Source organism: Chelonobacter oris, from assembly GCF_000772535.1.
Taxonomy (GTDB): domain Bacteria; phylum Pseudomonadota; class Gammaproteobacteria; order Enterobacterales; family Pasteurellaceae; genus Chelonobacter; species Chelonobacter oris.
Map to the genome: position 1 here is coordinate 57672 of NZ_JSUM01000012.1, position 49323 is coordinate 106994.

The 49323-nt window shown below is 46.3% G+C and carries 39 protein-coding genes and 1 pseudogene (1 of these 40 cut by a window edge); 20 read left to right on the plus strand and 20 right to left on the minus strand.

The window, feature by feature from the left end:
- The 3 genes in view from OA57_RS07635 to OA57_RS07645 are tightly spaced (at most 40 nt apart) and all read right to left on the minus strand, a layout consistent with a single transcriptional unit that may run on beyond the window.
- Nucleotides 1-221: the 5' portion of a SufE family protein gene (locus OA57_RS07635; RefSeq protein WP_034615857.1), read on the minus strand. The gene continues 175 nt to the left of window position 1, outside the view; only the first 221 of its 396 coding nucleotides appear in the window; it begins with the start codon at nucleotides 219-221; the stop codon falls past the left edge of the window.
- Between the two features lie 2 nt (nucleotides 222-223).
- Entirely contained in the window at nucleotides 224-1432 is a 1209-nt protein-coding gene (locus OA57_RS07640; protein ID WP_034615860.1) for an aminotransferase class V-fold PLP-dependent enzyme, read from the minus strand.
- Between the two features lie 40 nt (nucleotides 1433-1472).
- Nucleotides 1473-1961: a thermonuclease family protein gene (locus tag OA57_RS07645; protein WP_034615862.1), complete on the minus strand. Its 489-nt coding sequence runs from the start codon at nucleotides 1959-1961 to the stop codon at nucleotides 1473-1475.
- Between the two features lie 102 nt (nucleotides 1962-2063).
- Between OA57_RS07645 and OA57_RS07650 the strand changes: the two genes are divergently transcribed.
- Nucleotides 2064-2474 (plus strand): CidA/LrgA family protein, encoded by a 411-nt coding sequence (locus OA57_RS07650; RefSeq protein ID WP_034615863.1) that lies wholly within the window; start codon nucleotides 2064-2066, stop codon nucleotides 2472-2474.
- A 12-nt stretch (nucleotides 2475-2486) separates the two neighbouring features.
- Nucleotides 2487-3173 carry a CidB/LrgB family autolysis modulator gene (locus OA57_RS07655; protein WP_034615866.1) on the plus strand — a complete coding sequence of 229 codons (687 nt, stop codon included), beginning with the start codon at nucleotides 2487-2489 and terminating at the stop codon, nucleotides 3171-3173.
- Between the two features lies 1 nt (nucleotide 3174).
- On the opposite strand, the gene OA57_RS07660 is transcribed toward OA57_RS07655, so the two are convergent.
- The gene (locus tag OA57_RS07660) at nucleotides 3175-5145 is read right to left on the minus strand and encodes a glycoside hydrolase family 3 protein (RefSeq protein WP_200883607.1); all 1971 of its coding nucleotides are present in this window, start codon (nucleotides 5143-5145) and stop codon (nucleotides 3175-3177) included.
- A gap of 223 nt (nucleotides 5146-5368) precedes the next feature.
- Between OA57_RS07660 and dinB the strand changes: the two genes are divergently transcribed.
- From dinB to OA57_RS07680, 4 genes are all read left to right on the plus strand, one after another.
- The gene (dinB, locus tag OA57_RS07665) at nucleotides 5369-6433 is read left to right on the plus strand and encodes a DNA polymerase IV (RefSeq protein ID WP_034615872.1); all 1065 of its coding nucleotides are present in this window, start codon (nucleotides 5369-5371) and stop codon (nucleotides 6431-6433) included.
- A 101-nt stretch (nucleotides 6434-6534) separates the two neighbouring features.
- Nucleotides 6535-7842, plus strand: a complete 1308-nt coding sequence (gene pepB, locus OA57_RS07670; RefSeq protein WP_200883609.1) for an aminopeptidase PepB — start codon at nucleotides 6535-6537, stop codon at nucleotides 7840-7842.
- Between the two features lie 91 nt (nucleotides 7843-7933).
- Nucleotides 7934-8365 (plus strand): nucleoside-diphosphate kinase, encoded by a 432-nt coding sequence (gene ndk, locus OA57_RS07675; RefSeq protein ID WP_034615875.1) that lies wholly within the window; start codon nucleotides 7934-7936, stop codon nucleotides 8363-8365.
- Between the two features lie 5 nt (nucleotides 8366-8370).
- A complete protein-coding gene (locus OA57_RS07680; RefSeq protein ID WP_034615878.1) occupies nucleotides 8371-8598 on the plus strand; it encodes a zinc ribbon domain-containing protein in 228 nt (75 codons plus the stop codon).
- 166 nt (nucleotides 8599-8764) lie between these two features.
- Here the strand turns inward: OA57_RS07680 and OA57_RS12405 are convergent, their stop codons facing one another.
- The 7 genes from OA57_RS12405 to lpcA all read right to left on the minus strand — a co-directional run bounded on the left by OA57_RS12405 (nucleotide 8765) and on the right by lpcA (nucleotide 13312).
- Nucleotides 8765-8908, minus strand: coding sequence for an entericidin A/B family lipoprotein (locus OA57_RS12405; RefSeq protein ID WP_084589896.1), 144 nt, complete (start codon nucleotides 8906-8908; stop codon nucleotides 8765-8767).
- Nucleotides 8909-9005: 97 nt separating this feature from the next.
- The gene (gene artM, locus OA57_RS07685) at nucleotides 9006-9692 is read right to left on the minus strand and encodes an arginine ABC transporter permease ArtM (RefSeq protein ID WP_034615881.1); all 687 of its coding nucleotides are present in this window, start codon (nucleotides 9690-9692) and stop codon (nucleotides 9006-9008) included.
- Nucleotides 9689-10360, minus strand: coding sequence for an arginine ABC transporter permease ArtQ (artQ, locus tag OA57_RS07690; protein ID WP_034615884.1), 672 nt, complete (start codon nucleotides 10358-10360; stop codon nucleotides 9689-9691). The genes artM and artQ overlap by 4 nt, the downstream gene beginning before the upstream one ends.
- Before the next feature lie 9 nt (nucleotides 10361-10369).
- A complete protein-coding gene (locus OA57_RS07695; RefSeq protein ID WP_034615887.1) occupies nucleotides 10370-11089 on the minus strand; it encodes an arginine ABC transporter substrate-binding protein in 720 nt (239 codons plus the stop codon).
- A 37-nt stretch (nucleotides 11090-11126) separates the two neighbouring features.
- A complete protein-coding gene (artP, locus tag OA57_RS07700) occupies nucleotides 11127-11855 on the minus strand; it encodes an arginine ABC transporter ATP-binding protein ArtP (protein WP_034615892.1) in 729 nt (242 codons plus the stop codon).
- Nucleotides 11856-12063: 208 nt separating this feature from the next.
- Nucleotides 12064-12699, minus strand: coding sequence for a tellurite resistance TerB family protein (locus tag OA57_RS07705; protein ID WP_034615894.1), 636 nt, complete (start codon nucleotides 12697-12699; stop codon nucleotides 12064-12066).
- 28 nt (nucleotides 12700-12727) lie between these two features.
- A complete protein-coding gene (lpcA, locus tag OA57_RS07710) occupies nucleotides 12728-13312 on the minus strand; it encodes a D-sedoheptulose 7-phosphate isomerase (RefSeq protein WP_034615896.1) in 585 nt (194 codons plus the stop codon).
- 302 nt (nucleotides 13313-13614) lie between these two features.
- Between lpcA and rhaB the strand changes: the two genes are divergently transcribed.
- The 5 genes from rhaB to rhaM all read left to right on the plus strand — a co-directional run bounded on the left by rhaB (nucleotide 13615) and on the right by rhaM (nucleotide 18648).
- Nucleotides 13615-15078 (plus strand): rhamnulokinase, encoded by a 1464-nt coding sequence (rhaB, locus tag OA57_RS07715; RefSeq protein ID WP_235424655.1) that lies wholly within the window; start codon nucleotides 13615-13617, stop codon nucleotides 15076-15078.
- A gap of 21 nt (nucleotides 15079-15099) precedes the next feature.
- Nucleotides 15100-16353 carry an L-rhamnose isomerase gene (locus tag OA57_RS07720; protein ID WP_034615898.1) on the plus strand — a complete coding sequence of 418 codons (1254 nt, stop codon included), beginning with the start codon at nucleotides 15100-15102 and terminating at the stop codon, nucleotides 16351-16353.
- Nucleotides 16354-16391: 38 nt separating this feature from the next.
- Nucleotides 16392-17213 (plus strand): rhamnulose-1-phosphate aldolase, encoded by an 822-nt coding sequence (gene rhaD, locus OA57_RS07725; protein ID WP_034615904.1) that lies wholly within the window; start codon nucleotides 16392-16394, stop codon nucleotides 17211-17213.
- 71 nt (nucleotides 17214-17284) lie between these two features.
- Nucleotides 17285-18319 carry an L-rhamnose/proton symporter RhaT gene (gene rhaT / locus OA57_RS07730; RefSeq protein WP_034615909.1) on the plus strand — a complete coding sequence of 345 codons (1035 nt, stop codon included), beginning with the start codon at nucleotides 17285-17287 and terminating at the stop codon, nucleotides 18317-18319.
- A 14-nt stretch (nucleotides 18320-18333) separates the two neighbouring features.
- Nucleotides 18334-18648, plus strand: a complete 315-nt coding sequence (gene rhaM, locus OA57_RS07735; protein WP_034615913.1) for an L-rhamnose mutarotase — start codon at nucleotides 18334-18336, stop codon at nucleotides 18646-18648.
- A 63-nt stretch (nucleotides 18649-18711) separates the two neighbouring features.
- Here rhaM and OA57_RS07740 read toward each other — a convergent pair whose 3' ends face one another.
- The 6 genes from OA57_RS07740 to OA57_RS07765 all read right to left on the minus strand — a co-directional run bounded on the left by OA57_RS07740 (nucleotide 18712) and on the right by OA57_RS07765 (nucleotide 27467).
- Nucleotides 18712-19554 carry a helix-turn-helix domain-containing protein gene (locus OA57_RS07740; protein ID WP_034615916.1) on the minus strand — a complete coding sequence of 281 codons (843 nt, stop codon included), beginning with the start codon at nucleotides 19552-19554 and terminating at the stop codon, nucleotides 18712-18714.
- Nucleotides 19551-20360, minus strand: a complete 810-nt coding sequence (gene rhaS, locus OA57_RS07745) for an HTH-type transcriptional activator RhaS (protein ID WP_034615919.1) — start codon at nucleotides 20358-20360, stop codon at nucleotides 19551-19553. The genes OA57_RS07740 and rhaS overlap by 4 nt, the downstream gene beginning before the upstream one ends.
- Before the next feature lie 207 nt (nucleotides 20361-20567).
- Nucleotides 20568-24017 carry a transcription-repair coupling factor gene (gene mfd, locus OA57_RS07750; protein ID WP_034615979.1) on the minus strand — a complete coding sequence of 1150 codons (3450 nt, stop codon included), beginning with the start codon at nucleotides 24015-24017 and terminating at the stop codon, nucleotides 20568-20570.
- A 96-nt stretch (nucleotides 24018-24113) separates the two neighbouring features.
- Entirely contained in the window at nucleotides 24114-25481 is a 1368-nt protein-coding gene (locus OA57_RS07755) for an L-serine ammonia-lyase (RefSeq protein ID WP_034615922.1), read from the minus strand.
- Nucleotides 25482-25583: 102 nt separating this feature from the next.
- Nucleotides 25584-26855: an HAAAP family serine/threonine permease gene (locus OA57_RS07760; protein ID WP_034615980.1), complete on the minus strand. Its 1272-nt coding sequence runs from the start codon at nucleotides 26853-26855 to the stop codon at nucleotides 25584-25586.
- Nucleotides 26856-27092: 237 nt separating this feature from the next.
- Nucleotides 27093-27467, minus strand: coding sequence for a YacL family protein (locus OA57_RS07765; RefSeq protein WP_034615925.1), 375 nt, complete (start codon nucleotides 27465-27467; stop codon nucleotides 27093-27095).
- A gap of 170 nt (nucleotides 27468-27637) precedes the next feature.
- Here OA57_RS07765 and OA57_RS07770 point away from each other — a divergent pair, with 170 nt between their 5' ends.
- The 3 genes from OA57_RS07770 to OA57_RS07780 are packed head-to-tail and all read left to right on the plus strand — an operon-like array spanning nucleotide 27638 to nucleotide 31031.
- Entirely contained in the window at nucleotides 27638-27895 is a 258-nt protein-coding gene (locus OA57_RS07770; protein WP_034615928.1) for an oxaloacetate decarboxylase subunit gamma, read from the plus strand.
- 26 nt (nucleotides 27896-27921) lie between these two features.
- Nucleotides 27922-29715 carry a sodium-extruding oxaloacetate decarboxylase subunit alpha gene (gene oadA, locus OA57_RS07775; protein ID WP_034615931.1) on the plus strand — a complete coding sequence of 598 codons (1794 nt, stop codon included), beginning with the start codon at nucleotides 27922-27924 and terminating at the stop codon, nucleotides 29713-29715.
- A gap of 14 nt (nucleotides 29716-29729) precedes the next feature.
- Nucleotides 29730-31031, plus strand: coding sequence for a sodium ion-translocating decarboxylase subunit beta (locus OA57_RS07780; protein WP_034615982.1), 1302 nt, complete (start codon nucleotides 29730-29732; stop codon nucleotides 31029-31031).
- 79 nt (nucleotides 31032-31110) lie between these two features.
- On the opposite strand, the gene erpA is transcribed toward OA57_RS07780, so the two are convergent.
- Nucleotides 31111-31452 carry an iron-sulfur cluster insertion protein ErpA gene (gene erpA, locus OA57_RS07785; protein ID WP_034615934.1) on the minus strand — a complete coding sequence of 114 codons (342 nt, stop codon included), beginning with the start codon at nucleotides 31450-31452 and terminating at the stop codon, nucleotides 31111-31113.
- A 189-nt stretch (nucleotides 31453-31641) separates the two neighbouring features.
- On the opposite strand from erpA, the gene map reads away from it, so the two are divergent.
- The gene (map, locus tag OA57_RS07790; protein ID WP_034615937.1) at nucleotides 31642-32445 is read left to right on the plus strand and encodes a type I methionyl aminopeptidase; all 804 of its coding nucleotides are present in this window, start codon (nucleotides 31642-31644) and stop codon (nucleotides 32443-32445) included.
- A gap of 63 nt (nucleotides 32446-32508) precedes the next feature.
- Complete coding sequence (glnD, locus tag OA57_RS07795; RefSeq protein WP_034615986.1) at nucleotides 32509-35121, plus strand: bifunctional uridylyltransferase/uridylyl-removing protein GlnD; 2613 nt, start codon at nucleotides 32509-32511, stop codon at nucleotides 35119-35121.
- A 7-nt stretch (nucleotides 35122-35128) separates the two neighbouring features.
- Here the strand turns inward: glnD and OA57_RS07800 are convergent.
- Both OA57_RS07800 and OA57_RS07805 read right to left on the minus strand, forming a co-directional pair.
- Nucleotides 35129-35773 (minus strand): annotated as a pseudogene (locus tag OA57_RS07800) (histidine phosphatase family protein).
- Nucleotides 35774-35783: 10 nt separating this feature from the next.
- Nucleotides 35784-36014, minus strand: a complete 231-nt coding sequence (locus OA57_RS07805; protein ID WP_152596730.1) for a hypothetical protein — start codon at nucleotides 36012-36014, stop codon at nucleotides 35784-35786.
- Between the two features lie 487 nt (nucleotides 36015-36501).
- Here OA57_RS07805 and OA57_RS07815 point away from each other — a divergent pair, with 487 nt between their 5' ends.
- The 4 genes from OA57_RS07815 to OA57_RS12850 all read left to right on the plus strand — a co-directional run.
- The gene (locus OA57_RS07815) at nucleotides 36502-38274 is read left to right on the plus strand and encodes a ShlB/FhaC/HecB family hemolysin secretion/activation protein (protein ID WP_034615947.1); all 1773 of its coding nucleotides are present in this window, start codon (nucleotides 36502-36504) and stop codon (nucleotides 38272-38274) included.
- Nucleotides 38275-38380: 106 nt separating this feature from the next.
- Nucleotides 38381-48514: a two-partner secretion domain-containing protein gene (locus tag OA57_RS07820; protein WP_052122432.1), complete on the plus strand. Its 10134-nt coding sequence runs from the start codon at nucleotides 38381-38383 to the stop codon at nucleotides 48512-48514.
- A 47-nt stretch (nucleotides 48515-48561) separates the two neighbouring features.
- Entirely contained in the window at nucleotides 48562-48915 is a 354-nt protein-coding gene (locus OA57_RS07825) for a hypothetical protein (protein WP_152596731.1), read from the plus strand.
- A 181-nt stretch (nucleotides 48916-49096) separates the two neighbouring features.
- On the plus strand, nucleotides 49097-49323 hold a 227-nt coding region (locus OA57_RS12850), incomplete at its 3' end, for a hypothetical protein (RefSeq protein WP_235424656.1).

Sequence of the window (49323 nt, forward strand, 5' to 3'; positions counted from 1 at the left end):
ATACGGGCTTCGCTGTAAGCGGCAAAACGATAGTTGCCGTCTGTTTGTTTCTCGGCTAAAAACCGCACTTCCACTTCACAGCCGGAAATCGCCGTCATTTTTGCCAGTTCATCATCGCTTGGAACCGGTAATTTTTTCCCCAGCTGAATTAAATAGCGATAGCGTGCTTCCCAATGGTTAAGACGGCTAAAATCAGCGATCAGTTGTTGAATGGATTCCATGGCTACTCCCGTAACAGATTCAGTGCGCTATCCAGTGCGGCAAAAAACGCCTCGACATCGGCGGCGGTGTTATACGGCGCAAAGGAGAGGCGTAACGTGCTTTTTTGCCCGATCCTCGCCAAATAGGGCTGGGCGCAATGTTCGCCGACCCGCAAGGCAATGTCTTGCTCGCTGAGGAGCGTATTCAAATCGGAACTGTTGATGCCGTCAAAAATAAAACACACGACAGTGCTCGGTTGCGGCGAATTGAATAACCGCACTTTCGGATAAGTCTGTAACCGCACTTTGACGTGTTCGGCTAAGCCGACGGCATAGCGTTCAGCCGCTCGGAAATCAAATTGTTGCAGCCAATCCAACACCGCACCGAAGCCGATCACAGCGGCGATATTCGGGGTGCCGGCTTCTAGGCGGTAGGGCAACGGATTGAAATTGATCCGCTGTTTTGAGACCCGATCAACCATTTTGCCGCCGTACAGCGAAGGCGATAATATTTCGAGGGCGGACAATTTGCCGCTTAGTACGCCCAAACCGTTCGGACCATACAGTTTATGGGCGGAAAAAGCATAAAAATCGGCGTCTAATGCCTGAATATCAAGTTTCAGATGGGCAATGGCTTGTGCGCAATCGAGCAGAATAAACGCTTGCGGCGCAGCCCGACGGATAACGCCGATTAAGTCGGCAATCGGTTGCTGCGTGCCGGTGACGTTGGAAACATAATTCAGCGCCACGATTTTAGTGCGCGGCGAAAGCGCTTGCTGTAATACCGCACTTTCAATCAACCACTGATCGTTTATCGGCAAAACGATTAATTTTGCCGAGCAGCGTTGTGCCGACATTGACCAAGTGACGAAATCGGCATGATGATCCGCTTCGCTGATTATGATTTCATCATCGGCTTCAAGCTGATCCGCCAATCCGTTTGCCACCATGTTGATCGCCTGTGTTGCCCCGGAGGTCCAAATCACACAATCGGTTGACGCGGCATTAATCCATTGTGCCGTCAATTGTCGCGAGCGCTCATAAAGTGCGGTTTGCTGCGCGTCGTGTTGACTGCGGTGCACCGATCCCGCACTTTGATAAAACGCCAATGTGCTGTCGAGCAGGGTTTGCGGCTTTAATGCCGTTGCCGCCGAATCCAGATAAACCAAGGCGCAATCCTGTTGCAGATAAGGGAAGCAAGCACGAAATTGTGCGGAATCGAAATCGGGCATAGTGTGTACCGGTAATCAAATATGAGCGGATATTATAAACTCAACGTTGTTGCTTGCGCCACAAATACGGCTCTTGGGGTTTGTTATCCCGCCACAAACCCGATTTTTTCAGTTTAGCAAGCTGCTGAGCCTGTTGATATTGTTGATCTTTTTTATAAAAACGGTACGCCCAGGCATAGCCGCTTTCAACCATTAGCAGGTTCACATTCCGCTTTTGCCCGTCATATACTGTTGCCAGACGGCGCGAATATTGATCGATGCCGTTAATATTCAGCGTAACCTGTTGTTTAAGAATGAATTTTGCCAGTTGCTGTTTGGCTTTATTGGCATAAGCCTGTCCGTTTTCCGGCGCATCAATGCCGAGCAACCGCACTTTAATCCGTTTATTATTGCTCAGACAAGTAAAAGTGTCGCCGTCGCTGATGTGAATGGCAAGGCAGCTAAATTGCGGTGCGGCGGCGTTTGCCGTTGCAATAGTGGCGGAAAGTAACAAAAATGCAAATAAAAAGAAAAAACGTGTTATCGACACTTTACAACCTTATCAGTTATGCGGAAAAAAAGGGAAATTCAGTGACTTTGATCACAAATTGAGGGAGAATTATTTCACATTTTCCGATCATATCAAATCAAGATGAGACAAAAAATCCTATCCTTGTTGCGTTCGCTGGCGATTTTGTATGCCGTATTGTATCTCGGCATTGCGCTACAGCACCTGATTCCTGTCGGCGTGCCGGGCAGTATTTGGGGATTGTTGATTTTATTTATCTGCCTGACCACACAAATCATTAAAGTCGAGTGGATTGCACCGGCGTCAAGCCTGTTGATTCGTTATATGGCATTGTTGTTTGTGCCGGTCAGTGTCGGGATTATCAAATATGCCGATCTGTTATTGGCAAATGCCAAACAGTTGCTGATTCCGAATGTGGTCAGTACGATGCTGACTCTGATAGTCATCGGGCTGTTGGGCGATTTTCTGTTTGAGCGTCACAGTGTACGTAAATTACGGCGTAAAGTACAACGCAAACGCCGTAAACGGCAGTAGCGGGGAAAAATCATGATTTATGTCTATTCGCTTTTGACGATTCTGGCTTTTATAACCGCACTTCGGATCAGTAAATACTGGAAATCGATTGTGTTTAACTCTTTTGTGTTGACTCTGTTGCTGTTGGCGGCGATATTGCTGTTGTTGAATATTCCCTATGACAGCTACATGCAGGGCAATGCGCCGTTAAACAGTTTGTTGGGGCCGGCGATTGTTGCATTGGCGCTGCCGCTGTATGAACAGCTGCGCCAAATCAGTAGTCGTTGGCGCAGTATTTTACTGATTACCGGCGTTGCTTCCGTTTTTGCGATGTTTAGCGGTGCGGTATTGGCGCTGTTATTGGGCGGAAGCGTGGAAATTGTCGCCACCGTGTTGCCGAAATCGTTGAGCACGCCGATTGCGATGGCCGTGGCGGAAACGGTCGGGGGCATACCGTCCGTGGCGGCGGTCGGTGTGGTTTTGGCGGGGTTGCAAGGCTCGATTTTCGGTTATCTGATTTTGAAAAAAATCGGCTTAAAACACCCTGAAGCCATCGGCTTGTCGATCGGCGCTGTTTCACACGCCCTCGGCACTGCCCGCACGTTGGAAGTGGATCAACAGGCGGGGGTATACAGTTCAATCGCACTGGTGTTGTGCGGGATTATCAGTTCGGTGTTGGCACCGTTGGTATTTCGGCTGGTGATTGTGCTGTTTGCCTGAATCAGTGCGGCAGTCCGAATCCGATATGATAGAGCGGTGCGTGGCTGTCGCTCGGCACATCGGGCAGCTGTTCCGCCACCGCTTTCATCGATGACGGCAATTCAAACGGTAATTTGCCGCTGAAATCGGCTTGACTGACTAACGCCGCCAAGAGCGCTTCATCGCTGATGCCGAAATTAGCAACCAATGCAGAAGCGTGAGCTTGGATATTCCCCAAAATAGCCGGGCGATCCAGATAGACCGTGACAACGGTCGGCACGATTCGGGCGGTGTTTCTGATCAATTGATAATCCGTATTGTCCGAACTGAAATCCAGTGAGCCTTCATGTTGGCGTGCGCCGAAAAAATAGGTCGGGTGCAGAATTTCATAAGGCGTAGCGATACGAATAACGGCCGCATCGGCCTTTTCCGGCGTGGTGACCACGTCAAATCCCAGTGCGGTAGCGGCTTTGGCGTCGATATTGTGTAGGAAAATCTTGCTTTTTCTGTTGAGCGGCAGGATATGTTGTTGGTTTTTAAGCAAAACCAGTGATTTTATTTGCGCTTTGCGGGCTTCTTTCCGCCATGTCGGATTACCGACCACTGCCTCGGCATGTTCGGGATCAACGAAAGGTGTTTCGAATAAACCGATGGCAAATTTTTGGATTAAAATGCGTTTTACCGACAGATCCAGACGCGCCTCGTCCAAGCGGCGCTGTTGTACCGCAGTGACAATCAAATCCGTGTTGGACACACCGCCGAATTGATCGATACCGGCATTCAACGCTTTGATAAAACGTTGCTGTTGGGTGAGCTTTTCCACGCCCCAAGGTGCGCCCGGCGGAAGCGACGGTACGTGATTAACCGCTCCTTCTCGGCATTCGGAAGAACAATCATGGGTGATTAACCAGTCACTGAGAATCACGCCCTCAAACCCGTATTGCCGCCGTAACAAATCGGTCAGCAAAGTGCGGTTGAATCCGACCGCAACGGGTTCCGGCGCTTTTCCGTTCAGCTGCACGTCTTTTAGAATCGAATAAGCGGGCATGACGGCGGCGACATTGGCTTCAAAAGCGCCGGTAAACGGGTAGATGTGTTGCGGCAGGCTGTTGCCCGGAAAAACGGCATATTTGCCGTAGGCGTTATGACTGTCCCAGCCGTCTTGTGCCGCACCGTAACCGACCCAGTGTTTCACCACTGAAACGACACTGCCGGAATGCAGTCCGCGACTGCCGTTTTGCATACCTTCGATATAGGCTTTTACCATGCGTTTCACGATGTCGGCATTTTCGCCGAAAGTACCGTCAATCCTCGGCCAGCGGGGTTCGGTGGCTAAATCGGCTTGTGGTGAAAGTGCGATATGAATCCCGGTCGCCCGATACTCTTGCCGGACGCTGTCCGCATAGCGTTTAGTGATGTTTTCATCATTAATTGCACCGAAGCCGAGAAATTCCGGCCATTTGGTGAACTTTCCGGCAGAAACACTCATGCCGTCGAGTTGGGTGAACGAATTACGGGGATCGGAGCTGATACTGATTGGAATGCCGAGACGAGTATTTTCAGCCAGTTCTTGCAGTTTGTTATTTTCAGCGGCAAAGGTGGCGATCGAATCGGCAGATAAACGGCTGAGCAGGCTGGTGATTTTTTTATCGCTGATTAATTGCCGATTGTGGCTTAAATCATAATGTTGCCCTTGACCGTTGCTGTTATCCGTGATGATTGCGGTGCCGTGCATGATGGTGCCGTGCATGATGGTGCCGGCTTTTTCTTTCAGGGTCATTTGCGCCAGTAAATTTTCGGCACGTGTTACCGGATCCAATCGCCAATCCTCGTAAGGATCGAGGCTGCCGTTACGATTTAAATCCTTAAAGTGTAATTGTTCGATTTGCAGTAACGGCGCCGTGCGGTAAGTCAGCATTTGTTGCGCCGTTGTTGCCGCGAAGACATTGACCGTAGTGAAGGAAAACAGGCAAAGTGCGGTTAGTTTAGTCAATGATTTTTCCATACTTTGATTAATCTTATTGTGTTCGATATTCTAAATAAAAAGTGCGGATAAGAATATAAAATAGTGAGTTCTTTATACAATCGGTGTGTTACTTTGCAAGGTATTGAATACTTGATTTTTTACTGAATAAACTTACCTTGATAATACTGTTTTTTTATACAGTATTTTGCGATATAATCGCTGTCATGATATCCAACTCTTTTCGGACGAGATGCAACAGCGAAAGATTATTCATATCGATATGGATTGTTTTTATGCCGCCGTGGAAATGCGGGAAAATCCGACCCTGTGCGGCAAGCCGGTGGCTGTCGGCGGTGCGGCCGCCCGACGGGGAGTATTGTCGACCTGCAATTATGAAGCGCGTAAATTCGGCTTGCACAGCGCCATGCCGACCGCACTTGCGCTAAAAAAATGCCCGAATCTGATTCTGTTGCCGGGTAATATGGTGTTATATAAACAGGTTTCAGAGCAAATACAGCGGATTTTCCGACGTTATACCGATTTAATCGAACCGTTATCGTTGGACGAGGCCTATTTAGACGTCTCGGATTGCCGTCTGTGCAACGGTTCGGCTACTTGGATTGCGGCGGAAATCCGCCAAAGCATTTTTGACGAATTACAGTTGACTGCATCGGCAGGCATTGCGCCGCTGAAATTTCTGGCCAAAATTGCCTCGGAGGTCAATAAACCGAACGGTCAATTTGTCTTAACGCCGGATCGAGTTGATGATTTTGTCTTGCAATTGCCGTTAAAAAAGATTCCGGGCATCGGGCCGGTCACTGCGCAAAAACTGCGTACCATGGGGTTACATAATTGTGCCGATGTCCGCCGACTGGAGCAGCATGTACTACTGGATTTGTTCGGTAAATTGGGGCAGCGGATTTGGCAATTCAGCCATGCCATTGATGAAAGAGCGGTACAGCCGGAGCGTGAACGCAAATCGGTAGGGGTCGAAATCACCTTGTCGCAAGATATTCGGCAGCCGCAGCAGGCGGAAGAGATTCTGGCGAGCCTTTATCAAAAATTAGTGCAGCGTCTGCAACGGGCACAGCCGGATACGCCATTACAGGCTTATCGTAAAATCGGCGTTAAATTGAAATTCAGCGATTTTCAAACCACCACACTGGAAAGCCGCGCCGAGGTGTTCAGCAAGCAGGCTTTTTACAAGTTGTTACGGCAAATTTGGCAGCGGGCGGAGGGGCGAGGAGTCCGTTTAATCGGGCTGAGCGTCAGTTTACCGCACAAAAATACAGCACAACAGCTCAGTTTATGGTGATTTAATTCAAATTATGGCAAAAAACGGCGATTTCCGATTTACTAAAAATTCGTTTGTGCTATAAAAAGTTAACGTTAAAGACAGAGGATGTCGGCATGAGTATGAAAATTCAGTTAAGTAAAAAAAACGCCCCGGAAATCTGGGGTAAAAATGCGGTTATCAGTTTTGATGACGGCGTGGCGAAAATTCATTTCGGTGAAGAAAAAAGCCGCATCAAGATCCAACAGGCGGCTCGAAAATTACGCGCGCAGGGGATTAGTGACGTTGAGTTGGAGGGCAAATACTGGGATTTAGCGCATTGTTGGGCATTTTATCAAGGCTTTTATACCGCCAAACAACAGTTTGCGGTGGAGTTTCCGACATTGGATGATGCCGAGCAGCAACAACTGTTCCGTCAAATCGAATGCGGTGATTTCGTACGTGAATTGATCAATTTGCCGGCCGAACAGATTACGCCGCAAGAATTGGCTCATCGGGCAGCCGATTTTATTTTACAGCAGTCGAAACAGGCAGAGTGTGAAAGTGCGGTTTCTTATCATATTATTGCCCGTGAGGAGCTGCGCGATCGCGGCTACAACGGCCTTTGGACGGTCGGTAAAGGATCGGCCAATCAACCGGCGATGTTGCAGTTGGATTTCAATCCGAGCGGCGATCCCGAAGCGCCGGTGATGGCGTGTCTGGTCGGGAAAGGGATTACGTTCGACACCGGCGGCTACAGTTTAAAACCGAGTAATTCAATGGATTCGATGCGTTCAGATATGGGCGGAGCGGCATTATTGACCGGCGCTTTAGGTTTGGCGATTGCCTGCGGCTTGAACCGGCGGGTCAAACTTTATTTGTGCTGTGCGGAAAATATGGTCAGCAGCCGTGCTTTCCGATTGGGCGATATTATCGAATACCGCAACGGCGTGACGGTGGAAGTATTGAATACCGATGCCGAAGGGCGTTTGGTGCTGGCGGACGGCTTGATTGATGCCGATGCGCAAAAACCGCACTTTATCATTGATTGTGCAACCTTGACCGGTGCCGCCAAAATGGCGGTCGGTAACGATTACCATTCTGTGCTGTCAATGGACGACTCGCTGGTGAAAGCGCTGTTTAACGCGGCGGAAGAGGAAAACGAACCGTTCTGGCGTTTGCCGTTCGAACCGTTCCACCGTGAACAAGTCGGTTCTGCTTTTGCCGATATTTGTAACACCGCTTCCGTTCCGGCAGGCACAGGCGCCGGTGCCAGTACGGCAACCGCTTTTTTATCTTATTTCCTAAAAAATTATGCGAAAAACTGGCTGCATATCGATTGTTCAGCCACGTTCCGCAAATCCGCAAGCCCGTTATGGGCAGCGGGAGCAACGGGAATCGGCGTCACGAGTTTGGCAAACTTATTGTTAAGTCAGGCGGACAGCCGGTAGTTTAAGCCGGTTTAACATCGTGAATTGCGGTTTGTCTGAGTCTGAACGGAAAAACCGCACTTTTACCCATTAATCCAAAAGAGGAAGTCGTATGCAACAAACCCTGTCAATTATCAAACCGGATGCAGTAAAACAAAATCGGATCGGGGCAATTTTCTCTCGCTTTGAAAGCGCACGCTTTACTATCGTCGCCACAAAAATGCTGCATTTGACCGAGGAACAGGCCGGTGGATTTTATGCCGAACATAAAGGGCAGCCGTTCTATGAGAATCTGGTGCGATTCATGACATCGGGGCCGGTGGTCGTTTCAGTCTTGCAGGGAGAAAATGTGATTAAGCGGCATCGTGAACTGATAGGGGCAACGGATCCGCAAGCCGCTGCCGCCGGCACGCTTCGTTTTGATTTTGCCGCCAGTAAAAGCATTAATGCGGTACACGGTTCTGATTCCGAACAATCGGCCAAGCGTGAAATCGAGTATTTTTTTACAGAAAGTGAAATTTTCAGCCGTCAAACGAAAGGATAAATAAAATGTTAACCCGTTGTCCGGAATGTCGTCATAAAGTGAGCGACAGCGCTAAAATGTGCCCGTCTTGCGGTTTTTCGTTCGATCCGCAAGATCTTGAACGTTATAAGCAACACCACCAGCGCTTGCGCGAACATAAACAAGAGATTAACCGCAAGAGTGTCAAACTGCACTTGATTTGGTTGGCGGTGTTTACGGTTTTTATTTTACTGGCAAGCTGGATAACCCATTAGGATTGACGGAATCAATCAGAAATGGTGCGTTTATGCGGGAAAGGTATTTTTTGTGATGATATAACGTGGGAAATACGTTTTATGCGTCTGAATCCAAAAAGAAATGCCGCGGAATTCTCCGTTCGGCATTTTATTTTCCAATCAATATCATACTAACAATATGACGTTACATTTTTTTCTGTACATCACCAGCGGTATTATCGATCGCTTCTCCGGCAGATTGAATATCTTGTCCTGCCCCTTTGACTGTATTACAAGCAGTCAGTGTGCCCATTGTTGCTGCCAAAATAAGTGCCCAAATCAATTTCATGGTTCTTCTCCTGTCAAGGTTAAATGGATTTAAGTAGCTAAATAATAACTACTTAAGTTCATACTACACCGATAGAAACAAAATAACAACATGAAGATTAATGATTTTTACCGCTTTCCAAACGCTCAAATGACAACACCCGATTTTCCAGACGACGCAACAGCAGGGTGGCGATACCGGTAATTACCAGATAAATCCCACCGGCAATGCCGTAAATCAGCAAAGCATCGTATTGTGTTCCGTAAAGTTGTCTGGCATAGCCCATAATATCCATAATGGTGATAGTGGAGGCGAGGGAAGTTCCTTTGAATACCAGAATAATTTCATTGGTGTAAGACGGCAACGCTCGTTTTAACGCAAACGGAACCAGAATCCGCAGGGTTTGCCAACGGCTTAATCCCAATGCGGCGGAGCTTTCCCATTGCCCTTTGGAAATGGCTTTCACCGCGCCATGAAACAATTGGGCGGAATAGGCGGCACTGTTTAGTGCCAAAGCCAACATTGCACAGAACCACGCATTCGACAGCAAAGACCAAAGCGGGCTGTCGATAATCCATTGGAATTGTCCGGGGCCGGCATAGATCAGAAAAATCTGTACCAACAGCGGTGTGCCGGTAAACAGCGTGATATAGCCGTTAACCAAGGCTTTCAACGTGCGGTTTTCCAGCGACAGAATAAAGGTGAATAACACCGCCAACAAAAATGAAATCACCAACGCCACGGCGGTCAGTGCCAGACTGGTCGGAATGCCTTGTGCAATCGTTGTAAAATAGTCACTGATCATACCGCCTCCCTTTCAAAACGGGTAAACCGTTTTTCCAGACGGGCAATGCCGATTTTACTTAAAATCGTGACGGCCAGATAGAGCAAGGCGGCGATGCCGTACCAAGTGAAGGGTTGATGGGTGTTGGCATTGCTGAGTTCGGCTTGGCGCATTAAATCGTTGACCCCGATGAGCGAAACAAGTGCGGTATCCTTCAATAAAATCAGCCATTGATTACTTAACCCCGGCAGCGCGTGTCGCCAGACCTGCGGCATGATAATCGCAACAAAAGCCTGTGTACGGCTCAGCCCCAATGCGGCGGCGGATTCCCACTGTCCTGACGGGATTGCCTGAATCGCCCCGCGTAAAGATTGCGAGGCATAAGCGGCAAAGATAATCGCCAAGGCGACCACACCCGACCAAAACGGACTGAATTCGATAAAATCGCCGGTTAAAAGGAACAGCACCTGAGTAGAACCGTAATAAATCAGCAGCACGACCAAAATTTCCGGCAGCCCGCGTAACAAGGTCAATACTACGGAAGTGCTATTACGGATAAAAGTCAGCTTGGCGGTTTCAAACACCACAAAAATCATGGCGAGAATCAGACCGAGAATTAAGGCGCAAACAGCCAACCCCAAGGTCATCAGGGTGGCTGAAAACATTAGCGAGAGAAAATTGCTGAACATAGATAATGATTATTTTCCTGTCATCCAGCTATCATAGATTTTTTGGTATTCACCGTTGGCTTTAATGGCGGCCAACCCTTGATTCAATTTTTCCAGCAGTTCGGTACTTGCCTGATTGACGGCGATACCCAAACCGTTCCCGAAGTATTTCGGATCCGTGACTTTTTCACCGATAAATGCTAGATTTTCGTCGGTTTTCATCCAGTCTGCCAAAACAGCCGTATCGCCGAAAATAACATCCACGCGACCGTTTTTCAAATCCAGAATGGCGCTTTGCAGGGTGGCATAAGATTTAGTGGCGTATTGTTTGCCGTTTTCAGCAATGTATTGCTGGAAAGTCGTGCCGTTTTGAACGCCGATATTTTTTGCAGTATTCAGGTCGGTTTTTCCTTTTACGGCGATGAAACTGGCTGAGCTGTCGTAATACGGATCGCTGAAGCTGACTTGTTTGGCCCGTTCTTCGGTAATGTCAATCGCCGAAATCGCCGCATCAAAACGTTTGAATTTTAAGCTTGGAATCAGGCTGTCGAAAGCATGGCTTTGAAATTTGCAGTTTGCCTGGATTTCGGCACAAATCGCATTGGCGACATCAATATCGAAACCGATAATTTTCCCGTTGGAATCCGTATTTTCGAACGGCGGATAAGTCGGTTCGGTCGCAAAGGTAATGTCCAGCGCATTAGCTGAAAATGCGGTTGCCAAAAGTGCGGCGGCTAATAATTTTTTCATGATAAGCTCCTTAAAAGAAATAGAAACGGAATGGAAATCAATGAGACAAATAATGCGCAAATGCGGTGGTTTGCGGCTGTTGGAAGCAACTCGAATCGCCGATTTCAATAATTTTGCCTTGCTCCATATAGATCACTTTGGTTGCGATTTTACGGGCAACGGCGACTTCATGAGTGACGATCACTTGTGTGATGCCGGTCTGCTGCAATTCTTGAATGATGGACACAACTTGTGCGGTGATTTCCGGATCCAGCGCTGCCGTCGGTTCATCGAACAGCAAGACTTGTGGTTTCATCATCAATGCGCGGGCAATAGCGACCCGTTGTTGTTGTCCGCCGGACAAATGCAACGGAAAGCGCTCGGCGTGATCTTCCACCCGTAAACGCTGTAACAGCCCCTGAGCCCGTTCCATCGCTTCTGCTTTAGTGAGACCAAGGACTTTCATCGGCGCTTCGATCAGATTTTCCAGTACGGTATAATGCGGCCACAGGTTATATTGCTGAAACACCATGCCGACATCTTGACGCAGTTTGCGGATTTTTTTGGCTTCGGTATTGGCGGACAGTTCAAAGCGGTTGCCGGCGATGGTCAACTGACCGCTCTTTGGCACTTCCAGCAGGTTCAGCGTGCGGATTAAGGTGCTTTTGCCGGCGCCGCTCGGCCCCAGCAAGACAATAATATCGCCGTCTTGGGATTCAAAATTGATATCAAACAGGGCTTGTTTGCTGCCATAAAAAAAATTCAGGTTTTTAATGCTGATCGTCATGTCGCCAAATTATTTTAAATAGATGAATAGATAATGCGGAATAGTAATAATAAAAAATGCAGCATGCAAATAAAATCTCAAAAAAAGCGAGTAAAGTCGCATAAAAATTCAGTTGCAACGCATTAAATTCGAAATTGCTCAAAATACCATCGGCAAGAGAACAAAATCGCAAAAGAGAAGGGGGAAGCGTTGCTTCCCCGAGAAATAGTTATTGTTTGGCGGTCAGTTCAAGCTGTTGTTTCAGCTCCGACGGCAGGTTCAGGGCCTGTGCCAGCTGTTGCATATAGGCTTGTTCGAGGAAATGATCGGGATCAATGACCGATAATGACGCCATGTAAACCTCCGCCGCCAGTTGCGGATCACGGACTTGCTCAGCCAGCGCCTGCGGATTTAATGGGGCATTCAGCCAGTCGTTAATCAATTGATCGGCGTTGTCACCGTGCCCCAATTGCTGCAAGCCTTTGTGAATCTGTTCACGTTCCTGTGCATCGATTTGACCGTCGGCACGGGCGGCAAAGACCATGGCTTGCGTCATCAACATGATTTTGCTGTCGGATAGCGTGCTGTTGGCATAGCTGATAGCGTCTTGCTGTGCCTGAGGATCGAAATTCACATCTTGAACCCCGCCGTTTTTGCTTTGCTGCCATTTGTTATAGGCAAGCCAAGCCGCACCAGCCAACGCCGCATAGCTACCGGCTTTAGCCACGCCTTTACGTGCGCCGCTGTTGCCTAAAATTAAACCGGCCAAACCGCCTACAGCCGCACTTTTGGCTATTTTGGAAAAGTTCTCGTCCTTCATCATTTCGCCGAGGCGGCTTTGTAACTGACTGAATAAATTGTTCATACGGTTTTCCTTGTGTTTGTAGGTGAAATTATGCGGATTTTGCCATTTCAAATTCAATTAACATCATCAGAATATGAATGACTTTAATATGAATTTCCTGAATCCGATCGGCATAGCGAAAGTGCGGTACACGAATTTCCACATCGGCCAGTCCGGCCATTTTCCCACCGTCTTTGCCGGTCATGGCGATCACTTTCATGCCTTTGGCTTTGGCGGCTTCGATAGCGTTCAGGATATTTTGGGAATTGCCGGAAGTGGACAAGCCGAATAACACATCGCCTTTTTGCCCGACCGCTTCGACATAGCGTGAGAACACATAATCATAGCCGAAATCATTACTGACACAGCTCAAATGACTGACGTCGGAAATTGCAATCGCCGGATAACCGGGGCGGTTTTCACGATAGCGTCCGGTCAACTCCTCTGCGAAATGCATCGCATCGCAGTGCGATCCGCCATTGCCGCAAGAAAGTACTTTGCCGCCGTTTTTGAAACTGTCTGAAAGCAACAGTGCGGCTTGTTGAATCAGTTTAATATTATTTTCATCGCGGATAAATTTCTCCAGCACATCCGCCGCTTCGTTTAATTCCGCTTTAATTTGTTCTAAATACATAAAATTTTCCTCAATTCGGGTGCGCATTAGCCTTTGCATTGTAAAACATAATTGGGGGGATTGGTATGAAATTTCAAGCATATATTCGCTTTGATAATACAGCGGATTGATGAGGATCCGCTTAGCTTCCGCCTATTTTTTATTGGACAATTTCATTATCGGATAACATTTTTCTTTTATATTTTGTGATTCAGATCACAGCGTATTTTGTCTCTTTGCCATGCTTTAAAAAGAGGTGGCAGCCGGTTTAAGGTTTTGTTTTTTGCCGATTATTACACTAGAACCAAATTCAAGGGAGGGATATGGTTATGAGTGTTCAACAGATTGCGGCAGTGGATTTGGGCGCCGGCAGCGGAAGGGTCATGCTGGTATCTTGCGATGACGACTGTCGGATCAATTTACGTGAAATTCATCGCTTTAAAAATCAATTAAAAGAAAAATCAGGCCATTTTTGTTGGGATTTAACGGCGCTAGAGCAAGAGATTATTACCGGGCTGAATAAAATTATTGATAACGGCGAGACACTGCACAGTATCGGCATTGATACCTGGGGTGTGGATTATGTGTTGTTGAATCAAGACGGTGAGGTTGTCGGGCCGACGTATGCTTATCGTGATTTACGCACGGAAGGCGTGATGTCAAAAGTTCAGCAGGATATCGGCAAAAAAGTACTTTATCAGAAAACCGGCATTCAATTTTTACCGTTTAATACGGTATATCAATTAAAAGCCATGATGGAAGACGCGCCGCCCTGGTTGGGCGATATTCAGGATTTTGTGATGATTCCTGATTATTTAAATTACCGTTTGACCGGAAAATTAAATCGGGAATATACCAATGCAACCACAACACAGTTGGTCAATGTCAATACCGACAGTTGGGATCAGGCACTGTTGGAATATCTGGGCGTACCGATCCGTTGGTTCGGGCAAATTCGCCATCCCGGTCATCAAATCGGATATTGGCAACACCACAGCGGAAAGCGCATTCCGGTTATGTCGGTGGCGAGCCATGATACCGCAAGTGCGGTTATTGCCGCGCCGTTAAGTCGTGACGGTTCGGCTTATTTGTGTTCCGGCACTTGGTCGTTGATGGGCTTGGAGAGTAAACAAGTTTGTAATGATTCGACGGCAATGGAAGCCAATATCACCAATGAAGGCGGCATTGACGGCTATTATCGTGTCCTGAAAAATATTATGGGATTATGGTTATTCCAGCGGTTATGTGAAGAGCATCAGATTAGCGATATCCCGCAATTAGTGCGACAGGCTTCGCAGGAAACGCCTTTCCGCAGTTTAATCAACCCGAATCATGAGGGTTTTCTCAATCCTGTTTCTATGGTCGAAAGTATTCGTCAATACTGCAAAACCCATAATCAGCCTATTCCATACAGCACCGCACAATTAGCCCGTTGTATTTTTGACAGCCTGGCAATGTTATATCGCAAGACGGCACAGCAGTTAGCTTTGTTACAACACAAGCCGATTTCTTGTCTGCATGTGGTCGGCGGCGGTTGTCAAAATGAATTTTTGAACCAATTGTGCGCCGATGTTTGTGGTTTTGATGTGATTTCAGGGCCGGTAGAAGCGTCTGTTTTAGGAAATGTCGGTTGCCAATTAATGGCGCTGGATCGCATTCAGAATGCCAAACAATTCCGGCAATGGATTGAAAAAAGTTTTCCGCTAAAACACTTCCGGCCTAATCCGAAGTTCTTGGAAGTCGGATTTTTAAACCGAAAATGGCATGAATTTTGTGCATTAACTTAAATTAAACAAAAAAGGAGTTTTATGATGACAAGCGTTCAACAGGCTTATCAATTGGCCAAACAGCAATTCGCCGATATGGAGATTGACACTGAAGTTGCTATGGCGGCGTTAGATAGATTACCGGTTTCCGTGCATTGTTGGCAGGGAGATGATGTTGCCGGATTCGAGCTGCAAAGCAGGGATTTGAGCGGGGGGATTCAAGCGACGGGGCGTTATCCGGGCAAGGCGCATAATGCCGACGAGTTAAGGGCGGATTTAGAGGTTGCTTTCGCCTTAATCCCGGGGGCAAAACGCTTGAATTTACATGCTTCTTATTTGGAAGCAGACAATAAAGTGGAACGTAATGAAGTGAAACCGCAGCACTTTGTCAACTGGGTTGAGTGGGCGAGACAAAATAAGATGGGGTTGGATTTTAACCCGACTTATTTTTCACATCCGCTCAGCCAAGAAGCGACCCTGACTCATCAAAATAAAGAAATTCGAGATTTTTGGATTGAACACGGCAAAGCTTGCCGAAAAATTTCCGAATATTTCGGCAGAGAATTGGGGACGGCTTCGGTGATGAATATTTGGTTACCGGACGGCAGTAAAGATCTGGTTATCGATCGTTTTGCACCACGTCAGCGCCTGATGGCGTCGTTGGATGAGATTATCAGCGAGAAAATCGATACTAAATATCATTTAGATGCCGTAGAAAGTAAGTTATTCGGTATCGGATTGGAATCTTATACTGCGGGTTCCAATGAGTTTTATATTGCATATGCAACATCACGTCAAACCGCACTTTGCTTGGATGCCGGTCATTTTCATCCGACAGAAGTCATTTCTGACAAAATTTCCGCCGTGATGCCTTTTATCCCGCATTTATTATTGCATGTCAGCCGTCCGGTACGTTGGGACAGTGATCATGTGGTGTTGCTGGATGACGAAACGCAGGCAATTGCCAATGAAATTATTCGCCATAGTTTATTCGATCGTGTCCACATTGGGTTGGATTTCTTTGATGCCTCGATTAATCGTATTGCGGCTTGGGTCATCGGCACTCGCAATATGAAAAAAGCCTTACTGAAAGCATTACTTGAACCGACGGCCGTTTTACGTCAGGCCGAGATTAATGCCGATTTTACGACGCGTTTGGCATTGCTGGAAGAACAGAAATCATTACCGTGGCAAGCCGTGTGGGATATGTATTGTGCCTGCCATGATGTGCCTGTCGGCAGTCGTTGGCTGAATGAGGTACGCCGCTATGAAAGTGCGGTTTTAAGCCAACGCTAATCAGTCAAAAAATAAAAGATAAAGATAGGGAAAAGTATATGCAATACATTATGTCTTCTTGGTTTGTACAAGGAATGGTTAAAGCGACACAGGATATGTGGCTGAAAGGATGGGATGAACGTAATGGCGGCAATGTCAGCTTACGTTTATTCGAGGAGGATATTACGTCGTTTACATCGGATTTTTACTCGAATCCGAGACATATCGCTCTCACACAAGATGTTTCTGCGCTGTCCGGTCAGTATTTTATCGTCACCGGTTCGGGCAAATTTTTCCGTAATGTCATGTTGGATCCGGCTGATACGTTAGCGGTGGTGAAAATTGATGAACAGGGAAAAGGCTATTACATCATGTGGGGATTGGTAAATGGCGGAGTGCCGACCTCCGAACTGGCGGCGCATCTACAGTCGCATATTGCGCGTATGTCCGTCAGCCATAATCAAGATCGTGTGATTATGCATTGCCATGCGACCAACCTGATTGCGTTAACTTATGTGCTGGAGCTGGATAGTGCGGTGATTACTCGTGAATTATGGGAAATGAGTACCGAGTGTTTGGTGGTATTTCCCGACGGTGTCGGTATTTTGCCTTGGATGGTTCCCGGTAAAGATGAAATTGGCTATGCCACGGCAGAACAAATGCAAAAACACGCCTTGGTGTTATGGGCATTCCACGGTGTTTTTGGCTCAGGAGCTTCACTGGATGAAGCATTCGGGTTAATTGATACGGCGGAAAAATCGGCTGAAATTTTAGTAAAAGTCCTTTCTATGGGCGGGAAAAGACAAACGATCCGTTCGGATGAATTCAAACTGCTGGCGGAACGTTTCGGGGTTACGCCGATGGATGCGGTTTTGCAATAAAAATAAGGTGTTATTGGTTTTTAGGCAATCAATAACACCGCAAAGATACGGTATATAATAGGAGAAACACGATGGGAAGTTCTATTTTTCTGAGTATTTTTTGGCATTTTGTCGGCGCAACGTCAGCCGCATGTTTTTATGCGCCATTAAAAAAAGTGACTAAATGGTCATGGGAAACCATGTGGTCGGTTGCAGGTATTTTCTCTTGGATCCTATTACCTTGGTCAATCAGTTATTTTTTATTGCCTGATTTTGCCGGGTATTACGCCTCGTTTAGCGCCGGCGTATTATTACCGGTATTTCTCTTCGGTGCAATGTGGGGAATCGGGAATATCGGATATGGCTTGACCATGCGATATTTGGGCATGTCGATGGGAATTGGTATCGCAATTGGGATAACACTGATTGTCGGAACATTGATGACACCGATTATTCAAGGACGATTTGGCGAGTTACTGGCTTCTACCGGTGGGAAAATGACGATACTCGGCGTTATCGTCGCCGTAGTCGGCGTAGCCGTCGTATCGTATGCCGGTTTATTAAAAGAAAAAGCGGTGGGAATTGCTGCTGAAGAATTTAATCTTAAAAAAGGGCTGATATTGGCTGTCATATGCGGTATTTTTTCAGCGGGTATGTCTTTTGCAATGAGTGCCGCACAACCGATGCACACCGCAGCCGCAACGTTAGGTGTGGATGCGCTTTATATGGCATTACCCAGTTATGTGGTGATCATGGGAGGCGGCGCAGTGATTAATTTGGGATATTGTATTATCCGATTAATTATTAAACCTGAATTATCGATTAAAGCTGATCTTGCCGTTCCGACAGCATTATTGATCAGCAATGTATTATTTGCCGCGCTGGGCGGTATTATGTGGTATTTCCAATTTTTCTTCTATGCTTGGGGACATGCCAATATTCCCGCTGAGTATGGTTTTATGAGCTGGATGTTACATATGAGTTTTTATGTGCTGTGTGGCGGTATTGTGGGGTTAGTCTTAAAAGAGTGGAAAGGAACGGGCGTAAAACCGGTCAGGGTATTATGTATCGGTTGTTTGATTATTGTATTGGCGGCAAATATTGTCGGTCTGGGTATGGCTAATTAAGGCGAGGGGCGGTTATGATTAGAAAAGGTTTTGTTATGCAAATCAATCCCGATAGTCATGATGAATACAAAAAACGCCATGATGAAATTTTCCCGGAATTGGTAACCGAATTAAAAGCGCATGGTGTTCATCATTATTCTATTTTTTTAGATAAACAGCGAAATTTATTATTTGCGTCTGTAGAAATAGAATCGGAATCCCGCTGGAATGACATCGAGAATACAGAAGCTTGCCAAAAATGGTGGGCATTTATGTGCGATATTATGCCGTCTAATGCGGATAATAGCCCGATTTCAGAAGCATTGGATGCGGTGTTTTATCTGGATTGATACTTAATGAAAAATCTGACAGCCGTTTTTTGTGATCAGCTGTCAGGTTTTTTGAATAATGCATTATTTTATCATGAAATTTTTACGATATTCAGAAGGAGGACAATTTTGCATTTTACGAAACACCAAAGAAAAATAATTACTGTCTTCATAACCGCACTTTAATGCAATATCGGCAATAGATAAGCTGGATGTACGCAATAGCGTCATTGCTCTGCATATCCTGAGCTTTTGCAAATATTGACCGATAGTCATATTGGTTTGTTGCTTAAATAAACGTTGTATGGCGCGTGGAGAGAACCGATTCTTCTGACAAAAAAGTTCAAAATTGAATGTTGTTTCAATACTGCCGTATAAAGCCGAGAAGATCATATCTATTTGTTGAATATCTGCCGGTGTGGAATGATCAGCCTTATGCCGGAAGCGAAACAGCAGAATGATCAATTCTAAAAAAAGCGCTTCAGATAAATGGATTGATGAAATATTATTTTTTTTACTCTCCAATGCCAATTGATCAACAATCATAAATATTCTTTTTAAATAAAATAAATCTATTCGCCAAAACCGTTGTTCTTGAAGTGTTTTTTCATAAGGTAGGTATTGAGAGATAATATCAGTCATAGAAAATTTTTCAGGTTGATAAAGGATATTATCAAGCTTGAGATCATTAACGGATTCGTAGGAGTGAATATCTTTCCGATTGATATAGAGAATATCGCCGCAAGTAATAGGGTGGATATGCTCATTCCAGATATGCAATCCGTTACCGGAAGAAACAACCACCAATTCTTCGAAATCATGATAGTGTAACGGAAAATAATCTTGATGATTCCGCCGTTCAACAGTGATTGAATTTTCCGGAGAGATACAATAATCTTGATAATGTAATAAAATAGGCTTAATCATACGTTTCTGACATCTCTAGGACTAATCATAAATTCATTTTTAAAGCAGGTTGAAAAGTAACTGCCATCATTAAATCCGCAATCATATGCAATAGTGATAATGTTTTTATCGGTATATCGTAATTGATAATAAGCTTCAGCAAGTCTTAATTTGGAAATATAGTGTTGTGGCGAATATCCCGTACTATTTCTAATATAGCGATGTAATGTTCTTATCGGTAAGGAAAATTGTTGTGCAATTTCTTCCCAATCTATTTTTTCATTAAAATGATACGCTAGCCAGCGCAATAGCTGCCTCCCTTTCTCTTCGGTCGAACCTATACCTTTATCATCATATTGATACTGTTGTAATAATGATAATAGCTGAAAAAATAAACTCTCTTGTTGAGGAATACTCTCAAGCGATTGACTTTTTAATTTATCTACTAAAGAAAAAACAAAAGGCGCATGTTTTTTATGTAAAACTTGGTAACAAGATTGTTGCGGTTTTATTGATAAAAGTAAAAAACGAATATTATTTAAGAATTGGAAGCTATCACAAGATCTAAGAAGAATATTGGTTAAGTGGAGATCTTGCACATTTTCATATAAGTGATGATCTTTAGCCTCAATGTATAGGATCATACCTTGATAAAGTTCATGAGGATAGCCGTTTAAAATATGCCGTCCTTTTCCTTTAGTGACAATAACGATTTCATCAAAATTATGCGTATGTTCAGGATAATTTTGCTGAGGAATTCTTGGCTCAACCTTAATAGATTGTTTTTTTGCGATAAAAAAATCACTATCATATAATTTTTGTACCATCGTTATTTTCTCCTGAAATAGATATCTTATTCTATAGAGCAGGAGGCAAAAGTATCTTGAAAATTTGGTCAATCCATGCAGATTTTTGGTAAAAAATTAAAGATAGATGAGAATCATTTTTCTAAATGTGGCGTGCCTCACATTTTTAAAGGCGTATAAACCGCACTTTGTCGTGAAACCTGACGGCTGCAAAGTGCGGTATGGTGATTAATCCAATAAACTTTTTATCAATTCTTCCACAAAGGCTAATCGCTCTTTTGCCGTTTCGGTGGTTTTGCTGAAACGGAATTTGGTTGGGCCGTCGAAACGGAAGATATTGGGTTGCTGTTTGATTAATGCCAAAAATTTAAGCGGGTCGAGTTCGGCGTTAGCCTTGAATTCTAAGGCGCCGCCTTGGGCGTGTGCTTCGATTTTCTGGATGGCAAGCGGTTTTGCCAGCAAGCGTAATTCGGCGATTTGCAGCAGATTTTTTCCGGCCTCCGGCAATAAGCCGAAACGGTCGATCAGTTCGACTTTCAGTTCGTCCAGTTCTTGCTGATTGGCGGCACTGGCGATGCGTTTGTAGAATGACAGCCGCATATTGACATCGCCCAGATAATCTTCAGGTAACAGTGCCGGAATGCGCAGATCGATTTCCACTTGCTGTTGGGTCAGTTCGTCCAGGGACGGTTCTCGCCCTTCTTTCAAGGCATTGACCGCACTTTCCAATAATTCCATGTAGAGTGAGAAACCGATGGATTCGATTTGTCCGCTTTGTTCGCTGCCGAGCAGTTCGCCGGCACCGCGAATTTCCAGATCGTGGGTTGCCAAGACAAAGCCGGCGCCGAGATTGTCCAGACTCTCCAGCGCTTCGAGGCGCTTCAGCGCATCTTTGCTCATGCGTTTCGGATGCGGTGTCAGCAGGTAAGCGTAGGCTTGATGGTGAGAGCGTCCGACCCGACCGCGTAATTGGTGCAGTTGAGCCAAACCGAATTTATCGGCACGATCAATAATAATGGTGTTGGCGGTCGGCACGTCAATGCCGGTTTCGATAATGGTGGAGCAGACCAACAGATTATAGCGCTGATGGTAAAAATCGCTCATCACACGTTCCAGATCCCGTTCGCGCATTTGCCCGTGTCCGATCACGATTCGGGCTTCCGGCACCAGTTGCGCCAGCTGTTCGGCACAGTTTTCAATGGTGGCGACATCGTTATGCAGATAATAAACTTGTCCGCCACGTAAAATTTCACGCAATACCGCTTCGCGGATCAGCAGATTGTCGTTTTCACGCACAAAGGTTTTGATGGTCAGGCGGCGTGCCGGCGGAGTAGAGATAATCGACAGATCACGCATACCGCTCATCGCCATATTCAGCGTACGCGGAATCGGGGTGGCGGTGAGCGTCAAAATATCAACATTGGCACGCAGTTGTTTAATTTTCTCTTTTTGCCGAACACCAAAACGGTGTTCTTCGTCCACCACCAATAAGCCCAAATTTTTAAATTTGACATCGGATTGCAGCAGTTTATGCGTTCCGATCAGAATATCGATTTTGCCTTCTGCCAAGTGTTGCAAAATGATTTTTTGCTCTTTAGCGGTTTTAAAGCGCGACAGCATTTCTACATTGACCGCCAGATTGGCAAAACGATCCTTGAAATTATCGTAATGTTGCTGTGCCAGTAGGGTTGTCGGCACTAAAATCGCCACCTGGCGATTGTTATTGACCGCTAAAAATGCCGCTCGAATCGCCACTTCGGTTTTCCCGAAACCGACATCACCGCACACTAGCCGATCCATCGCTTTTGCTTGGCACATATCACTGATAACCGCACTGATCGCCATTTGCTGATCAGTGGTTTCTTCAAATGCAAACGTATCGGAAAACTGTTTGAATTCTTCTTTGTTATAGTGAAAGGCAAAGCCCGTTTGGGTTTCGCGCTTGGCATAGACATCAAGCAGTTCGGCCGCAACATCACGAATTTTTTCCGCCGCTTTGCGGCGTGCTTTCGCCCAAGTATCGCTGCCGAGTTTGTGTAGCGGCGCGGTTTCTTCATTGCCGCCGACATAGCGGCTGAGCAGGTACAGTGATGATACCGGCACATACAATTTGGCATCGGCGGCATATTGCAAAATCAGGTATTCGGCTTGAATTCCGCCGGCTTCGAGCGTGGTCAAACCGCCGTAGCGCCCGACCCCGTGCTCCAGATGGACAATGGGTTGCCCCGGCTTCAGCTCGGCAAGGTTGCGGATTAGAGTGTCCGGATTGACGGTTTTGCGTTGATCCCGCTTGCGCTGTTGTACCCGTTCGCCGAGTAGGTTGGTTTCGGTGATGATCGCCAGTTGAGTGCGTTGACTGTAACTGTCACAATTCAGAATAAAACCGTTATCCAGTCCGCTGATTAATAGATTATATCGCTGTTCAAATAATTGTGACAGGGTTTGAGTAAAGTGCGGTTTGAGCTTGAGCGGACGCAATAATTCCAACAGTGTTTCACGCCGCCCTTCGGTTTCTACCGAGAATAACAGTTTGCCGTTAAATTGTTCGTCAAATTGGCGCAACAGTTTCAGCGGCTCTTTTTGTTGGGCATTTAATGTTAATTCCGGCAGATGGCTGACCGGTAAATTGCACTGACGGGCAGAATTACGTAATGTTTCCTGTGTTAAGGTCAGACGGGGATAGGCTTTCAAGCGGCGATTGATTTCGTCACTGCGCAGCCAGAGTTGTTCCGGCGGCAACAGCGGCCGCATCGGGTCGATCCGGCGGCTTTCAAAACGTTGCTGTGCGTCTTGATAGAAACGCTCGGCACGCTCGCCGTTGGCTTGATAATCAATAAACAGCGTGTGGTCAGGCAGATAATCAAACAGCGTCGCCATGCTTTCAAAAAAGAGCGGTTGCCAATATTCAATGCCCGATACCAGCGTGCCTTTGCTGATTTGCTGGTAAATGTGTTCCGGATCGCGCCGAATTTCAAAGCGTTCACGAAATTGACCGCGGAAAAATTCAATCGCTTTATCGTCAATCGCGAATTCGTGTGCCGGCAACAGATTGATCCGGTCGATTGTATTCAGTGTTCGTTGGCTGTCGACATCAAAAGTGCGGATCGAATCAATTTCATCATCGAAGAAATCCAGCCGATACGGCTCGTAGCTGCCCATCGGAAACAGATCCAGCAGTGAGCCGCGTACAGCGTATTCACCGTGTTCCAACACTTGTTCCACGGCACGATAACCGGCATTTTCCAGCTGTAAACGCAATTTATCCAATACCAGTTTATCGCCCCGTTTAATCAGCAGCACATTATTGCTTAAAAAGTGCGGTGGGCAGAGGCGTTGCATCAGGGTATTGATCGGCAACACAAAAATGCCTTGTTGTGGCTGTTGTAGGAAGAACAACGCACTTAAACGAGCCGAAATAATATCCTGATGCGGTGAAAAACTGTCATAAGGCAAGGTTTCCCAATCGGGGAAAAAACAGATGTTTTGCGGGCTGAGCCGGCTGAGTTTTTTTTCCAGATTTAAGGCGTGGCGTGTGTCGGCGGTGACTACCACGGTCAACCCGTTGTGCTGGTCGGCGGCTTGTGCAATCGCCAAAACATCACTGTCGGCAATGACATTGCCGAGCAGTTTATGATCAGCCGCATCTTGTGGTAGATTTAAGGTGAATAGGGTGTTCATAGCGTTATATGTTATTAAAAAATAAGCGCCCAGTTTATCGAACATTGGGTAGATAAGCCAGACGCTTTAAGGGAAAAGTGCGGTTTAGAAACCAAACTAATCACAAGGCAAAATTTTGATTGCCAAGCCGCCGGTTGAGGTTTCGCGGTATTTGGAGTTCATGTCTTTGCCGGTTTCGTACATGGTTTCGATCACTTTATCCAAGCTGACCGATGGGCTGCTGGTGCGGCGTAACGCCATTCGACTGGCGTTAATCGCTTTGACCGAGGCAATAGCGTTACGTTCGATACACGGCACTTGTACTTGGCCGTTGACCGGATCGCAGGTTAAGCCTAAATTGTGTTCCATGCCGATTTCCGCTGCAATACAAACCTGTTCGGCAGTACCGCCCAGAATTTCAGTCAGACCCGCCGCCGCCATTGAGCAGGCGACACCGACTTCACCTTGGCAACCGACTTCGGCGCCGGAAATCGAGGCGTTCATTTTATACAGCGAAGCAATGATACCGCAGGTTAATAAATAGCGGGCGATGGTTTCTTCCGTCAGCGGTGCAATAAATTGCTGATAATATGCCAATACCGCAGGCACAATGCCGCAAGCGCCATTGGTCGGGGCGGTGACGACACGTCCGCCGGCGGCGTTTTCTTCATTGATTGCCAATGCGAACATATTGACCCAGTCGATAATTTTCATCGGGTCGTTAGACAGGCTGTTGTTCGATTCCAACATACGGCGAAGTGCGGTAGCCCGTCGGGTGACTTTTAACGGCCCCGGCAATAGCCCTTCGGTATTCATGCCGCGCTGCATACAATCCCACATGGTTTGCCAAATGCGTTGCAGATAGGCATTGACCGCAGGCTGGCCGTGCAGTGCGACTTCATTTTGCAGCATCATGCCGGCTATCGACAGGCCGCTATTTTTGCAGTGATATAAAATATCCGTGGCGTTTTTATAGGGGAAAGGAACGGTCAGCGAGGTCGTTTCCTGAGCAGTGAAATTCGCCTCATCAACAATAAAGCCGCCGCCGATCGAGTAGTAGGTTTGTGAATAGACTACGTTACCCTGTAACAAGGCATGGAAGCGGATGCCGTTTTCATGTAACGGCAAAAAGGTTTTATGGAATACCAAATCCTGTTCAAAATGGAATTTGACTTGCAGCCGGCCACGTGCAATTTGTAAAAGTGCGGTTTTTTTCAGCTCGGCGATAAAGGCGGGGATACTTTCGATATCCACATCTTCCGGCAGATAGCCCGCCAATCCCATAATCACGGCAATATCGGTGCTGTGCCCACGGCCGGTCAACGACAGCGAACCGTAAACATCGACTTTGATCCGATCGATTTTGTCCAACAGCTGTTGTTGCGCCAATTCGTCCAGAAACTGTTTTCCGGCTTTCATCGGGCCGACGGTATGCGAGCTGGACGGCCCGATACCGATTTTGAAAATATCAAAAACACTAATCATAAATACCTGATATCATTTTTCTTTTTATGAACGATAAAACCTCTACGAAATCCGCAATGTGGTTCGTAGAGGTTTGAGTGTCATTATACTATAACGGCAGCGTTAACGGAAAAGGATATAAACGATTGCTGAGATAGCGACCAGCCCCATTACCGTAACAAAAATATTGCTTGCCTGACCGCGATAGCGCTGCATCGACGGGACGTTGCGGATAGCGTACATCGGCATGATGAACAGGATCATAGCGATAATCGGCCCGCCTAACGATTCGATTAAGCCTAAGATGCTCGGATTGATGGTGGCGACCAGCCACAGCGACAGCAGGAAGAAAAGTGCGGTGACGTAATTGAGTTTTTTACGGTTGATTTCCGCTTTGCCGGCATCACGGTTCATTTTGGTGATTAATCCGGCAAGGCCTTCGCGTGCGCCGAGATAATGCCCGAAGAACGAGCTGGTAATCGCAAGGAATGCCACCAGCGGCCCGAAATAAGAGATATACGGGTTATCAAATTTATTCGCCAAGAAAGACAGAATTGAAATATTTTGTGTTTTAGCCAATGCTAATTCTTGCGGCGTCAATGTCAACACGCAGCTGAAAACAAACAGCATGACGAACACCAACAGTAAGCCGGATGTGCCGAACAGAACGCGGTTGCTGTGCCGTTCTGTCGCTTCAAGGGTTTTGTATTCCCGTTGTTGTGACAATGTGAAAGCTGAAATGGCGGGCGAATGGTTAAAAGAGAAGATCAACACCGGGATAGTCAGCCACAGTGTGGACAAAAAGGCACTGCCGTCAGGCAATTGTTGTAAAGATGCGGTTGTCCATTCCGGAATCAGGTACAGCGACAGCGCAAATAAAATGGCAACCAACGGATAAACCAACCATTCGGTCACTTTTAACATGAATTTTTCACCCATCAACATGACGCTGATTAATGCCGCAATCAGAACAACCGACAGAATCGCACGCGGCGGAGCGGCGATATGCAGCTGGTTTTCCATGAAAGAAATCACGGTGTTGGTGATGCCGACACCGTAAATCAGCAAAATCGGGAAAATGGCAAAAAAGTACAACAATGTGATCAGTTTGCCGGCGGTTTTGCCGAAATGTTCTTCAACGACTTCGGTGATGTCGCTGCCCGGATTTTTGGACGAGAGTACGAAACGGCTGAGCCCGCGATGTGCCAGATAGGTCATCGGCCCCACGATACACGCCATCAGAACCAAAGGCCAAAAGCCGCCCATTCCCGCATTAATCGGTAAAAACAACACGCCGGCGCCGACGGCGGTGCCGAAAAGATTCAATACCCAAGCGCTGTCCAATTTATTCCATTTTTTCTTTTCAGCCACCGGAATGGCCTTAACATTACTCATTTCCATATTATGTTACCTAAAATTTAACCAATTGATTGTAGTCAAATTATATTAATTTGACGGTAGTCTGATGCTACGACGGCGGGATAATAGGGAAGTGGCGTAATAAATACAAATATTGAATTTCAGAACTGTGATCTGCCTGACAATATATCTGATTTTTAGACGGATATGTTTAATAAATTGTTAAAATTAGTGATTTGTTTTGTGTTTGCCATGAAATAAAGTGATTTATTTTTAATCACCCTGTATAAAAGTGCGGTATTGAGCGATAAAACGCTCAAAATCCTCCAGACCACAAAAAGCCAGACTTTCTTGATCATAGTAGCTGAAACCGTCTTCCAATTCGTCGTTGCTGTCAAAAGCCAGACTGTTTGCCTGTACCATCACTTCCTCCGCATTGAGTGAGAGTGAAAATTCATGTCCGATTAGGCGTTGTTCCTGCTGCGGATTGGCACTTCGTTTGACAGCGTCAACCAGCATGAAGACCTCAGCCAGTTTTTGTTGATCAGCATAAATCTCACTGTTTATCCAATTGGCAATCGCTTCATGTTCCATGCTGCAAGCGGCGACTGTTCTGCCCAGATGATCATAACGAAATTGAAAATCCATTGTTTTAGTCTCGATAGGTTAAAATTCATTTGCATTTTAGCAGGGCTTGCGGTAAATAAAAACAAGTGTTTATATTTGCCCGATTTGATCTATCACAAGATTCGGTCGGTAAATTTTCAGTATTCTATATCGAACCGACTTTTATTCGCTTAACCCTGAGGGCTGAAACTATGACAGCGACAGAATTAATGAGAGAAGGGATCAACCTGATGCTTTCCGGAATGGGCTTCGTCCTGCTGTTCCTTTTTATTCTGATTTTTGCAATCCGTTTGATGTCAACCGTCGTCAACCGACTGTTCCCCGAAACCCAGAAACCGGCGGCAGGCAAATCAAGGGCAGCGATTGCGGCAACAGCGGATGAAACGGAAGCGTTGCGTCCGATTATTGTCGCCGCCATTGCGCATCACCGCCGTCAATGCCATCGTTAATCGTTTTATTTTAATGGAGTTTTCAAATGACAAAACCATCACATCCAATCGCTATTACTGACGTGGTGCTGCGTGATGCTCACCAATCCCTGTTTGCCACCCGTTTACGTCTGGACGATATGCTTCCTATTGCGGCCGATTTGGATCAAATCGGTTATTGGTCATTGGAATCTTGGGGCGGGGCGACATTTGATGCCTGTATCCGTTATTTGGGGGAAGATCCGTGGGTGCGTTTGCGTGAACTGAAGAAAGCGATGCCGAAAACCCCGCTGCAAATGTTATTGCGCGGACAGAATTTGCTGGGTTATCGACATTATGCCGATGACGTGGTGGAGCGCTTTGTGGAAAGAGCGGTCAGCAACGGCATGGACGTGTTTCGTGTATTCGATGCGATGAACGATCCGCGTAACATGCAGTGTGCATTACAAGCGGTGAAGAAACACGGCGGACACGCACAAGGCACATTGAGTTACACCACCAGTCCGGTTCACACCTTGGAAACTTGGCTGAAGATAACCGAACAGCTGTTGGAAATCGGTGTCGATTCGGTGGTGATTAAAGATATGTCCGGTATTTTAACGCCGATGGCGGCTTACGAATTGGTCAGTGAAATCAAACGGCGCTACGATGTACGGCTGCATTTACATTGTCATGCCACAACCGGCATGGCGGAAATGGCGTTATTGAAAGCGATTGAAGCGGGTGTGGACGGCGTGGATACCGCCATTTCCTCAATGAGCGGTACTTACGGCCATCCGGCAACCGAAGCGCTTGTCGCCACCTTGCAGGGAACAGAATACGATACCGGTCTAAACATTCAGAAATTGGAACAGATTTCAGCCTATTTCCGTGACGTGCGCAAAAAATACCAAGCGTTCGAAGGGCAATTGAAAGGCACCGACAGCCGCATTCTAGTGGCGCAAGTGCCCGGCGGTATGCTGACCAATTTGGAAAGTCAGTTGAAACAGCAAAATGCTTCTCAAAAACTGGATGAAGTCTTGGCAGAAATTCCACGGGTACGCAAAGATTTGGGCTATATCCCGTTAGTGACCCCGACATCGCAGATTGTCGGCACACAAGCCGTGATCAATGTACTGATGGGAGAGCGCTATAAAACCATTGCCAAAGAAACCGCCGGCATTTTGAAAGGGGAGTACGGGCGCACACCGGCAGCGGTCGATACCGCACTTCAAGCCAGAGTGCTGAACGGCGGCACGGCAATCACCGATCGTCCGGCCGATCACTTGCAGCCTGAAATGCAAAAATTGGAAGCGGAAGTGAAACAGCAAGCGGCAGAAAAAGGTATTACGCTGGCAGAAAATGCCATTGATGACGTACTGATTGTGGCGCTGTTCCCGCAAATCGGACTCAAATTCTTGGAAAATCGTGGTAATCCGGCGGCATTTGAACCGGCACCAAGTGCGGTTTCCACTACGGCAAAAACCGAAGCAAAAGCACCGGCTGCGCCTAAAGCCGCCTCTTCGTCTGCAGTTTACACGGTGGAACTGGAGGGCAAAGCATTTGTGGTGAAAGTCAGTGAAGGCGGTGAAGTCGACGATATTACACCGGCGGCGCCCGCAGTAGCGCAACCGCAAGTTGCCGTAGCCGGTGTGGAAGTCAATGCACCGATGGCGGGCAATATCTGGAAAGTGGTGGTTTCCGAAGGACAACAGGTCGCCAAAGACGACGTATTATTGCTTCTGGAAGCAATGAAAATGGAAACCGAAGTGCGTGCGGCGCAAGCCGGGAAAGTGCAGGGTATTGCGGTCAAAGCCGGTGATATTGTTGCCGTCGGCGATCGTCTGATGAATCTGGCATAAGGCGGAAAATGATTATGGAAAGTCTTTACGCACTGATAGGCGGTATGGGCTTTATGCACATCGAACTCGGGCAGGCGGTTATGATCGCGGTCAGTTTGCTGTTGCTGTGGCTTGCCATCGCCCGAAAATTCGAGCCGTTATTGCTGTTGCCGATTGGTTTCGGCGGTTTACTTGCCAATATTCCGGAAGCCGGTATGGCGATGACCGCACTTGATAATCTGTTGCACAGCGGCAATACGGAGCAATTGGCAATGGTTGCCGCTAAATTGAACAGCGCCGCCGATCTTGAATCGATTAAAGCGGCGTTGAATACCGCACTTCCGTCGATTCAAGCCCAATTGGAAAGCGATGCCGCCGATATGGGATATACCAGTGGGATTCTGGCGTTATTTTATAAGGTTGCAATCGGTTATGGTGTTGCTCCGCTAATCATTTTTATGGGCGTCGGGGCAATGACGGATTTCGGTCCGTTGTTGGCTAATCCGAAAACCTTATTATTGGGTGCGGCGGCACAATTCGGGATTTTTGCCACGGTGTTGGGCGCGTTACTGTTAAACTGGTTGGGATTAATTGAATTTACATTGCCTCAAGCCGCTTCCATCGGGATAATCGGTGGTGCCGACGGTCCGACGGCGATTTATCTGTCAAGTAAACTGGCGCCGGAATTATTAGGTGCAATAGCCGTTGCCGCGTATTCTTATATGGCGTTGGTGCCGTTGATTCAACCGCCGATTATGAAAGCATTGACGACAGAGAGCGAACGTAAAATCCGCATGGTGCAGCAACGGAATATCAGCAAACAGGAAAAAGTGCTGTTTCCGATCGTGCTGTTGTTATTGGTCGCTTTGTTGTTGCCGGATGCCGCACCGCTACTGGGAATGTTCTGTTTCGGTAATTTGATGCGGGTGAGCGGTGTCGTTGATCGCTTGAGCGATACGACGCAAAATGCGTTGATCAACATGGTGACCATTTTCTTGGGCTTGTCGGTCGGGGCAAAACTGGTAGCGGATAAATTTTTGCAACCGCAAACCTTAGGGATTTTACTGCTGGGCGTAATTGCGTTCGGTATCGGTACCGCCAGCGGTGTGCTGATGGCAAAATTGTTAAACCGTTTCGGTAAAAATCCGATTAATCCGTTGATTGGTGCGGCAGGGGTTTCTGCCGTTCCGATGGCGGCGCGGGTTGCCAACAAGATAGGCTTGGAAGCGGATTCGCAAAACTTCCTGCTGATGCACGCCATGGGGCCGAATGTGGCCGGTGTTATCGGTTCGGCGATTGCCGCCGGAGTAATGTTGAAATATATTGCCGTGATGTAATCGGTTAATAGAAAAGAAAAAAGGTGTTATGGACAATTCATAACACCTTTTTCATGCGGAAGTTTAAATACTGAAACTGTTAAATACTGAACGAAGAGCCGCAGCCGCAAGTCGTGCTGGCATTCGGGTTATTGACAATAAAGCGTGAACCTTCCAGCCCTTCGGTATAATCCACGGTGCCGCCGATCAAATATTGCAAACTCATCGGATCAACCACCAACGACACACCGTTTTTTTCAATCGTCAAATCACCGTCATTGATTTTTTCATCAAAGGTAAAACCGTATTGAAATCCGCTGCAACCGCCGCCGGTGATATAAACGCGCAGTTTTAAATCCGGATTTTCTTCATCTGCCACCAAATTTTTCACCTTATTTGCCGCCGCATCGGTAAAAACTAATGGAATTGCTACATCTGTCATAAGGACTCCCACTGATGTATGAAAAATAATTGGTTATTATTATACAAGCCGAAACACGGTTCAAGGGATATTTTAGTCAAAAAATGATGAAACGCTCGGGTAACAAGTGCACACGACAGTTTTATCTGCCGATATGAAAATGTTATACTTAGGCAAAATAATAATTCAGATTAAAAATGAAGGTTGATAATGAATATTCCTATCCGAAGCGAAAGCGAATTGGAGAAGCTGCGCGAAGCCTGTAAACTGGCGCAAGATGTTTTAGTGATGATTGAACCGTATGTCAAAGCCGGAGTAACCACCGGCGAGCTGGATCGCATTTGTCATGACTATATGGTTAATGTCCAAAACGTGATTCCCGCCAGTTTGAATTATCACGGCTTTCCCAAGTCGACCTGTATTTCAATCAACGAGGTGGTTTGTCATGGGATCCCGAGTGATGATAAATTGTTGAAAAACGGCGATATCGTGAATATCGACGTCACGGTGATCAAAGACGGCTTTTTCGGCGACAACTCTAAAATGTATCTGATTGGCGAGCCGTCAATCAAGGCAAAACGTTTGTGCGAAGTGACGCAGGAATCGTTGTATATCGGTTTGCGTACCGTTAAACCGGGAATTCGCCTGAACGAGATCGGGCGTAATATTCAGCAGTATGTGGAGAGCAAAGGGTGCTCTGTGGTGCGTGAATATTGCGGACACGGCATCGGCGATCAATTCCATTGTGATCCGCAAGTGTTGCATTACTATGCCGATGACGGCGGTGTGGTGTTACAGCCGGGAATGGTGTTTACCATTGAACCGATGGTCAATGCCGGCCGCCGTGAAGTGCGGTTGATGAAAGACGAGTGGACTGTCAAAACCAAAGATCGTAGCCCGTCTGCGCAGTACGAACATCAAATTGTGGTTACGGAAACCGGCTGTGAAGTGATGACTATTCGTGATGAGGAGATTGCCGAAGGGCGGATTTCACGTCAGATGGTGAATATTTGATTCCGATTGAAAAACGTCCTCAGGGACGTTTTTTGTTTTGACTGAAATGGAAAGCGTATGCATATGAAATCTAATGAGAGTTCTTCCGAGAATTTGGATATTACGGCGGTTAAAACGCAGTTACAGCAACTGAAAGCACAAGAGGCGGCGCAGTTTGCCGAAATCGATGTGAACGAGCTGATAGCTTGTCGCAGCCGTTTTTATGATCAGTTGTTGCAGCGGCTATGGCGGCAGTTTGGGTTGGCGCAACAGCCGTTGGCGCTGGTCGCTGTGGGCGGTTACGGGCGGGAAGAGATGTTTCCGCTGTCTGATCTGGATATTTTGATTCTGAGTGAAACCGCACTTGAACCGCAGCAAGAACAAAGCATTGCCCGACTGATTCAATTTTTATGGGATTGTCGGTTTGAAGTCGGGCATAGTGTGCGTACGGTTGCGCAATGTATTGCCGAAGGGAAGAGTGATATCAGCATTGCCACTAATTTGTTGGAAGCCCGATTTCTGTTCGGGCAAACCGCACTTTTTACACAATTGCAACGTACGCTCAATACAGCGGATTTCTGGACGACAGAAGCTTTTTTTCACGGCAAGATGCAAGAAAAAGAGGCGCGTTATCAACGTTATAACAATACCGGCTACAATTTGGAGCCGGATATTAAATACAGTCCGGGCGGCTTGCGTGATTTGCATCTGCTGTATTGGATTGCTTTGCGTCATGTCGGGGCGAAGAATTTGCAGGGCATTTTGGATTCCGGTTTTATCTATCCCGAAGAGCACCGCATTTTGCATACGGCACAGCAGTTTTTATTCAAATTGCGTTTTGCCCTGCATTTGGTGATCACCCGTTATGATAACCGACTGTTATTTGATCGGCAGGTAAAAGTCAGCGAAATGTTGGGTTATCAAGCCCATGACGGACAGAAAAGTGGAAATTATGCGGTCGAGGAAATGATGAAAACGTTTTTTCGCACCGCACACAATGTCAGGGAATTGACCGAGCTGCTGTTGCAGCACTATCAGGAACATTTTATCAACCGTCGTGAAAACAGTGCGGCGCAGCCGTTGGACGACAATTTTGAACTGAAAAATAATGCCGTTCAGTTGCGCCGTCCCGATTGCTTTATACAACAATCGGATACCATTTTGGATCTGTTTTACCATTTAACCCGGCAACCGCAGGCGATAATCCACTCTTCCGCCTTGCGCCGTTTGCGCTTGGCGTTGTTGCAAAAACAACCTTATTTGGTCGAATCACCGACAGCGAGGCAAAAATTCCTCCAATTATTGGAACAACCGAATGCTATTGCGCGCGCATTTATGCCGATGCACCAGCACGGCGTACTAAACGCCTATTGCGAAGAATGGAATAATATCAGCGGATTAATGCAGTTTGACCTGTTTCATGCTTACACAGTCGATGAACACACCATTCGGGTTTTGCTGAAGCTGGAAAGTTTTTTGCAAGCGGAAAATACCGAACAACATCCGTTGTGTGTCGAGCTGTTTCCGCAATTGACCAGCCGCAGTTTGATATATATGACCGCACTTTTTCATGATATTGCAAAGGGACGCGGCGGCGATCACGCCGAATTGGGGGCGATCGATGTATATGATTTTGCACAGAAACACGGATTTTCGGAAGAAGATGCGGAAATGATGGCGTGGTTGGTGTTAAATCATTTGAAAATGTCGGTAACGGCACAGCGACGGGATATTTACGATCCGCAAGTAGTGTTGGAATTTGCCAACAGCGTGAAATATCAAATCCGTCTGGACTACCTGACCTGCCTGACGGTCGCCGATATCAGCGCCACCAACAGTAACCTTTGGAACAGTTGGAAACGTTCGTTAATCAGAACGTTATATCAATTCACGACTCAACAACTGGCGCAGGGAACCGATTATCTGTTGGACGTCAGCGATCAAATTTTGCAGCATCGCTTGCGTGCATTGGCACTGTTGCAACCGTTGCTGCAAGACGAGACCTTAAAACTGCGTACGATAAACGATTTTTGGCAGCGTTGTCCGCAGGATTATTTTTTGCGCAATAATCCGCAACAACTGGCATGGCATGTCAAACTGGTTTGCCTGTCAAACGATGAGATTATTGTAAAATCCAGCAACCGTTTTTCTCAGGGCGGTACCGAATTATTCGTTTATTGCCCTGATCAACCGCACTTATTTAATAAGGTGGTGCGTGCAATTGAAGCGAAAAACCTCTCTATTCATGATGCACAGATTTTGACCAGCAATGACGGTTATTCATTGGATTCGTTTATCATCAGTGAAGCCGGCGGGGTGTTGGCAAAATTCGATCGGCGGCGGAGCATTGAAGAAAGTGTGCTTAATGCGCTGAAAAGCGAGTATAAACCGGCTTGGAGCAACAAAGTCAATAACAAACTACAGCACTTCCATGTGCCGACCGAAGTGCGGTTTATCAATGCCGATAAACGGGAGCAAACCGAATTGGAGATTTTCGCTCTCGATAAACCGGGATTATTGGCGATGATCAGTAATGTGTTCAGTGAATTGGGAATTAATTTATCCAATGCCAAAATCACGACCATCGGCGAACGGGCGGAAGATTTCTTTATTTTACTTAACGGCAACAATCGGGCGCTGAGTGAGGTTGAGCGTGAGCGGCTGCAACAAGCGCTGAAAACCGCACTTTCAGGCTAAATATGCCTTATTTTTGTTCGAACGCCGCTAAATGCGCAGTATCATTGCGTTTGATCAATGTAAATTTGCCGTCGGGATATGGTGTATCCTGACGGTAATTCACCACATTGATTGCCGTATTCAGCACCGGGAGGCTCAAGTGCGGATCGCGATGTTGCTGCCAGACATCGCCGCCGAGTACATGCAGCAGGCGCAGGGTGTGTCCGTGTGAAACCAGCAGAATATTGCCTTGATGGTGAATGCGGATAATATCCTGCACACGTTGATACAGCAATAAATAGTTTTCGCCCTGATTGGACAGTGCCTGATAATTCACCGGATCATGCGACATGATTTGATATTCGTCCAATCGGCAGAGTTCCGTCATCATTTTGCCTTCCCAACTGCCGAAAAATTGTTCATTCAGCCCACGATGTTGAAAGTGCGGAATCGTACGGTTTCCGATAATCAGCGCAGCGGTATCGATTGCCCGTTTTAAATGGCTGCTGTAAGCTGCAACAAAATCAACGGATTACAGCGCAAGTGCGGTTGCCTTGGCGCCGGCAATGCCGTCCGGGGTTAAAGGCGAATCGCCGCTGCCTTGCAGTAAGCCGGCTTCGTTCCATTCGGTATGTCCGTGGCGAATGAGGTAAAAAGTGAGCGATTTTGTTATCATCATAAAATTACAGTAATGGGCTGAACAAAAAGAATAGCCGCTCAAAAAAACGTTGATAAATCGGGCGGTTAATCCATTTTTCGATATCCATAAAATCGGATTGTTGTAAATATCCCTGCTGCAACGCTTCAACTTCCTGTCCGAAACTCAAATCGTCTACATGGAAAAACCAAGGGCAAGATGGAACGCAATTCAATGCAGTATTTACCAAGGCATTATCGCCGATTGTATCAATCACCAAATGATACCCTTAAAATTAGTGGTTATCGCAGCTACTCGGTCGCTACTCCTCATTGCAGTGCTCTATTTTATTGCTGACCCCACTTTACTTTATGCTGCCGAAATCGGCAGCATCTGCCACGTTGAAGCAGAAGCCTATTATCCCGGTATTTGAGAGCCTTATGGTGATGATGAATTGGTTTGTAATTATTGGAAGTTCTTGGGTATTGAAAATCCGGAATTTGAAGAAGAATGGATTGAACTCGATAATATGGATTCACCAGAATAGATCGAAGAGTAAAAGGGGAAAAGGTAACAGTCTCAAAGGGATAATGGTAACCGTTTCCAAGGGAAACGGACTTGCCCGAAAAACCCGAAAAGGCTTAAAATACAAAAGGAATTTTTCTGGATTTACAAATCTGATACTTTCTAAATTTTATAAATATCGTTATACTGAAAAGAAATAGCTAATTTCTTCGATTTAGCAATGCGTTTATTGAGATTTTATGCAAAAAAATTCTAAATTCGCGTTCATTGGTTTTAATCTACTATTATCGTCAGCCGTATTTGCTGAAACATTATCTACCCTTGTAAATATCAATGCCCGACAGCAACAACGCCAACAAGAACAAATTCAAGCTATTCAATCTCAGCAGGTTAATCAACCTAATGTGCGGTTTGACACCACCGTTGATGATAAACGCCCGTTATTAACCCCCGAAGTGCAATGCCTGACGATTTCCCGCCTTTACCTGACCGATATCGATTTTTCCCAATCCGATTTGTTACCTGCTGCCGATATTCACCCCCCGCCAAGCAAATTTGATTGGGCGCTTGATGCCGTTTATCAGCCCGGGGATTTTGCGCTGCCGCATTGTGTCGGCGGCGAGGGCATCGGCATTTTAATCAAGCGGGTACAAAATGCGATTATCGAAAAAGGCTTTGTCACCACCCGAGTGTTGGTACAACCGCAGGACTTACGCAGCGGCAGGCTGATATTAAGCGTGGTGTCGGGCAAGGTGCGCCGGATTCAACTGCGGGATAACAGTGATTCCCCGAAAGCAACGTTAGCAACCGTTTGGTCGGCCTTGCCGGTTCAACAAGGTGAGCTGCTGAATATCCGTGATATTGAACAGGGCTTGGAGAATTTGAAACGCCCGCCCCACGCCGATGCGGACATCCAAATCGTTCCGGCAGGCGAGGGGGCTAATCCGGGGGAAAGTGATTTACAGATTGATTTTAAACAGCGCTTTCCGTACCGCTTAACGCTGTTGCTCGATGATTCGGGAAGTCGTTCTACCGGACGGTTACAAGGCACGGCGACAATTTCGATTGAAAACCTGCTCTCCTTAAATGACCTGTTTTACACCGCATTCACCCACAGTTTCAAACGCGGCAGCGACGATAGCGGCGAACGCGGCAGTCAAAATGTCAGCGCCTATTATGCCGTGCCGTGGAAAAACTGGCTGTTGAGCGCTTCGGTGTCACAATACGATTACCACCAAACGGTATTCGGGCCTTTCGTCAATTACGAATATGCCGGTAAAAGCACGCATCAAAACATCACCCTGTCCCGTCTGCTGTATCGTGATGCGAGCCGCAAAACCAGTGCGAACGTCGGTATTTGGCATCGTCGCAGCGCCAACTTTACCGATAATGCCGAAATTGATGTGCAGCGCCGCCGCATGGCGGGTTGGGAAATTGGCGTTAACCATCGGGAATATCTGGGCAGGGCAACGCTTGAGGTGTACGCCAATTATAAACGCGGCACCGGGGCGAATCGCGCCCTTGCCGCACCGGAAGAATTTCACGGCGAGGGAACTTCCCGCCCGAAAATCCTGACCGCCGGCATCAGTTTCAAGCAACCGTTCACGTTGGGTGAGCAGCCTTGGCAATTTACCACGAGTTGGCGCGGACAGTGGAACAAAACGCCGTTAATTCCGCAGGATCGTTTCAGTATCGGCGGACGTTACACGGTGCGTGGTTTTGACGGCGAACTGACGTTAAGCGCTGACCGCGGCTGGCTGTGGCGTAACGAACTGGCGTGGAATGTGATGAACAGCGGGCAGGAACTCTATTGGGGTGTGGATAAAGGCGTCGTGCGCGGGCGCAGCACGGCGGATTTAGCGGGGCGTCATTTGGTCGGCGGCGTCATGGGATTGCGGGGTGAACTTTGGGGTTTACATTACGACTATTTTGTCGGCGTGCCGATACATAAACCGCAAGGATTCCGCACCAGTCATGTGACTACCGGCTTTAGTCTGAGTTATCAGTTTTAAGCCGCCGAACCCGACGCTAAGCGCAGACGGCAACTATAAAGCAAAAATAAAAAGTAAAAAATAAAAAAACAAAAAAATAAAAAAACAAAAAATAAAGGAACAGCGTATGAACAAGCATCTTTACCGCCTGATTTTCAGTAAAACGCAACAGTGTCCGGTTGTCGTCTCTGAGATTGCAACCCGAGAGGGAAAAGCCAAAGGGGACGGCGGTAAAGAGCACCGTATCAACGATGAGCACAGTGATGACCGCACTTTCGTTTTGCCGTCCGCCTGCCGGCAGCTTCACCCGTTGACGCTCTGCCTGTTTAGCGCCTTGGGCTTCTTGTTTATCAGCACAAGTGCGGTTGCAGACGAGCTGAAAATTCTGGCAGACCAAGCCGCCCCGAAAAACCAACAGCCTATCGTCTTATCAACGGCGAACGGCATTCCTCAAGTCAATATTCAAACCCCGAACGACAAAGGGCTGTCGCACAATAAATATCAACAGTTTGATGTGGACACCCACGGTGCGATTTTGAATAACAGCCGCAGCAACGTACAAACCGAACAGGGCGGCCGGGTGCAGGGCAATCCGTATTTGGCGCGCAGCGAAGCCAGCGTTATTCTCAACGAAGTCAACTCGAGTAACCCCAGTCAACTGAAAGGCTACATCGAAGTGGCGGGCAAACGGGCGGATGTGATTATCGCCAACCCGTCGGGGCTTCATTGTGAAGGCTGCGGCACGATTAACGCCGGTCGCAGCGCCTTTACTACCGGACAAGTGGAAATTGAAAACGGACAAATCAAAGGCTATCGGGTTGAACAGGGCAAGATAACCGTTTCGGGGCGCGGCATGGACACCGAACGCAGCGATTACACCGACATTATCGCCCGCGAAACCCAAATCAACGCCGGGATTTGGGCGCAAGAACTGAACGTCACCACCGGCAAAAATGTGGTGTCGGCGGATAACCAATCGGTACAAGTCATTCACCAAATCCGACAGATTGACGATAACAGCGCCGAAAATGAAGAACAAGTGCGGTATGCGGTCGATGTTGCCGAGCTGGGCGGCATGTATGCCGGCAAAATTCATCTGGTCGGCACCGAAGACGGCTTGGGCGTGCGCAATGCCGGCCATCTCGGCGCCACGCAAGGCAATGTGCAGATTGATTCGCAAGGGCAAATCGTCAACAGCGGTTTTATCGGTGCACGGCAGGATGTTAAGGCAACAGCAAAAACGCAACTTGAAAACCGAGGCTCGGTTTATGCGCAGCAAGGCGATATCAAACTCACCGGCCAAACACAAGGCATCAACCAACACGGCAGCGTGGTAGCCAAAGGCGCAAGCCAAGGCAAAGGGCAGGTGAAACTGACCGCCAAACACACGATTGCCCAGCAAGGGGAAACCTTGGCGGAAAGCGATATTGAGTACCGTGCAAACAAGATTCAAGCGGAGCCATCGTCGACGTTAGCCGCCGGTGTGAGATTCACGCAAACGGAGAAAGGCGAGCAAAAATCTCTTAGCGCACAAAACGACAACGGCAAAAAGCTTAGCTTAACCGCTAACGAAAGTGCGGTTGCGCAGGGGCGGAATCTGGCGTCAAACCAACTGCAACTACAGGCGAAAACGGTCGATATTGCCCATAGCCAAACCGGCGGCTATGATGTGGATATTCAAGCAAGCCATGGCAATGTAAACGCAGATAGTGCCGTATTAAGTGCGGTCGCACATCTGACGATTAGCAGCCCGAGCGCACTTTCCACTCGGCGTGCCCATCTCCATGCCGAGCAGTTACACATCACCGCCGACCATGCCGATAACACACAAGGAACCTGGGTGCAGCGCAGCAGCGACGGTTTAAGGTTAACCTTAAATGGCGGATTCATCAACCAACGCGGGCAAATTAAGAGCGGCGGCGACATCACTCTCTCGACCACGGCATTTAACAATCAACAGGGCTTATTTGATTCCGGTAACAAATTACACCTCGATACCCGACAAGGCAAGTTGACCAATCAAGACGGCATTATCAGCACGGCTTCAACCCTTAAGCTTGACAGCGGTGTGTTAAATAACCAAGGCGGTTTGATTCAAAGCGGTGAAAGTGCGGTTATCAACACCCATGGAAAGCTGCTGGATAACCGTAACGGCTTAAATGAAAAGCGCAATCAGGGGATTATCAGCGGCGCCGGTTTAACGTTGAACGCCGGAAAATTGGACAACCAACAGGGCTATGTCGCTTCCCGAGAAACACAGCAACTTAATTTAAGCGGCGACATAAACAATCGCCAAGGGCAAATCGTCGCCCTGAGTAACGCTGAATTGAACGCCGCCAATTGGGATAACGGTCAAGGGAAGTTCAGCAGCAACGGCAAGTTAACCGTTGCATTACAGGGGGATTTGAACGGCGAACAAAGCCATATCAGCGCACGACAGGATTTACAGCTGCGTGCCGCCGGCCTCAGCCAAACCAAGCAAGCCTTACTGCACAGCGATAAGCAACTCACGATTAGCGCCAACCGGCTGAGTTCAACCGATAACAGCGAAATCAGTGGCGAACAGCTGGATATTGCGCTGCAGGGCGGTTTAGACAACAACCACAGTCGATTGCTGGCAAATCAAACGCTTACGCTGCTGTCCACGGCATTGAATAATGAGCAAGGCACGATTGCCGCGTTACAAGGGAATGTGTCATTAAATACGCATCAGCAGTCTATTGATAACCGGCACGGCAAAATCGCAGCACAGCGTGAGTTGACGATTAACAGTGGCGCGGTCACCAATCAGCAGGGATTAATTCAAGGCGGTGAAAATGCGTTAATCAATACGCATGGCTCGTTATTGGATAATCGCCATACAACCACGGCAGATAATTCAAAAGGAATTATCAGTTTAGGACGGCTGGCGCTTCGGACTGCCGATTTGAATAATCAGAACGGTTTTATCGGCGGCATAAAACAACAAACTATTCAAGCAAATACGCTGAATAATACTCAAGGCGTGATTCGTAGTGGCAGCGATCAAGCGATACAATTAACAGGCGCTTTGAATAATACGGCGGGAAGTATCACCTCCGCACAGGATTTGAGATTGCTAAGTCATGCACTGGATAACACCGCGGGTTTACTTCGCGGTCGGCAAAATGTGACGATTGATACGCAACAGCATACGTTGATTAATGATAATACACTGAATGAGAAAGGTTCCAAAGGGATTGTTGCATTCGGCTCACTGGCGATCGAAAGTGCGGTTCTGAGTAATCAACAGGGTTATATTGCAAGTCAAGATAGTCAAACCGTTACCGCAACACGTTTGAATAATCAACAAGGTGTGATTCAAACGAACGCCGATTTGTCGGTAATCGCACTGAGTGGTATGAATAATACCCATAATGGGCGCATGATGGCGGAACGGACATTGGCACTGCAAAGCGGTGAGTTGGATAATCAAAACGGCCTTATCCAAGGTAAACAACAACTTTCACTCGATACACATGGAAAACAATTGAATAACAGCGATACCCAGACGGAGGATTTCAGTAAAGGTATTGTCACATTGGGAAAATTGAGCGTTAAAACCGCTGACTTGATTAACCGAAAAGGGGGAGTGATCAGTGGCGGGCAGCAAGAGATTGCCGCAATGACATTGCAAAATAGCAACGGATTGATACAGTCCAATGCGGCACAGCGTTTAATCATTACCGATTTTCTGGATAACCGTCAAGGGCAAGTTCTGTCGGGGCAAAGTGAAATTAGCGCACAATCCCTAATGAATAATGAAGGCAGTATTTCCGCCGATAAACAATTGATAATGGATGTAGACGGCATGGTTGTCAATCAGAATGGCCGACTTGTCAGCCGTGGTGAAAATCGCCTTGTTGCCGGTGTACTGGATAATAATCGCGGTACGATTGGTTCACAACAAAATGCCGTCATGCTGACCGTTAAAGAGAATGTGGAGAATCGTCAAGGTAAAATAGCTGCCGGACAAACGGCAACACTACTCAGTGGTGAAGTCAACAATCAGGGCGGATTGATCAGTGGAGGGGAAGCGGTCAATATTGATACTCAAGGCAATTCCTTTGATAACAGCTATACTAAAAACAGCGGTATTATCAGTAACGGCGATATTATCTTAAATCTTACCGCGTTGAATAATCGGCAGGGGGATTTGACCGGCGGCAAAACGTTGCAGATCAATGCACAACATATCGATAACAGGGATAACGGTTTGTTATTCGGCAAAGAGCGGTTACAGATCGACAGTCGTGATTTGGATAATCGCGGCGGCGTGATTCAATCGCTGCAATATGCGGTTATTTTAGCGGAAACTAAGCTAAATAACAGCAAAATCGGTGAAAACGGTTCGTTGATTCAATCCGGCGACAGCGTGCAGATCATGACGGCGGGATTGGATAACAGCGGTACAAAAGCAAGCGAAAGCCGTCCTACGCAAGGTTTAGTTGCAAATCGCCTCACACTAGACGGTGACGGTTTGAATAACCAATCCGGCGGTATTTATACGACAATGGCGCTGAATGCAGACATCCGTGATTCGATTGACAATCAAAACGGTGAGCTTTTCTCTCTAGGCAGTTTGACATTACATGGTGAAAATCTGACCTTGAATAACCAAGACGGCAAGATAGAAAGTCGCCAACATTTGGCGTTGGATCTTGTCCGTTTTACAGCCGAAGGCAGTATTAAAACCCAAGGTGATGCCGACATTAAATTAAAGCAGGATCTGATCTTAAATCATGCTTTTCAGGTTGACGGCGCACTAAATCTGGCCACACAAGGTAACTTTTATAACCGCACCCAACTAGTCACGGGGAAAGGATTACGGGTTAGGGCAAATAGCATTGATAATCCGTTTAACAGTGAACTAAGCTCCGATAATACTTATATTGAGGCAAACAATATCACCAATTGCGGCTTGCTTAACGGAATAAGCAATGTGATAAAAGCAGGTGAACTTGACAATCTGGGGAGCGGACGGATCTACGGGGATCATCTGGCGATTCAAGCAAATAATCTTCGCAACAATCAGGAAACTATAAACGGCGAAACCCAATCAGCGGTTATTGCAGCTCGTGAGAGGCTGGATTTGGCTGTCGGAACACTCACTAATTACGATCATGCTTTGATTTTCAGTTTGGGGGATTTGGTCATCGGCGGTCAATTAGATGGGAATAACTACGCAACAGGCAAAGCAGTATTTGTTGATAACGGTAGTGCAACGATTGAAGCGCTGGGTAGCGGTGTTATCAATACGGCGAGATTGTGGAATCATGATTTGCATTTAGTCACAGGAGTTGAGGCAAAAAGCGAATACGTCCATGAGATGGCGCAAACAGAAAATACACAGCGTTATCGAGTCAATGTTGACGGTACATTTGATTGGGGAGGAAGAAATGCGTGGTTTGACTTCTATGATCCTGAGAAAGAAACCATTTCACAAAAAGAGTGGTACGGCTGGAAATATACTAAAACGACTGAAACGACATTTATCAAGCAACGAGATCCGGCAAAAATCCTGATTGGTGGAGATTTAAGTTTACAAGGCGATGATTTATATAACCAACACAGCCAATTATTAATCGGCGGAAAATTATGGCTGGGAGATAACGCTTTTACAGAGAATATAAATCATGATTCTTTATCAAATAACGGCTTTTCTCTTATTAATGAAGATTTGAAAAAAAATATTAATATCACAAACAGTGGATATTCTTATTTTCTAAAGCATTATAAAAAACATGGAAATAACGGACATAAAGAGGTCAATGAAACGGATTTCATCTATTCTGAGCCTACAGTAGAAGAGCCTTTCGGGTTAGTAGATAATACAATTGGAAATTTACAAATCGTTAAAGCAAACGGCAGTCACCAACAAATAATGCCAACCGTCGGAAATGAAAAAACATCGCTTACCGATGTTAATATCGGTTTATCCATCGTGTCGCCACAATCTGTCGATGTTACTAACGGAACGGTTATTACCGCCTTGAATTCATTTCATACCATTGGGATAACTACACCAACAGGAGATGATGAGAGCCGTATCATCTCTGTCCAAACGAGTACCCCGACTATTGAAAAATCATCACCAAACCAACTTGGCGAACGGGTTGATGTTACTATAAAAACCTATTCTCCCAATATGATATTACCACAAGCCGGTTTGTACAAAATTAATCCGTCTGCGGATAGTCATGTGTTAGTCGAAATCGATCCGCAATTTACTAATCGACGGCAGTGGTTGAGTTCGGATTATATGTTTAACGCACTGCATAGCGACCACAATAATATGCACAAGCGTCTGGGTGACGGGTTTTATGAGCAACGCTTGGTTAACGAACAGGTGAATCGGTTGACCGGACGGCGTTTCTTAGGCAATTATCAGTCGGATTATGAGCAATATAAAGCCTTGATGGATAGTGGCGTGAAATATGCTCAGCAGTTTAACCTGATCCCGGGTGTTGCCTTGAGCGAAGCGCAAATGAAAGAGCTGACCACAGATATGGTCTGGTTGGTCACTCGTGAAGTGCAGCTTTCAGACGGCACAACTACAATAGTATTAGCACCGCAAGTCTATATTGTCGCCAGGGACTCCGATGTTAATTCACGGGGGGCGGTAGTTTCCGCCAATGAAATTGTTGCCGTAACCGACGGTGATATTGAAAACAGCGGTACGATTTCAGGGCGTAAATTGAACGCACTTTCAGCGGATAACATTCGCAATTTAGGCGGAACATTACAGGGTGAACAATTATTATTGAATGCGCAGAATGAATTGGCTAATTTGGGTGGAAAGTTAATCGCCGATAATAAATTGGTTGCAGTAGCAAAAAATCTCCGTATTGAAAGCACTTGGTCTGAAACGGAAGATAGCGGTGAGTTTTATAAGAAAGGGCTGAATCAGCAAGCCGCTGTGAAGTTGAGAAACGGTGACGGCATGCTGGTTTTCCGTTCACAGGACGACATTACCGTTAAAGGGGCGAATTTTGATATTGCCGGGATTACGGACATTGAAGCCGGCAAGCGATTGCAGCTGGAGACGTTAGCCACGGAGAATAAAGAACAATATAATTTTAATGATGACAACTATTATCGCTTGCACCAAATAACGGAAATCGGCAATCAGTTTAATTTGAGCGGTAATGCGCGATTGGCTGGGGGCGATTCGGTAACTATTCGTGGAAATCAACTCCATGGCGACGGTGAACTGCATATTGAATCAGGGGGAAGTATTCAAATTGAAGAGGCACGTCAAACGGAGAAACTTGCAACGTCTAGAAAATTTAAAACAAAAGGCTTACTCAGCAGCACGATTTCTATCACCAAACATAACCATGATTATGATTTGGCGGTTGGATCGCAGGTTGATGCCAAAAATATTGTGATAAATGCGCAGCAAGGTGATGTGAAAATTATCGGCAGTGATATGGTCGGTGAAGACGGGCTGTCGATTCGTGCCGATAATGTCTCGATTGTGGAAGCCGAGAACCGGGTGAAAGAAGAGAATTACAGTCAAACCACGAAAAAAGGCTTAATGGGCGGAGGCGGCTTTGGCTTCACAATCGGTTCACGTCAAACGACACTGGAAACGGATAACAGCAAATATTATGCCGGCGGTAGCCAAGTCGGCAGTTTGAGCGGTGATACGATCGTGGTTGCCGATAATGCTTATTTACAACGAGGAAGTGCGGTAACCTCGGTCGACGGTGACAGTTTGGTCTATACGAAAAAAGCCGATGTGGCGGCAGTGGATGACAAATACGAAACCAATCAAAAATACAGGTTTGAACAAAAAGGGTTGACGGTTGCGGTGAAAGTGTCGGCACTGCAAGCGATACAGGCGGCGCAAAGTGCGGTTGAATCGGTGAAAAAGGTCGGTGACAGTAAAAACAGCCGCATTAATGCCATGGGAGCGGCGAATGCCGCTTGGGACAGTTTGAAAGCGGCACAGGGTTTACAAAAATTGGGCGAAGGGCTGGTAAACGGCGATATGTCATCGGTGCAGAATGTCAGCGTATCAATTACTTACGGCGAACAGAAAAACATCAACCAAACGCATACCGAAGGCAATAGCGCCAACAGCAGCCGGCTTCGTGCCGGCGGCAAAGCGATGATTGTCACCCACGGCGATAAAGAGACTTCACATATTACGATCAAAGGTTCGGATGTTGTCGGTGCAGGCGGTACGTTATTAAAAACAGCCGATAAACTTAATATTGAAGCCGCAGAACAAAATCATCAAGAGCGCAGTAAAAACAGCTCGCAAGGTTTTAATGCAGGGCTTGCGGTAAATTACGGCAGTGGCGGATTTTCCTTTGGGGTGACCGCCGGCGGCAATGTTGGACGAGGTTACGGCAACGGCGACGACCGCACTTGGGTGAATAGCCGTGTGGGCATGAAAGACAGCCGCACAACCCTCATCAGCAGCGATACGGCAATCGCAGGCGGAGTGGTTGAAGGCAGCGGTGTCAGGTTGGAAACGAACGGCCTTATCATCAAAAGCCTACAAGAAACGATGAGTTATAAAGGCAAGCAACAGAATATCAGCGGTCAAATAACCGTGGGTTACGGTGTGTCGGGGGAGGCAAGTTACAACCAATCGAAAATGAATGCCGATTATGCCGGTGTGCGTGAACAATCGGGAATATTTACCGGTGACGATGGTTATCAAGTGAGCGTAAAAGGGCATACCGACTTGACGGGTGGTTTGATAACTTCGACCGAACAAGCGGAAGCAGCGGGAAAAAATCAATTCCGCACCGGAACTTTGGATTATCGGGATATTGAAAATTATGCGAATTATTCAGCAAGCGGTTTTGGATTAGGCGGTGGATTTAGTGTAAGCGGCGGTGACTCAGCAAAAGAGCTCGGTGGATATAAGCTACAAGAAATCGGGGAAAATAATCAAGACGGCAGCGCTAAAGTCGAAATGCAGGGGCTTGGCGGCATTGGTTCTCAAGGAAATTGGGGTGTAGCAAAAGGTGTTATCGGCGTTTTAGCCGGGCAAGTCAGTGATAAAGGGCGAGAAAAAAATATAACCCGCAGTGGCATTAACACGCAAAATATCATGATTACTGACAATGAAAAACAACGCCAAATAAATGATAAATCCATTGAAGAAATGAAAGCTGAATTAAATCAAACAAATGATCATAAGCAGCTTAATAAAATTGATATTGAAAAAGCTAGATCAGAGCTTGATAGGGATCTGAAAACAGTTCAAGATTTTGTGAATCATGTTTATGAGACAGGTGATGAGATTTATTACAAAATCGAGAAAAAAGAAGACAATATTTTTGTAAAAGAAAAACGAGCAAAAGATTGTGAAAGTATTGATTGCATTAAAATGTCTGAATTAGATGTAGAAACCTTAGAGGTTCCTAAAACAAAAGAGGAGGCTGAAAAACTTGCTCGAATGTATGCTCACGGTATTTTTAATATTGATGATCGAGATAGGTTACAAGGTGCTATTCAATATGGTGGTGAAGATTATTTAGAAAATGATGTTTTAGTTGTCCAAAAAGAATATACCTCTATTGCGGCAGAATTAGGCTTTACTGTGTTTGAGCGATTAAGAGCAGGTATAGATGCTCCGGCTATTTTTGGTGCTTCAAATGCCAGCCGAGAACAAGCAAAAATTTGGGGATTATTGGAAGAATACAACCGAAACAATCCAAATTCGCAGGTGGACTTAAAGCATCTTTCGCATAGTTTAGGGGTGTCGAGTACTAAAAACGCAATGAACTGGGCGAGTTATAAAGGAATGAAGTTTGACAATACAACCTTCAAAGCTGACACGGTTGGCACATCTTACCCGATGACTAATAATACCCTTGGAGGCAGATTATCTTTTGGTTTGTATGATAAAGGTTATACTGAAAAAGCAAGTGGTTTATTTAGAGATGGGAAAGTGGAATATGCTGTAGCACCTAGAGATATTGTTGGCACAGGAGTGCAGCTACCGTGGGTTCCGGGAGCATTTAGTTTAGGGATTGGTAATACTAACACAACGGGCAGTAATACAACGGGCATTCCATTATGGGGGATTTTTACCGGAGATCATACTAAGGCTTATTTTAAGGATGAGAGCGTTATTAATTTCCTTTATCCAGTTGGTAAAGATAATGGTAGGGCGAGAAATGAAATAATTAATTATCAAAATAAAGTTTGGGGTCAAATTGGACCTAAAACAGAAGAAATTAAATTTAATAATAAATTTATTAAAGGTGGTGAATAATGAGGAAAATTATATTATCATCGTTCTTATTATTGTCTGGGTGTTATATGGCAAACGGCTCCCCGCCCGCTTCTATGTATTGGATTAAAAATGGAATAAGTCTCTCTTATGAACACGCTAATTACTGTTATGAAAAATCAAAGATAGAAGCTTTAAATAAAAAAGAATTGAATAAATTTCTCTATTTGGATGATAAATTTAATAAAAATCCGATAGATATGATAAATAATCATAAAGATGAATATAAGGAGTATAATAATCTGATGAATAAAATTAGTTTGCTTCATAGACAATGTTTTTATGATCTTGGTTATCGCTTTAGAGCTCCTTTATATTGGTGTTTGGCTCAAGATGGAGATAATACAAGAATATGCACGGAGAATATGAAGTATCGAAATTGAAAAAAAGATGTTTCATAAAAGTTATAAACTTTGAAAATACTGGTTTCTTCATTATAAAAATTATTAACAGCATACAATGTGGAACACGGAGTAGTTCTTCCCCTGACGGTTTTCGTTTAAGTGGCTCCTACTGTTTTGGTGCTTCAAATGCAAGCCGAGAGCAAGCGAAAGTTTGGGGATTATGGAAGAATATAACCGAAACAACCCAAATGCACAGGTGAATTTAAAACATCTTTCGCATAGTTTAGGTGTGTCTAGTACTAAAAACGCAATGAACTGGGCGAGTTATAAAGGAATGAAGTTTGATAATACAACATTGGAAGCGAATACAGTTGGCACTTCCTATCCAATGACAAATAGTACCCTAGGAGGGCGATTAAGTGGCGGATTGTATGATCAAGGTTATAC

Coding starts and splice junctions, on each gene's coding strand:
- erpA (WP_034615934.1), bottom strand. CDS start 31,452: ATGACAGATGTAGCAATTCCATTAGTTTTTACCGATGCGGCGGCAAAT.
- OA57_RS07655 (WP_034615866.1), top strand. CDS start 2,487: ATGATTTATGTCTATTCGCTTTTGACGATTCTGGCTTTTATAACCGCA.
- OA57_RS07770 (WP_034615928.1), top strand. CDS start 27,638: ATGACAGCGACAGAATTAATGAGAGAAGGGATCAACCTGATGCTTTCC.
- oadA (WP_034615931.1), top strand. CDS start 27,922: ATGACAAAACCATCACATCCAATCGCTATTACTGACGTGGTGCTGCGT.
- OA57_RS07820 (WP_052122432.1), top strand. CDS start 38,381: ATGAACAAGCATCTTTACCGCCTGATTTTCAGTAAAACGCAACAGTGT.
- ndk (WP_034615875.1), top strand. CDS start 7,934: ATGCAACAAACCCTGTCAATTATCAAACCGGATGCAGTAAAACAAAAT.
- map (WP_034615937.1), top strand. CDS start 31,642: ATGAATATTCCTATCCGAAGCGAAAGCGAATTGGAGAAGCTGCGCGAA.
- OA57_RS12405 (WP_084589896.1), bottom strand. CDS start 8,908: ATGAAATTGATTTGGGCACTTATTTTGGCAGCAACAATGGGCACACTG.
- rhaD (WP_034615904.1), top strand. CDS start 16,392: ATGCAATACATTATGTCTTCTTGGTTTGTACAAGGAATGGTTAAAGCG.
- OA57_RS07720 (WP_034615898.1), top strand. CDS start 15,100: ATGATGACAAGCGTTCAACAGGCTTATCAATTGGCCAAACAGCAATTC.
- OA57_RS07695 (WP_034615887.1), bottom strand. CDS start 11,089: ATGAAAAAATTATTAGCCGCCGCACTTTTGGCAACCGCATTTTCAGCT.
- rhaT (WP_034615909.1), top strand. CDS start 17,285: ATGGGAAGTTCTATTTTTCTGAGTATTTTTTGGCATTTTGTCGGCGCA.
- glnD (WP_034615986.1), top strand. CDS start 32,509: ATGAAATCTAATGAGAGTTCTTCCGAGAATTTGGATATTACGGCGGTT.
- OA57_RS07680 (WP_034615878.1), top strand. CDS start 8,371: ATGTTAACCCGTTGTCCGGAATGTCGTCATAAAGTGAGCGACAGCGCT.
- OA57_RS07705 (WP_034615894.1), bottom strand. CDS start 12,699: ATGAACAATTTATTCAGTCAGTTACAAAGCCGCCTCGGCGAAATGATG.
- rhaS (WP_034615919.1), bottom strand. CDS start 20,360: ATGGTACAAAAATTATATGATAGTGATTTTTTTATCGCAAAAAAACAA.
- artP (WP_034615892.1), bottom strand. CDS start 11,855: ATGACGATCAGCATTAAAAACCTGAATTTTTTTTATGGCAGCAAACAA.
- pepB (WP_200883609.1), top strand. CDS start 6,535: ATGAAAATTCAGTTAAGTAAAAAAAACGCCCCGGAAATCTGGGGTAAA.
- rhaM (WP_034615913.1), top strand. CDS start 18,334: ATGATTAGAAAAGGTTTTGTTATGCAAATCAATCCCGATAGTCATGAT.
- OA57_RS07650 (WP_034615863.1), top strand. CDS start 2,064: ATGAGACAAAAAATCCTATCCTTGTTGCGTTCGCTGGCGATTTTGTAT.
- OA57_RS07740 (WP_034615916.1), bottom strand. CDS start 19,554: ATGATTAAGCCTATTTTATTACATTATCAAGATTATTGTATCTCTCCG.
- OA57_RS07765 (WP_034615925.1), bottom strand. CDS start 27,467: ATGGATTTTCAATTTCGTTATGATCATCTGGGCAGAACAGTCGCCGCT.
- OA57_RS07755 (WP_034615922.1), bottom strand. CDS start 25,481: ATGATTAGTGTTTTTGATATTTTCAAAATCGGTATCGGGCCGTCCAGC.
- OA57_RS07640 (WP_034615860.1), bottom strand. CDS start 1,432: ATGCCCGATTTCGATTCCGCACAATTTCGTGCTTGCTTCCCTTATCTG.
- OA57_RS07815 (WP_034615947.1), top strand. CDS start 36,502: ATGCAAAAAAATTCTAAATTCGCGTTCATTGGTTTTAATCTACTATTA.
- artM (WP_034615881.1), bottom strand. CDS start 9,692: ATGATCAGTGACTATTTTACAACGATTGCACAAGGCATTCCGACCAGT.
- artQ (WP_034615884.1), bottom strand. CDS start 10,360: ATGTTCAGCAATTTTCTCTCGCTAATGTTTTCAGCCACCCTGATGACC.
- OA57_RS07760 (WP_034615980.1), bottom strand. CDS start 26,855: ATGAGTAATGTTAAGGCCATTCCGGTGGCTGAAAAGAAAAAATGGAAT.
- dinB (WP_034615872.1), top strand. CDS start 5,369: ATGCAACAGCGAAAGATTATTCATATCGATATGGATTGTTTTTATGCC.
- rhaB (WP_235424655.1), top strand. CDS start 13,615: ATGGTTATGAGTGTTCAACAGATTGCGGCAGTGGATTTGGGCGCCGGC.
- OA57_RS07780 (WP_034615982.1), top strand. CDS start 29,730: ATGGAAAGTCTTTACGCACTGATAGGCGGTATGGGCTTTATGCACATC.
- mfd (WP_034615979.1), bottom strand. CDS start 24,017: ATGAACACCCTATTCACCTTAAATCTACCACAAGATGCGGCTGATCAT.
- lpcA (WP_034615896.1), bottom strand. CDS start 13,312: ATGTATTTAGAACAAATTAAAGCGGAATTAAACGAAGCGGCGGATGTG.
- OA57_RS07825 (WP_152596731.1), top strand. CDS start 48,562: ATGGCAAACGGCTCCCCGCCCGCTTCTATGTATTGGATTAAAAATGGA.